Origin of the sequence: Streptomyces sp. NPDC048288 (assembly GCF_043201555.1) — a bacterium.
In the GTDB taxonomy this organism is placed as follows: domain Bacteria; phylum Actinomycetota; class Actinomycetes; order Streptomycetales; family Streptomycetaceae; genus Streptomyces.
Map to the genome: position 1 here is coordinate 341,241 of NZ_JBICZD010000002.1, position 57,245 is coordinate 398,485.

Genomic DNA, 57,245 nt, shown 5'->3' on the forward strand with positions numbered 1-57,245 from the left:
ATGCGGACGACCCGCGGCGAGGTGCCCGTGCACGTGGTGTACCGGCGCCTCGACGACGACTTCCTCGACCCGCTGCACTTCCGCCCCGACTCGGTGATCGGCTGCCCCGGCATCCTGAGCGCCGCCGTCGCGGGGAACGTCACACTCGCGAACGCCGTGGGCAACGGCATCGCCGACGACAAACTCCTCTACACCTACGTCCCGGACCTGATCCGCTACTACCTCGGTGAGGAACCGATTCTCCCCAATGTGGAGTCCTACCGGCCGGACGAACCTGGCCAGTTGGAGGCGGTCCTGGACCAGCTCGACCAGCTGGTGGTGAAGCCCGTCGACGGGGCCGGCGGCCAGGGCATCGTGATCGGACCGAAGGCCGACCGGGACACCCTGGAACGCACTCGCAAAGCCGTCGTCGCCGACCCGCGCGGCTTCATCGCGCAGCGTCCCGTCGCCCTCTCCACCTCCCCCACCCTCACGGGTGACCGCATGGCCCCCCGCCACATTGACCTGCGCCCGTTCGCCGTGAACGACGGCACGGACATCTGGGTGCTGCCCGGCGGCCTCACCCGGGTCGCCCTCCAGGAGGGCAACCTGATCGTCAACTCCAGCCAGGGCGGCGGCTCCAAGGACACCTGGGTGCTCGCCGAGGGCCCGGCGGAGCGCCCCGCGCCGGTCGGCACGGCGGGCCCGATCCCCGCCGTCGCCCCGCGCCGCCTCGGCCCCGACGGCACCCGTGCCGTCGTAGCGGAAGGAGCGCAGCAGCAGTGAACGACGTGATCCTCTCCCGTATCGCCGAGTCGCTGACCTGGACCGGACGGTATGTCGAGCGGGCCGACGCCACCGGCCGCATCCTCGACGCCTATCTGCACCGGATGCTGGAGGACCCCTGGCGCGACGAGGACGTCGCCTGCCGCTCGCTGTACGCGATCCTCGGCGTGGACGCCGGCGCGGAACGGGTGGACATGCAGCAGGTCCTGGACCAGCTCGCCTTCGACGCCCGCTCGACGGGATCGATCGAGGGCGCGCTCGGCGCGGCCCGGCTCAACGCCCGCAGCGCCCGGGAGGCCGTCTCCTCCGAGATGTGGGAGTGCCTCAACTCGACCTGGCACGCGCTCGGCGACCAGCGCCGCGCGGCCCGCCGCACCGGCCCCTACGCCTACCTGGAGCTGGTCCGCAGCCGGGCCGCCCTCTTCTTCGGCCTCGCCGACTCCACCATGAGCCGGGACGACAGCTGGCGGTTCGTCGTCCTCGGACGCAGCCTGGAGAGGGTGGACATGACCGTACGACTCCTTTCGGTGCGCGTCCTGGACGCGGCGCACGCGCCGGACTGGACCACGCTGCTCAGCGCGAGCGGCGCCGACGAGGCGTACGCGCGGGTGCACAGCGGGTTCGGGGACACCCCGAGGGTGGCCGAGTACCTGCTCCTGGACCGGGACTTCCCGCGCTCGGCGCTGCACGCGCTGACCACGGCGGAGGAGTGCCTGGCCGCGCTCGGCCGGCCCCGCCAGGACCCGGCCCGCTCCCCGATCGGCCGGGCCCGCACCCGCCTGGAGTACCTCGACACCGCCACCCTGGAGGCACAGCTTCCCGCGCTGCTGCGGGAGTTGCAGCAGGCCTGCATGACGTCCGCCGACGCGGTGGCGGAGCGGTTCTTCCCGTACCAGGGGCCCGTCGAGTGGGCCCAGGAAGGAGCCTGAGATGGCTCGTCGCCTCCGCATCCGGCACACCACCCGGGTCTCCTACGCGCAGCCCGCTGCCTCCTCGCACAACGAGGTCCGGATGACCCCGCTGACCCTGCCGGGGCAGACGACGCTGGACGCCCGGGTCACGGTGCAGCCGGCGACCACCGTCTGGTCGTACTGGGACTACTGGGGCACCCAGGTCACCGGCTTCGACCTGCCGGACCCGCACGGGGATCTGACCATCACGGCGTCGAGCCTGGTGGAGACGTCGGCACCGGAGCCGTTGCCGGAGGCGCCGACGTGGCAGGAGGTGGCCGAACGGGCCGCGGGGTCACGGCTGTGGGAGTTCGTGTGCGGGACGCCCCGGACGACGGTGCCGAAGAAGCTGGTGAAGAAGGCGCGGGGCGCTGCCGCCGGGCTGGCGCCGCACGAGGCCGCCGTGGCCGTCTCCGGGCTGGTCGCCGACCGGGTGTCGTATCTTCCGGGGGCGACCAGTGTGAACACGTCCCCCGCGGAGGCCTGGGCCCAGGGGGCGGGGGTCTGCCAGGACATCACCCATCTGACGATCGCGCTGCTGCGGGGGGTGGGGCTGCCGACCCGGTACGTCTCGGGGTACCTGCATCCGGAGCGCGAGGCGGAGTTGCACCGGCCGGTCGCCGGGCAGAGCCATGCGTGGATCGAGTACTGGGCCGGGGAGTGGTGCGGGTACGACCCCACGAACCGGGTGCGGGTGGACGAGTCGCATGTGGTGGTGGCCCGGGGCCGGGACTATGACGACGTCACTCCGCACAAGGGGATCTACCGGGGGGTTCCTGGAGGGGCTCCGGAGGTGAGTGTGGTGTTCACGAGGGTTGCGTAGTCGGGTGCGAGTGAGCGGGGGCTGGTCGCGCAGTTCCTCGCGCCCCTTTGGGGCGCGCACAATCGGCGTATGGCCAAGAGGTGGGCGTCGGTCTGTGTACTTCCGCTGCTGTTTCTCGGTGGGTGCGGGGGCGATGGTGGCAGTGCCTCCCCCTCGCCCTCCGCCCAGGCCCCTTCCCGCCCCCACAAGGACGGGCATCTCACCTTCACGTTGCTGTCGTTGCGGTGTGGGTTGACGGCGGTGTCCGGGTCGCACAGTGAGGCGGAGCCGGAGGGGCAGTTCTGCTGGGCGCGGCTGCGGGTGGAGAACAAGGACCCGGAGTTCCACACGTATGTGGTGGGGCGGCAGCGGCTGGCCGGGGTGAGCGGGCGGCGGGGGCTGCCGGACTCCTTCGCGATGGCCGTGCGGCGGCAGCACGACAGTGTCGACATCGGCGGGCACGATCTGATCGAGGTCGAGCTCTGGTACGACGTGCCGCGGGGCGCGCGGGTCGGCGGGGTGCGGGTGTCCGGGGACCGGGACCGGGTCGGGTTCATGGACAGCAGCCCCGTTCCGTACGCGCGGAACGGGGTGCTGATCGCGATGAAGCCGCTGACGGGGTGGTAGCGCCGGCCCCGGAGGGGCTTACTTGAGGCCGGCCTCGGCGCACGCCGTCTTGTAGGCGGCGGTGCAGATCTGCGAGATCTTGTAGATGCCGTCGGCGACGACGGTGTCCTTGATCTTGCTCTTGGTCACGGCGCTGACCTGCACCAGCTGGGCCGGGATGTCCTTGTTGGTGGGGCTGTCGACCTGGTCCTGGGTGAGCGCGTCGAACTGGATGTCCTTGCCCTGGACCTTGTAGACGGCCATCTGGGCGGCGGCCTCGGCCTCGTCCGGGTAGGGCTTGTAGACGGTCATGTACTGGTCGCCGGTGAGGATCCGCTGGATGGCGTCGAGGTCCGCGTCCTGGCCGGTGATCGGCGGCATGGTGGTGAGGCCGGCCGCCTTGAGGGCCTTGACGACACCGCCGGCCATGGCGTCGTTGGCGGAGTAGACGGCGGCGATGTTGTCCTTGCCGATCAGGCCGATCGCCTTGGTGACCTCCTGCTCGGCGATGTCCGGGTTCCAGTCCTTGGTGTCGTACGAGTAGCCGTCGGTCGTCACCTTGCCGGCCAGCTCGGACATGGCGCCCGTCTTGAACTGCTTGGCGTTCGGGTCGGTCGGCGAACCGTTGATCATGACGACCTTGTCGGAGGTGTCGACGTTCGAGCCGAGGCCTTCGAGGAGCGTGCGGGCCTGGACCTCTCCGACGAGCTCGTTGTCGAAGGAGACGTAGGAGTCGATGGGGCCCTCGGCGAGGCGGTCGTAGGCGATGACGGGGATGCCCGCGTCCTTGGCCGCCTTCACCTTGCCGGCGATGGCGTGCGCGTCGACGGAGTCCAGGATGATCACGTCGACCTTGTCGTCGATCATCTTCTGCATCTGGTCCGCCTGGGTGGAGGCGGAGGACGCGGCGTTCTGGTAGTCGACCTTGCCCTGGTCGTTGGTGAGCTCGGCGATCTTCGACTTCATGATCGGGTAGTCGAAGTTGGTGTACCGGGTGTTGATCTTGTCCGGCATCAGCAGGCCCACGGTGATGTCGTTGCCCTTGGTCGGGCTCGCGGAGGTCGACGAACCCGTCGCGTTGAGCACGCCGCATCCGGCGAGCGAGAGGGTCATCGTGGACGCGGCCACGAACATGGCTATACGACGCATACGGGGGCTCACTTCAGGTGCGTTCCGGAGGTGGGGCTGCTTTGCGACCCAGATGTCTGAAAAGACAACGCGTACGCCACACCCGGCGTCAAGCGGAACTACTTAACGAGTGCGCAACACCACGCTCCGCTGCACCTGTGAAGGTAGAGCGGAATCGCCTGCAAACACTCTTTACGGACCCTCCATCCAAAGGGAGTTCATGGGCAGGCAAAGATCCGTACAACCAAGTCGTTTCCTCAGGAGTCGACATCGGCAACGGCCGTCCCTGCCGTGTCGATCCGATCAGAGGAACGAATGAACCCAGCCAGAAGCGCCTCGGCCGCCGCCGTGGTGCTCGCCACCGCCGGCGCCCTCCTCGGCGGTACGGCCGCCACCGCCTCGGCGGCCACGACCTGTGCCTCTCCGGTCTTCAAGCGGCAGTTCTTCGCGAACACCACCTTCAAGGGCACCCCGAAGAAGACCGACTGCGACGGCGCGGTCGACCAGACCTGGAGCGGCGCCCCCGTCTCCGGGCTGCCCAAGGACGGCTTCGGCGTCCGCTGGACCGTCACCCGCGACTTCGGCTCCGGCGGGCCCTTCACCCTCAGCGCCTCCGGGACGGACGGCATCCGGGTCTACCTGGACACCGACCGGAAGATCAACCTCTGGAAGAACACCACGAAGACGGTGAGCAAGACCGTCAACGTGACCGTCCCCAAGGGCAAGCACACCCTCCGGATCGACTACGCCAACTTCACCGGCGCCGCCAAGGCCAAGTTTACGTACACCCCGAGGACCTCGGCCACCGTCGACAAGGTCAAGCCCCTTGCCCCGACGGGAACTTCGGTCTCGTACGACTCGGCCGCCGGCACGGCCAAGCTCACCTGGTCGCGGAACAAGGAGATGGACCTCTCCGGCTACCGCGTCTACCGACGGCCGAAGGGTTCGTCGAACTGGACGAAACTCACCACGACCACCACGGCCTCGTACTCCGACGCCACGCTGCCGACGACCGGCACGACGTACGAGTACCAGGTCCGCGCCCACGACAAGGCCGGCCACGAATCCGCCGGCTCGACGGTCAGGTCGGTGACCACCGCCGACCGCACCGCGCCCGCCGCGCCCACCGGCGTGGAGGACAACTGGGCCATCGGCCTGGTCACCAAGGTCAAGCTGAACTGGGACAGCGGCAGCGCGTCCGACCTTGCCGGATACCGGGTGTACCGCTCGACGTCCGAGCCCGTCGCACCGACCGCCGCGAACCTGGTGGGCAGCTCGTCCGGCCCGTACTTCACCGACATCCCGCCCGCGACCGGAGACTGGTACCACTACGTCGTCACGGCGGTCGACACACACGGCAACGAGTCGGCCGTCTCCGGTACCGCCGAGTTCCAGACGTACGACACCACGGCGCCCGTCTTCGTCCCGGACGATCTGGCAATCACCGACAACGAGCACGACGTCACCCTCACCTGGTCCTGGGACCGGGACCAGGACGCCGACCTGGCGAACTTCCGGGTGTACCGCGACGGCGCCGAGATCGGGTGGGCCACCGGCCTGTTCGTGGACCGTGACGTGGAGCCCGACACGACGTACACCTACTACGTCCGGGCCGAGGACGACAACCACAACCTGGGCCCCGCCTCGGCCGCAGTCACCGTCGCGCACGTGGGCGACCACACACCTCCCGGCCCGGTGACCGGTCTGACCGCCACGGCCGCCGAGAACGGGATCCGGCTCGACTGGGACGACAGCACGGCCGACGACGTCGACCACTACGAGATCTACCGGGGAGAGAACACCGACGGCGTCTGGACGTACACGGACATCACCGACAGCCTGCCGTTCGGTCCTTCCCGCTCCCTGAACCGGGACGTGAACCTGCCCGACGGCGAACACCTCCGGTACGCGGTCGTCGCCGTCGACAAGGACAGCAACGCGCTCGACAGGGACGCGGCCACCACCGCCGACGTCACCGAGCTCGACATGGTGCCCGCGGAGACCTACCCGGACACCTCGGCGTCGGGCGCCCTGCATGTGGAGAGCGACGACACCGCGCAGGGACCCGAGATGAGGGTCGTCTACAGGGAAGAACTCGACCCCCAGGGCCCCGCGACCGGCTTCCACGTCTACCGCTGGGACGCGGCCACCGGCACCTACACGCGGCTCACGGACACCCCCGTGGCACTCGGCGACTGGTACACGGACACCGCCGCACCGTCCGCCACCACAGTCTTCTACAAGGTCACCGCCGCTCACGCCGACGGCACCGAGTCGGAGCCGACCGGCGACCACGTGTTCCGGATCGGAACCGCCCCATGAGCACCAGAACGAAGGGGCCGCTGAACTCGCCCACCCGTACGACGGCCACGACGCTGGTGCTCGCCACCGCCGGCGCCCTCCTCGGCGGTACGGCCGCCTCCGCCTCGGCGGCCACGACCTGCGCCTCTCCGGTCTTCAAGCGGCAGTTCTTCGCGAACACCACCTTCAAGGGCACCCCGAAGAAGACCGACTGCGACGGCGCGGTCGACCAGACCTGGAGCGGCGCCCCCGTCTCCGGGCTGCCCAAGGACGGCTTCGGCGTCCGCTGGACCGTCACCCGCGACTTCGGCTCCGGCGGGCCCTTCACCCTCAGCGCCTCCGGGACGGACGGCATCCGGGTCTACCTGGACACCGACCGGAAGATCAACCTCTGGAAGAACACCACGAAGACGGTGAGCAAGACCGTCAACGTGACCGTCCCCAAGGGCAAGCACACCCTCCGGATCGACTACGCCAACTTCACCGGCGCCGCCAAGGTCAAGTTCACGTACACCCCGAGGACTTCGGCCTCTGTGGACAAGGTCAGGCCTCTCGCGCCGACCGGGGTCTCCGCCGTCTACCAGCCTGACGGGGAAGGAACGAACACCCTCGTCACCTGGGCGGCCAACAAGGAGATGGACCTCGCCGGTTACCGGCTCTACCGGCGGCTGGAGGGTTCCGGCAGCTGGACCCAGGTGGCCTCGGCCGCGGCCGGCACCCGCCGGGCCTGGGACGAGACGCCACCGACCGGGCAGTCGTACTACTACGAGGTACGCGCCTACGACAAGGCGGGCAACCGGTCGGCGGGCTCCGAGGACCAACTCGTCGTGTCGCAGGACATGACCGCCCCCGCCGCCCCGGTCCTCACCGCCACCGCCGTGGAGGCCTCCAACAACCTCTCCTGGTCCGCCCCCGTGGACGCGGTGAGCTATCGGGTCTTCCGCAAGGAGGCCTCGGACACCGCTTACACCAAGCTCGCCGACACCACGGCCACCGGCTACACGGACACCTCGGCGGCCTACGGCCACGCTTACGACTACAAGGTCAGCGCCCTCGACGCGGCGAAGAACGCCCGCTCCTCCAACGTCGTGCGCAGTACCCGGACCATCCTGCCGCCGCAGAACGTGACGGCGACCGTGCCGAGCTACGGCGCGGTGTTCACCTGGACCGAGGCGGCGGGCGGCGACACCGCCGACTACGACGTCTACCGCTCGACGACCACCCCGGTGGAACTCAGCTACGACAACCTCACCGACTGCCGCAGCCGCAAGAAGAGCACGGACGCGGCCGGCGGCACGGTCCGTTCCTGCGTCGACTACGACGGCGACCAGGGCACCACGTACCACTACGTGATGATCCGGCAGAACACCGCCGGCCGCTGGTCCACCGGCTCGGCCGACATGACCGTCACCCGCCCCGGGGACGAGATCGCGCCGCCTCCGGTGACCAACCTGACCGCGGAGCCCCTGGAGTACGGCTTCAGGCTCGATTGGGACGACAGCACGGCGGCGGACCTGAAGGAGTACGAGGTCTGGGAGTACTTCTCCTGCTGTACGCCCGACTACCTGGGCACCGTGCCCGCCGGCACCTCCGAGTTCGTGGTCGGCCCGGAGGCGGCCGACGGCGAGTCGCACATGTATGTCGTCATCCCCGAGGACATCTACGGCAACTACCCGGATTTCACGGGCGCCTACTGGGACGGTGCGGTCTCCCGGGTCACCGCCACCGAACTCGACCTCAGGCCCGCGACCGTCCCCGAGGACACCGCCCCCTGCTCCCTGAGCGCCTACACGACCCTCGGCGACGAGGGCGGCATGTACATCGACTGCGCCGACTCGGTGGCCACGGAGGCCGCCGGGATCAACGTGTACCGCTGGGACCCCGCGACGGGCACCTACGCCAAGGTGACCGATCCGCCACTGGCCCCCACCGCCACCCACTACACCGACACCACCGTGCCCCACGGCACCACCGTCTACTACCTCCTCTCGGTCGTCGCACCCGACGGCTCGGAGACCTTCAGCAACGTGGACGCCAGCGTGTCCCTGCCGAGCGGAGCCTGACCTCACGATGAAGAACACCCTGCAGGCCACGGCCGTGGTGCTGGCTACCACGGCCGGTCTCCTCACCGTCGTCGCCGCGCCCGGCGCCTCGGCCGCGACCAGCTGTGCCTCGCCCGTCTTCAAGCGGCAGTTCTTCGCGAACAACTCCTTCAAGGGCAGCCCCAAGAAGACCGACTGCGACTCCGCGATCAACGAGAGCTGGAGCGGCGCGCCCGCGTCCGGGCTGCCCAAGGACGACTTCGGGGTGCGCTGGACCGTCACCCGCGACTTCGGCTCCGGCGGCCCCTTCACCCTCAGTGCCTCCGGGCTCGACGGCATCCGCGTCTACCTCGACGGCACCCACGAGATCGACCTCTGGAAGAACACCACCAAGACGGTCGGCAAGACCGTCAACGTGGCCGTCCCCAAGGGCAAGCACACCCTCCGGATCGACTACGCCAACTTCACCGGCGCCGCCAAGATCAAGTTCAGCTACACGCCCCGCACTTCGGCCACCGTCGACAAGGTCAAGCCCCTCACCCCGCTGGATCCGCTGGTCTCCTACGACGGCGGCGCCAACACGACGAAGCTGAGCTGGACGAGGAACCGCGAGATGGACCTCGCCGGCTACCGGGTCTACCGGCGCCTGCGGGGCAGCACCAGCTGGACGAAGGTGGGGACGACGACGGCGACGTCCCTGACCGACACCCCGCCCGCGACCGGCGCCCTCTACTACTACGAGATCCGCGCCTACGACAAGGCAGGCAACGAGTCGGCGGGCACCGCCGACCAGTTGGTCACCAGCATCACGCTGGCCGCTCCGAGCGGCCTCTCCTCGTCGATCACGGACACGACGGCGACGGTGCTCTGGAAGGCCGTGCCCGGCGCCGTCAAGTACCGGGTGGTGCGCACGGATCCGAGCAACGTCGAACGGGTCACCGACGTCGTCGGGACCTCCCTCGGCGACGACACGCTCGCCCGCAGCGCCGGCTACCACTACAAGGTGGCCGCGCTGGACGGCTCCGGTCACCTCTCGCCGTACAGCGACCCCGCATACGTGCACCGGGCACCCGCCGCTCCGCGCGACCTCACGGCGACGGCGGACATCGGCGCCGCGCTGCTGTCGTGGACGGTCAAGCCCGGGGACGGCCGTGTCCTGGGCTTCCACGTCTACCGCTCGAAGACCCTGCCCGTGAACACGGCCACCGCCACGGAGGTCACCTGCACCACCACCTACACCGAGTCCGCCGACGGCTCACGGCGGTACAGCTGCGGCGACTACTCGGCGGAGGAGGGGACCACCTACCACTACGTGGTGACGACGGAGGACCAGATCTCCACCGTGTCGCTCCCCTCGGACACGGTCACCGTCACCACGCTGGAGTCGGACAAGCCGCCCGCCCAGGTGACCGGCCTGACCGCGACGGCCACCGAGTACGGCATCGAGCTGGACTGGGACGACAACACCGAGCCCGACCTGAAGCGGTACGTGGTCTACCGGGGCACGGTCCTCGGCGAGGAGGGCGACCAGGTCTGCTCCGGCGGTGAGTGGGCGTGGCTGAACGCCGGCACCTCCCACTACCGGGACGTGCGCACGCCCGACGGCGACCACGCCTGCTACTGGGTGGACGCGATCGACACCGCGGGCAACTCCAGCCGCTGGCTGGGGCCGGTGAGCGCGGTCGCCGTCGACGAGCTGGACCTGACCCCGTCGGTGGCGACCCCGGAGGGCTCCCCGCTGACCCTGACCGCGGACACCCCGGACTCGGGCGGTGTCCACCTCGGATGGAGCGCGGTGGACTCGGCGACCGGCTACCAGGTCTACCGCTGGGACCCGGCGACGAAGACGTACGAGAAGCTGGCGGCCACGACCGACCGCTCCTACGACGACACCACGGCCACCCGCGGCACCACGCACTACTACTGGGTGACCGCGCTGTACGCCGACGGCACGGAGTCGGCGCCCGGGGCGGACTGGGCGATCCTGGAGCCGTAGCCACGAGAAGGGCCCCGGCCTGCGGCCGGGGCCCTTCCACGTGCGTACTGCTAGTCCTTGGCCTTCTTCGGCCGCCACACCACCAGCGCGCTGGTCTGCTGGACCTCCTGGTACGGGACCAGGTCGCGGCGGTACGACGCGTGCACCGCCGCTTCCCGTTGCTGCATCGCCGCCGCCGCGCCCTCGACGGCGGCCGAGAGTTCGGCCACCCGGGACTGCAGCGCGGCGACCTGGTTCTCCAGTTCGATGATGCGTTTGATGCCGGCCAGGTTGATGCCCTCGTCCTGGGACAGCGCCTGCACCTGGCGGAGCAGTTCGATGTCGCGGGCCGAGTAGCGGCGGCCGCGGCCGGCCGTGCGGTCGGGGGAGACCAGGCCGAGGCGGTCGTACTGGCGCAGCGTCTGCGGGTGCAGTCCGGAGAGCTGGGCCGCCACCGAGATGACGTAGACCGGGGTCTCCTCGGTCAGTTCATACGGATTACGTCGACGGCCGTCCATCTCTGTCATGCTCCCTTCGCGGCCTCGAACAGCTCGGCCCGCGGGTCCTCGTCCGCGGTCGCCTCGCGATACGCCTCCAGCGCGTCACGAGCATTCCCCGACAGGTCCTTCGGGACACTCACCTCGACGGTGACCAACAGGTCGCCGCGGGTGCCGTCCTTGCGGACCGCGCCCTTGCCGCGGGCGCGCATGGTGCGGCCGTTGGGGGTGCCGGGGGGCAGCTTCAGGGTGACCGGCGGTCCGCCCAGGGTCGGGACCCTGACCTCGCCGCCGAGCGCCGCCTCGGTGAAGGTCACCGGGACGGTCACCGTGAGGTTGTCCTCCTTGCGGCCGAACACCGGGTGGATGTCCACGTGCACCATGACGTACAGGTCGCCCGCGGGGCCGCCGCGTTCGCCCGGTGCGCCCTTGCCGCGCAGCCGGATGCGCTGGCCGTCGGTCACCCCGGCGGGGATGCGGACCTGCATGGTCCTCGACGACTTGGCGCGGCCGCTGCCCTTGCAGTCCAGGCAGGGGTGCTCGGCGATCAGGCCGCGGCCCTTGCAGTCCGGGCAGGGGTCGGTGAGCGAGAAGCCGCCTCCGGATCCTCGCGCCACCTGGCCGGTGCCGACGCAGGTCGGGCACACCCGCGGGGTGCCGTTCTTGTCGCCGGTGCCCGAACAGGCCTTGCAGGGGGCCTGCGAGGACATCCGCAGCGGGACCGTGGCGCCCTCGATGGCCTCCGTGAAGCTGAGCGTGACCTCGGACTCGATGTCCTGGCCGCGCCGGGGCTGGGTGCGGGAGCCCGCCCCGCCGCCCCGGTTGAACAGGCCCCCCAGGACGTCGCTGAAGCCGCCGCCGCCCCCGCCGAAGCCGCCCCCGCCGCCCTGGGCGTTGCCCCCGAAGAGGTCGCCCAGGTCGAAGTTGAAGTTGCCGCCGCCCGCGCCCGGCCCCGGACGGAAGCCGCCGTTGCCGAAGAGGGCGCGGGCCTCGTCGTACTCCTTGCGCTTCTTGGGGTCGCCGAGTATGTCGTTCGCCTCGGAGATCTCCTTGAAGCGCTCCTCGGCCTTGGCGTTGCCCTTGTTGGCGTCCGGGTGGAACTCGCGGGCGAGCTTCCGGTACGCCTTCTTGATCTCGGCCTCGGTGGCGTCCTTGGGGACGCCGAGGACCTTGTAGTAGTCCTTCTCGATGAAGTCCTTGGTGCTCATCCCCGACGCCCCTCCTTCCGCTCGGTGCTTATTACGTCAGCCCTCCTCAGGGCCGTTGTCCTTCTCGTCCGCCGCCGCGGGGGCCTCTTCGGTCCCCTCGGCCTTCACCGCCGTCGCGCCCGGCTGCGGTTCGGCGACCGCCACCCGCGCGGGGCGGATGGTGCGCTCGCCGATGCGATACCCCGGCTGCAGAATCGCCACGCACGTCGTCTCGGTGACGTCCGGCGCGTAGCTGTGCATCAGCGCCTCGTGGATCGTCGGGTCGAAGGGCTCGCCCTCCTTGCCGAACTGCTGCAGGCCCATCTTCGCCGCGACCGTTTCGAGGGACTCGGCCACCGACTTGAAACCGCCGACCAGTTCGCCGTGTTCCCGGGCGCGGCCGATGTCGTCGAGCACGGGCAGGAGTTCGGTCAGGAGGTTCGCGATGGCGATCTCCCGGACCGTGATCCGGTCGCGCTCCACGCGTCGGCGGTAGTTCTGGTACTCGGCCTGGAGGCGCTGGAGGTCCGTGGTGCGCTCGCCGAGCGCGGTGCGTACCTGGTCCAGCTGCGCGGTCAGACCGGCCAGCTGTGCGCTTGAGTCCCCGGCCGGGGCCGCCCCCTGGGAGGGAGCGGCCTTCGGCCCGGCGTCGTCGGGGGTGGCGCCGGAGGGGACGTCGGGCTTCTCCTCGAAGCCCGGGGTCTCCTCCGTCACGCGGCACCGTCCTTGCGCTCGTCGTCGACGATCTCGGCGTCCACCACGTCGTCGGCGGCGTCACCGGCGGGGGCACCGCCGGTGGCGGCACCGGAGGCCTGGGCGTCGGCGTACATGGCCTGGCCCAGCTTCTGGGAGACGGCCGCGACCTTCTCGGTGGCGGTGCGGATCTCGGCGGTGTCCTCGCCCTTGAGGGTCTCCTTGAGCTCCTCCAGGGAGGCCTCGACCTCGGTCTTGATCTCGCCGGGGACCTTGTCCTCGTTGTCCTTGAGGAACTTCTCCGTCTGGTAGACGAGCTGCTCGCCCTGGTTGCGGGTCTCGGCGGCCTCGCGGCGGCGGTGGTCCTCCTCCGCGTACTGCTCGGCCTCCTGGCGCATCCGGTCGACCTCGTCCTTCGGCAGCGAGGAGCCGCCGGTGACGGTCATCTTCTGCTCCTTGCCCGTGCCCAGGTCCTTCGCGGTCACGTGCATGATGCCGTTGGCGTCGATGTCGAAGGCGACCTCGATCTGCGGGACACCGCGCGGGGCCGGCGGCAGACCGGTCAGCTCGAACATGCCGAGCTTCTTGTTGTACGCCGCGATCTCGCGCTCGCCCTGGTAGACCTGGATCTGGACGGAGGGCTGGTTGTCCTCGGCGGTGGTGAAGATCTCGGACCGCTTGGTCGGGATCGTCGTGTTCCGCTCGATGAGCTTGGTCATGATGCCGCCCTTGGTCTCGATACCGAGGGACAGCGGGGTGACGTCGAGGAGCAGGACGTCCTTGACCTCGCCCTTGAGGACACCGGCCTGGAGCGCGGCGCCGATGGCGACGACCTCGTCCGGGTTGACGCCCTTGTTGGCGTCCTTGCCGCCGGTCAGCTCCTTGACGAGCTCGGCGACGGCGGGCATGCGGGTGGAACCGCCGACGAGGACGACGTGGTCGATCTCGCCGAGGTTGATGCCGGCGTCCTTGATGACGTTGTGGAACGGCGTCTTGCAGCGCTCCAGGAGGTCCGCGGTCAGCTGCTGGAACTGGGCGCGGGTGAGCTTCTCGTCGAGGTGCAGGGGGCCCTCGGCGGAGGCGGTGATGTACGGCAGGTTGATCGAGGTCTCCGTGGAGGAGGACAGCTCGATCTTGGCCTTCTCGGCGGCCTCGCGGAGGCGCTGGAGGGCCATCTTGTCCTTGCCGAGGTCCACGCCGTGGCCGGCCGCGAACTGCTTGACCAGGTAGTCGACGACGCGCTGGTCCCAGTCGTCACCACCGAGGTGGTTGTCGCCGTTGGTGGCCTTCACCTCGACGACGCCGTCGCCGATCTCCAGGAGGGACACGTCGAAGGTGCCGCCACCGAGGTCGAAGACGAGGATCGTCTGGTCGTCCTTGTCGAGGCCGTACGCCAGCGCGGCGGCGGTCGGCTCGTTGACGATGCGCAGGACGTTCAGGCCCGCGATCTCGCCGGCCTCCTTCGTCGCCTGGCGCTCGGAGTCGTTGAAGTAGGCCGGGACGGTGATGACCGCGTCGGTCACCTTCTCGCCCAGGTAGGCCTCGGCGTCCCGCTTGAGCTTCTGCAGGATGAACGCGGAGATCTGCTGGGGGTTGAAGTCCTTCCCGTCCAGCTGGATCTTCCAGTCGGTGCCCATGTGACGCTTCACGGACCGGATGGTCCGGTCGACGTTGGTGACCGCCTGACGCTTGGCGACCTCGCCGACGAGGACTTCGCCGTTCTTCGCGAAGGCGACGACGGACGGCGTGGTCCGGGCACCCTCGGCGTTGGTGATGACGGTGGGCTCGCCGCCTTCAAGAACGCTGACGACGGAGTTAGTCGTGCCCAGGTCGATGCCGACCGCACGTGCCATGGTGATTTCCTCCAGCTGACTTGAGTGGAACGGACTCAAGTGTGCATCAAGCCTCGCGCTGGGTCAACAGACCTGAGTGGAGCAGACTCAAGTCTTATCCGTTCCTTACACGCAAGTGGCCGCTGACCTGCGAGGATTCCGGGCTCCCCCTCCTTCGGGGCCCATACACCGGCACCCGAAGGAGGAGGAGCACGAGACTGAAGGTGACGCAGGCGACGCAGGTGGCGGCGGTCCGCCCGATCCAGCCGCCGTGCACGAGCACCGCGACGAGCACCCCCGCGAAGGACGCGCCCCCGAGGACGATCGTCGCGCCCGGCGAGGCGAGCCCCAGCCGGCGCAGCCGGTGCGCGAGATGGTCGGGCCCGCGCCGCAGCACCGGCCGCCCGGCGAGCAGCCGCGACAGCAGGACGAGCAGGACGTCGGCGCCCGCGACGGCGGTGAGCGCGAACAGCACGCCCGCGCTGGCGAGGGGGTCGTACCCGGTCCTGGTCAGCAGGGCGGCGGCGGCCAGCACGAACCCGGCGAACAGCGAGCCGGTGGCGCCGAGGGCGATCCGCGCGGGATGCCAGTTGTGCATCAGGAAGCCGGTGAGCGCGGCGGCGAGCACGCTCAGCAGCACGGCGAGCCCGTCCATCATCTCCGCGGTGGCACAGGCCCCGGCCCCGAAGGCGGTCACCACCCCCACGGTCCCGGCCAGCCCGTCCGCGTGGTCGAGCCCCTTGAAGGCGACGGCGACGAAGGCGATCCAGCCGGTCCCGAGCACCCCGCCGGCGATCCCGAACTCCCCGTACGGCACCACGCAGGCGGCCGCCACCGCCGTACCGAGCAGCAGGAACCGGGTCTTCAGCCGCCAGACGTCGGCGACCAGGCCGAGCAGCGCCACGACTCCCCCGGCGATCAGCAGCCGCCCGACCCCGGTACCGAGCGGGGCGACCCCGGTCCACTCCCCGGCCCCCGCGACCAGACAGGTCGCCCCGACGACGGCGAGCCCGCCCAGCGCCGGCACGGGCCGCGCCCGCCTGCGGTCGACCAGGCCCAGCCGCAGCGCGGCCGGCCGGATCGACGCGGCGAGGACGGCGGCGAGCAGCAGGGCGGTGGTGGCGGCGGCGATCCCGTAGAGCACAGGTCCAAATTAGACCTGAATGTAACAATTCTGTACGAATAACACGATCGGGTTGTGGGGCCGGTGCAGAGGCAAGCCTCAGCGATCCAGATCACTCCGCACCTGGCTACAGTGCGAGTAAAGATGCGGGTAGTCTCAGACGGACTGCATAAGTTACCGCTTAGTAATTTCGCTTTGTAATTTCGAGAGACCTCGCAGGCCCGAGGAGCCCCCATGCAACTCGCCGCGATCATCGTGTCGCTGGTTCTGATCGTGGTCGGCGTGGCGTTGTTCGCCCGCGCCGTCCTGCAGATCTACAACTTCCTGCGGCTCGGCCAGAACGTGCCCGCCGGGACCCGCACCGACGAGCCCGTCCAGCGGACGGTCACGGTGGTCCGGGAGTTCCTCGGGCACACCCGGATGAACCGCTGGGGCATCGTCGGCGTCGCGCACTGGTTCGTCGCGGTCGGCTTCTTCTCCCTGCTGCTGACGATCGTCAACGCCGTCGGCCAGCTGTTCCAGGCCGACTGGATCCTGCCGGTCATCGGTGACTGGGCGCCGTACAACATGTTCGTCGAGTTCATCGGCACCATGACGGTCCTCGGCATCCTGGTGCTGATCGTCATCCGCCAGCTGAGCAAGCCGAACCGGCCGGGCCGCAAGTCCCGCTTCGCCGGCTCCAACTTCGGCCAGGCGTACTTCGTCGAGACGGTCATCCTGATCGTCGGTGTCTGCATCTTCACGCTGCACGCCCTGGAGGGCGCCCAGCACCACGTGGACTCCTACGAGGCGTCGTTCTTCATCTCGTACCCGGTGGTCTCCTGGTTCCGGGGCATGGACGTCTCCACGCTCCAGAACCTCACCTACTTCTTCGCCGGCCTGAAGATCGCCACCTCGTTCATCTGGATGATCGTGGTCGCCCTGAAGACCGACATGGGCGTCGCCTGGCACCGCTTCCTCGCCTTCCCGAACATCTGGTTCAAGCGGAACGCGACCGGTGAGACCTCGCTGGGCGCGCTGCTCCCGATGACCTCCGGCGGCAAGCCGATCGACTTCACCGACCCCGGTGACGACGACGTCTTCGGCGTCTCCCAGGTGGAGCAGTTCTCCTGGAAGGGCCTGCTCGACTTCTCGACCTGCACCGAGTGCGGTCGCTGCCAGTCGCAGTGCCCGGCCTGGAACACCGGCAAGCCGCTCTCCCCCAAGCTGCTGATCATGTCCCTGCGGGACAACGCGCACGCCAAGGCGCCCTACCTGCTGGCCGGTGGCGGCAAGACCGCCGAGGGCGAGGAGAAGGGCTCCGAGGAGCAGCTGGCCGGCGTGCCCGCCGCCGCCCTCGCGGAGGCCGAGCGGCCGCTGATCGGCACCGCCGAGGAGAACGGCGTCATCGACCCGGACGTGCTGTGGTCCTGCACCACCTGCGGCGCCTGCGTCGAGCAGTGCCCCGTCGACATCGAGCACGTCGACCACATCGTCGACATGCGCCGCTACCAGGTGATGATCGAGTCCGCGTTCCCGTCCGAGGCGGGCACGATGCTCAAGAACCTGGAGAAGAAGGGCAACCCCTGGGGCCTGGCGAAGAAGCAGCGCCTGGAGTGGCTCAAGGAGGTCGACTTCGAGGTCCCGGTCGTCGGCAAGGACATCGAGGACCTCACCGAGGTCGAGTACCTGTACTGGGTCGGCTGCGCCGGCTCCCTCGAAGACCGCGCCAAGAAGACCACCAAGGCCTTCGCGGAACTCCTGCACATCGCGGGCGTCAAGTTCGCGATCATGGGCGGCGACGAGAAGTGCACCGGCGACTCGGCGCGGCGACTCGGCAACGAGCCGCTGTTCCAGGAGCTGGGCATGGAGAACGTGGCCGCGCTGAACATGGCGTTCGGCGAGGACGACGAGGACCCGGCGACCAAGAAGCCCAAGTCGGCCAAGAAGATCGTCGCCACCTGCCCGCACTGCCTCAACACCATCGGCAACGAGTACCCGCAGCTCGGCGGCGACTACGAGGTCATCCACCACACCCAGCTGCTCCAGCACCTGGTGGACGAGGGCAAGCTGGTCCCGGTCACCCCGGTCGAGGGCATCATCACCTACCACGACCCCTGCTACCTGGGCCGCCACAACAAGATCTACACGCCGCCGCGCGAGATCATCGCCAGCGTCCCGGGCCTCAGGAACGAGGAGATGCACCGCCACAAGGAGCGCGGCTTCTGCTGCGGCGCCGGTGGTGCCCGGATGTGGATGGAGGAGCGGATCGGCAAGCGCATCAACAACGAGCGTGTCGACGAGGCTCTCTCCGTCAACCCGGACATCGTCTCCACGGCCTGCCCGTTCTGCCTGGTCATGCTGACCGACTCGGTCAACGGCAAGAAGAACGACGGCAAGGCCAAGGAGTCCATCACCGTCGTGGACGTGGCCCAGCTGCTCCTCGACTCCGTCAGGACGCCGGTCGACCCGGCGGGCGAGACGGAGCAGGAGAGCGCGCCGGAGCCGGAGCCGGTGAAGTAACCCGGTCTCCCGTTCGGACACGGAACGCCCCCCGGCCCAGTGCGGGCCGGGGGGCGTTCCGCTGTCCTACGGCGGCCGGACGGTCCCCCGTGCCGCCCGACCGGCCGTACGAGCGGGGACGCTACCGGTCCGGTGCCCGCGCGGTCTTGGAAGAATGTGCACTCACCGAACCGGCCGGTACTACTTCAGGCCGATCGCCGCGCAGGCCGACGCGTACTTCGGGGTGCAGATGTCGGCGACCGTGTAGACGCCGTCGGCGATCACCGTGTCCTTGATGTTGTCCTTGGTGAGGGCGACCACCGGCACGAGCGTCGCGGGGATGTCCTTGTCGGTCGGGCTGTCGACCTTGTCCTGGGCGAGCGCGTCGTACTGGATGTCCCGGCTCTGCACCTTGTACACCGCCATCTGCGCGGCGTCGGTGGCCTCGTCCAGGAAGGACTTGTACACGGTCATGTACTGCTCGCCCGAGACCACCCGCTGCACCGCGTCCAGGTTGGCGTCCTGTCCGGTCACCGGCGGGATCGTGGTGGCGCCCGCCTTCTTCATCGCGTCGATGACGGCGCCGGCCATGCCGTCGTTGGCGGAGTAGACGGCGGCGATCCTGCCGAGGCCGACGGCCCGGATGGCCTTCTTCATGTTCGCTTCCGCGACGGCCGGGGACCATTTGTCGGTGTCGTACTGCTCGGCGATGCGCACCTTGTTCTCGAGTTCGCCGAGGGCGCCCTCCTTGAACCGCGCGGTGTTGGGGTCCGCGGGGTCGCCGTTCATCATGACGATCTCGCTGGCGGCCGCCTTGCTGCCGAGGGCCTCGACGATGGCGCGGCCCTGGACCTCGCCGACGAGTTCGTTGTCGTGGGAGACGTAGGCGTCGATCGGGCCCTGGGCGAGCCGGTCGTAGGCGATGACGGGGATGCCGGCGTCCTTCGCCCTGCGCACGTCCGGTGCGATGGCCGCGGAGTCCAGCGCGTCCACCACGATGATGTCGACCTTCTTGGCCACCATCTGCTGGAACTGCCTGCTCTGGGTGGCCTGGTCCGCCTCGGCGTTGGCGTAGTCGACCGTGCCCTTGCCGTGGGTGAGGGTGGCGACCTCCTTCTTGAAGATGGGGTAGTCGAACGCCTCGAAGCGGGCCGTGTCCTTGTCGGGCAGCAGCAGTCCCACGGTGATGTCGTCCCGGTTGTTCGGGGACGTGGAGCTGTCGCTTCCGGTGATGCCGTCGAGGGCACCGCACGCGGTGAGCGTGAGGGCCGACGCGGAGGCGGCCAGGGCTAGGGCGAAACGGGGCACGTGGGCCCCGCGGAGGGCAGGAGTGCTCACATCAGGCGCCTTCCGGGTGGGGGGAGCGTGGTACGCGACCGATGATGTGAGGGAAGCAAACGCGCAACGGGCTCGCTACGTCAAGACGTATGGACAAGAAGCCCGTTGAGACGCCCTGGAGGCGCCGCGCCGGGGCTCAGGCGCCCACCGTCCCGTCGACGCCCTCGCGCAGCAGGTCGGCATGGCCGTTGTGGCGGCCGTACTCCAGGAGCACGTGCAGCATCACCATCCGCAGCGACACCTCCTCCTCCCACCTCGGCTGGTATCCGACCCGGTCCAGGGAGGCGGCCTCGCGTTCGATACGACGGGACTCGGCCACCTCGGCCTCCCAGGCGGCGAACGCCTCCGCCCGGGTGGACGCGCTCGCGTCGTACGCCACCTGGAAGTCCATCTCGTCGGACCACACCAGGGGGATGTCGTGGTCCTCGAACACCCGGCGGAACCAGGTGCGTTCCACCTCGGCCAGGTGCCGCACCAGTCCGAGCAGCGACAGCGTGGACGGCGGCATGGACCGCTGCCGCAGCTCCTCGTCGGTGAGCCCGGCGCACTTCATGGCGAGGGTGTCGCGGTGGTAGTCCAGGAAGGCCCGCAGCATGTCGCGTTCGCTGCCGAAATGGGGCGGTCCTGTGCGGTGGTCGCTGGTCACTGGGCGTGCTCCTGATCCGTTCGGGCTTCCGGGCAGGCGGCAAGTATCCCGGCGGGGCACGCGGCGGGAGCGCGCGGGGACCGGTCCGTCCGCCAAGTACCGTGTCGGTTGCGCGAGTTCACGGGTGGGATGTCGCCGGTGCGGCGGGATCCGGACGGGAACGCGACGGGAGGTGAACGGGGTCGGGGGCCGAAAACCTGGCCGCGACACACGTCTGCAGAAGGAGGATGCCGTGAGGCACCCGGAGGACAGCCCGGCCGACGAGTCGGTCCTGAACCGCATCAACCAGGAACTCGCCCGAGTCGGCGGCGGGGAGCCCCGGACAACGCGGGAGCCCTCGGAGGGCACCGAGTTCCTGATCACCACGGTCACCGAGAGCGGGATGCACCAGGTCGTCGACGTGGCCGCCCGGCGGCTCGGCAGCTCGGAGCCGTCCGAGGCGACCCCGGACGAACAGGTGGAACTCCGGTCGGTGGTACGGGCCCTGCTCGACCTGGCCGGACACAGCGCGGGGCCGGTGCGCACCTCGGTGGTGCTGCTCGCGGAGGGCCCGCGGGTGGTGGCGTGCAGCGGGCTCGTCCCCACCCCGCCGAGCGGCGGACGAACGGCCGGGTGAGCCGTTCCCGCGCCGGTCACCGGGCCCGGTATCGGCGGGGGAACGGTCCGGGAACGGCCGCCAGCAGCATCGGTGATGTCGAGAGCAGGACATCACAAGGGGGAACAAAACGATGCGTACCAAGCTGGCCGGACTGTTCGGGATGGTCGCGATGACGCTGGCGCTCGGACTGGGCGTGGCGGCCGGGCAGCACCCGGCGAACGACCGCCCCGCCGGGCACCAGGTGATCGCCGAGAACCAGGGCCCGACCGTCGTCACCGCGGCCTCCGGCAGCTGACCGCTCAGCGGCTCCGGCCGATCTCGGGCACGCCCATCGCGTCGAAGAGTCCGGCCGCCGCACCGGCGTGCTGCTCGGCCGCCGCGATGTCGCCGAGGGCCTCGCAGGCCCGGGAAAGGCCGACCAGGGCGTGCGCCTCCTCGATCCGGTAGCCGATGCCGGCGGCGGTCTTCAGGGCACTCTCGTGCAGCTCCAGCGCCCTGGCCGGATCGCCCTGCCGGGTGCAGAGCCGGCCGAGGATGTTCTCGGTCTTCACCTGCCGGATCGGCACCACGCTCGACCGGACCAGTTCCAGGGCGTTCTCCGCGAGGCGCGCGGCGTCCGCCGGGTTGCCCAGCCGGTGCTGGACGTCGGCGGACAGCGCGAGCAGGACGCCGACGTTGCCGGGATCGTGGGTCTGGTCGCTGATGCGCCGGGCCCGCTCCAGGCACTGCTGGGCCTCGGTGTACTTCTCCAGGCCCAGCAGGGCGAGGGCGAGATCGGTCACGGAGACGATCTCGTTCTCGCGGCTGCCGAGCTGCCGGTCGAGTTCCACGGCCCGCCGGGCCGCCTCCACCGCCTCCGGGTACCGGCCCCACTGCTCGTACAGGGTGCTGAGGATGGTCAGGCTCTCGGACTCCGAGCGCACGTTCTGCAGCTCCCGGCCGAGATCCACCGCCCGGACGAGGTGCGGCAGGGCCTCGTCGAAGCGGCCGAGCACGCTGTTGAGCAGGCCGAGGGTGGACTCCGAGTGCGCCTCGGTGTCCCGGTCGCTCAGCTCGGTCGCCACCGCCAGCGCCTCCCGGGCCACTTCGACGCCCTCCTCGAAGCGGCCCAGTTTCCAGCAGGCCACCCCCAGGTTCGACAGGCTCACGGCGAGCAGCACCAGGTCGCCGAGGCGGCGGGCCGCGTCGACCGCGCTGCGGCTCAGGTCGCGGAACTCGCTGATGTGGCCACGGGCGTTGAGGTAGAAGACCACGTTGCGGGTGAGCCACACCGCGTGCCGGTCGTAGCCCTGCGCCTGGGCCAGCGCGACCGCGCCGCTCAGCGCGGTGTGCTCCCGGGTGAACCAGGTGAGGGCCAGCCGGGCGTCGCCCAGGTCCGGCAGCTCGGCCCGGGTGGCCGGCAGACCGGTGGCCCGGCGCCGGCGGCCGGGGAAGAGAAGCTCGCAGGCCTGCTCGGCGGCGGTCAGGTAGTAGTCGAGCAGCCGCCCGACCGCCTCCTGGTCCTCCTCCTCGGTGGCCGGTCCGCGCAGACTGAGCGCGAAGCTGCGCACCAGGTCGTGGAAGGCGTACACCCCCACGTCCGGCTGCTGGACCAGGTGCACGTCGAGCAGGTGCTCCAGGATGTCCTCGGCGTCCCGGGTGTCCGTGCCGAGGAGCGCCGCGGCCGAGTGGACGTCGATGTCGGAGCCGGGGTGCAGCGCCAGCAGCCGGAAGGCGCTGCGGTACTCGGCCGCCGTCGTCTGGTACGACAGACGCAGGGTGGCCGCCACGCTCCGCTCGCCCAGGCTCAGTTCGTCCAGCCGCCGGGTCTCGTCGCGCAGCCGGTCCACCAGGTAACCGACCGTCCAGCGCGGCCGGTTGCGCAGCCGGGCGGTGGCCAGCCGCAGGGCGAGCGGCAGATGGCCGCAGAGCGTGGCCAGTTCGGCCGACGCCTCGGGCTCCGCCGCGACCCGTTCCGCGCCGAGCGTCGTCGACACCAGACCCACGCTGTCGTCGCTGGACATCACGCCGAGCGAGGTCCAGTCCGCCCCGTCGAGGTCCAGCAGCCGGCTGCGGCTGGTCACCAGCACCAGACAGCCCGGGGCCGGGGGCATCAGGAGGCGGACCTCGGCCGTGTCGGCCGCGTTGTCGAGCAGCAGGAGCAGCCGGCGGCCCAGCAGCGCGGCCCGCCAGGCGGCGGTACGGCCCTCCAGGTCGTCGGGGATCTGGTCGCCGGGGACACCGAGCGCCCGCAGCAGGGCGGCCAGCGCGGTCGCCGAGGTGACCGGCTGCTCGCCCGGGGTGTAGCCGCGCAGGTTGATGTACAGCTGGCCGTCGGGGTAGGCCTCGGCCAGCCGGTGGGCGACGCGGACGGCGAGCGCCGTCTTGCCGCAGCCGCCCATGCCGTCGATGGCGACGATCCCGGGCGCCCGGCCGCCGGAGCGCTGGGCGCAGTCGAGCAGTTCGCGCTGTTCCCGGTCGCGCCCGGAGAAGTCGGCCAGGTCGTAGGGGAGGGTGCAGGGCGCCTGCGCGGACACCGGGACGGGCGCCGGTGCCGGGGCCTCGGGCGGTACGGGGGCGGCCAGTTCGGGGCTCTCGCGGAGGATTCCCTCGTAGACCTGGGTGAGTTGCTGACTGGGATCGATGCCCAGCTCCTCGACCAGCAGGTCCCGGACCCGGGCGTACTCCTCCAGTGCCTCGGCCTGCCTGCCGGAACGATACAGCGCGAGCATCAGCTGGCGGCGGAGGTTCTCCCGCAGCGGGTACCTCGCCGTCAGGTCCCGCAGGTCGGCGACGAGTTCGGCGGCCTGGCCGAGGCCGAGGCACAGCTCGAAGAGCCGCTCGGCGGCGCCGACCCGCCGCTCGTCCAGGGCGGCGGCGGCCGCGGAGATCACCGGTCCCGCGACATCGGGCAGGACGGGGCCGCGCCACAGCTCCAGGGCCGTGCGCAGCGCCTCGATCGCCGCGGCCGGATCGCCCTGGTCGGCCGCGCCCCTGGCCCGCAGGACGAGGCCGGTGAACTCGGTCAGGTCGAGCTGGTCGTCGGCGAGGGCGACGCGGTAGCCGGGGCCGTCGGTGAGGACCACCTGGCTGCCGTCGGGTATGCGGCGGCGCAGGTCGGCGACCGCCTTGCGGACCTGGTGCGAGGCAGTGGCCGGCGGCTCCTCCTCCCAGGCCGCCTCGACCAGCCGGGAGACGGGAACGAGCCTGCCCGGCTCAAGCAGCAGGGTGGCGAGCACCCGTTCCTGGACCATCCCGCCGAGCCGGAGTCGGGTGTCTCCCGACCACACCTCCAGCGGTCCGAGCACGTTGAAACGCAGCCGGTTTTCGGCGTGTTGTCCCAGCAAGCCTCTTCCCCCTGTTTTCGTCCTCCCGGACCGCGCCGAGGCACAGGCGGTGGCCGTCCGGCCGGCTCTCCGACGGACCGGGCGGCACGCGGTACGGCTCGTGCGCCCCCCGCGCCGGATGCCCGACGGCACCGTCCGCGCCCTGCGCCCGCGTGGGCGCGACGAACCGGCAGGGGTCGGCCGCCACCACACCGCACACGGCGTCGAGCACGCCGTGTCGCATGTCCATGGCCGCCATCGGCTCCCCCCACCCCCGTGCCCGCCTGGTCACCCGGCGGAGCACAAATCCACGGAAGCATAACGCCTGGCGCGGCGAAGACCCCCTGTCCCGGCGCGCCGAAAAACCCTGTGCCCGGGCCCGGTGAGGGCCGCCCGCACGGCCGCGGGACCGGCCGGTACCGCACGGGGAAGGGATCGGGAACGGCTGGTCGGACCCTGCGGAGGCAGGCAGGAGAGGGCGCAGGCGCCCGGCGAACCCGAGGCGCGCCGCCCCCGACCATCCCAAGGAGCATGAGCGTGGGCAGACCGGAGAAACCACTGGCGCAGGACGCCGGACCGGCCACCGCCTTCGCCCTGGAGCTGCGCCGGCTCCGGGCCGCGGCGGGCTCCCCCAGTTACCGGGAGCTGGCGAGGCGGGCGCTGTTCTCGGCCTCGGTGCTCTCGGACGCGGCGGCCGGCTACCGGCTGCCCACCCTGCAGGTGGCCCTCGCGTTCGCCGAGGCCTGCGGCGGGGACCGGGCCGCCTGGGAGCGGCGCTGGCGGGCGGCGGCGGGCAGCGCGGGCGACGAACCGGCACCGGCCGCCGCCAAGACGGCACACCAGGCACCGGAACCGCGGCTGCGGGCCGCCGCCGTACGGGCCCTGCTGCCCGTGCCGGCCCAGCTGCCGACGGAACCGCGGCCGCTGGCGGGCCGGTCGGGCGAGCTGGCCGCGGCCCGCGCGCTGACGGCACCGGCCGACGGCCCGGTGCCGCCGCTGGTCATCCACGGCCAGACCGGGGCCGGCAAGTCCGCGCTCGCCCTGCGGCTGGCCCACGAGCTGGCCGCGGACCTGCCGGACGGGCAGCTGTACGTCGGCCTGGGCACGGCCGCCGACGGCCGCAAGGACGCGGCGGGCATCGCGGGCGGGCTGCTGCAGTCCCTCGGCATCCCGGCCGAGCACATCCCGAACGACCCCGCCCAGCGCATCGGCCTGTACCGCTCGGTGCTGGCCGAACGGCGCCTGCTGATCGTGTTCGACGGCACCCTCCAGGAGCGCCAGGTGCGCGACCTGCTGGTGGCCGGGGAGCACAGCAGGATCCTGGTCACCGCGCGGTCCCGGCTGCTCGGCCTGGACGGGGTACGGCGCCTCGCGCTGCCCGTCCTGGACCGGGACGAGTCGATGGAACTGCTCGCGGGCGTGCTGGGCGCCGAGCGGCTCCGCGGCGCCCCGCGGGCCGGCCTGCTGCTCGCGGAGGCCTGCGGTGACCTGCCCCTCGCCCTCACCCTCGCCGGCCGCCGCCTGGCCGCGCGCCCGGAGGCCCTGCTCCCCGAAGCGGTCGCCGAACTCGTCCGCGCCGACGGCCTGTCCGGACGGCTGCGGGTCGGCGACGAGACTCTCGTCGAGCGCTACGACGACTCCTACCGCCGCCTCACCCCCCGAGCCCGACTGATCCTGCACCGGTTCGCGACGTCCGGCGCCGCGCCGTCCGTGGACGGCGTCACCCACGCCTCGGCCACGGCGCTCGCGCAAGCGCTCGAACCGGCACGGGGACCAGCACAGGAGCCGACGCACGGACCGGAGTTCGGATCGCCGCACGGACCCGGGCACGGACACGTGCTGGGACCACCGCACGGACCGGCAGTCGGACCGATGCCGGGACCGCCCCACGGACCCGGCCTGGCGCCGCCCCACGGACCCGCGCACGGACCCGTGCTGGGACCGGCAGTCGGATCCGTGGGGGAACTGGTGGCGGAGTCGGTGGAGGAGGGGGTGGAGGACGTCCTCGAAGCCGTTGTCGACAGTGGGCTGCTGGAGCGTACCGATGTGCCCGGGCAGTACGGACTGCCACCGCTGGTAGGGCAGTTCGCACGCGCTCGGCCGGTCCCCGCGACGGACGCCCCGGACCCCGGACGGCACCGCCCGCCGGACGCCGCGGACCCCGGACGGCACCGGCCGCCGGACGTCCCGGACCCCGGACGGCACCGGCCGCCGGACGTCCCGGACGCCGGCCAGCGGCACCGTCCGGCCGACGAGCGCACCGGGCTCCCCCGGCACGACCGACCGTTTCCCGCCCTGAGACAGGAGACCTCAGCATGACCGCTCCCACCCCTCTCGACGCCCTCGCCGAGGAGGCCGTCGGTGTGCTTGCCGCCGAGGACCCGCTGGAGGACGCGCTCGAAGGCTGCCCGGAGACGGTCGGGCGGCTGGCCGACCCCTCATGGCAGGCGCAGTCGGAGCTGGCCGCGCGGGCGGCGACGCTCGCGACCCGGGCCGCCGCCGCGCCGGTCGCGGACGCCGTGGAGGAGGTGACCCGGGCGGTGGTGGTGCAGCAGGCCCGGGCGGTCGCCGACCGGCTGGGGACCCGGCTGGTCGAGCACACCGTCGCCGACTACCAGACCTCCCCGCTCGGCCGGCTGCTCGGCTCGCTGCCCGCGGTGCGCCCGGTGGGCGAGGAGCAGGAACGCGGCCATCTGGAGCGGCTGGCGGCGGTCCCCGGCTACCTGGCGAAGGCGGCCGAACGGCACCGCGAGGGGCTGCGGGCGGGACGGCTGCCCGTCGCCGAACGGGTCCGTACGGCGACGGACCGGCTGGACGCCTACCTCGCCGACCCGGCCGGGGACCCGCTGCGCGCCGTACCGCTGAGCGCACGTCACCACGCCGAGCGGGACCGGCTGATCGACGAGCGGGTGCGCCCGGCGTTCGCCGCCTACCGGGAGGCGCTGCACACGGACCTCGCCCCCCACGGACGGCCCCCGGAGCGCCCGGGGCTGTGCCATCTGCCCGACGGCGAGGAGCACTACGCCACCCTGGCCCGCGTCCACACCACCACCGACCGCTCCCCCAAGGAACTCCACGACACCGGGGTGGAGCTGCTCGCCCACCTGGAGGCGGAGTACGTGCCGGCCGGCGCACAGGCCTTCGGCGGGACGCCCAGCGCGGCCGAGATACGGGAACGGCTGCGCACGGACGCCCGGTTGCGGTGGAGCGGCGCCCCGGAGCTGCTCGCGGCCGCCCGGACCGCGATCGGCCGGGCCGAGCTGGCCGCGCACCGGCGGTTCGGACGGCTGCCCGCCGTGCCCTGCGCGCTGGACGGCGCCGAGGCACCGGGCGCGCCCCTGGCCTGGTACATGCCGGCCGCGCCGGACGGTTCCCGGCCGGGGACCTACCACGCCAACACCGCGCGGGCGACGGAGCGTTCACGGGTGCCGGCCGAGGCCACCGCCTTCCACGAGGCGGTGCCCGGCCACCATGTCCAGCTCTCCCTGGCCCAGGAGCTGACCGGGCTGCCCCGGCTGCGCCGGGTCGCCTGGATCAACGCCTACATCGAGGGCTGGGGGCTGTACGCGGAGCGGCTCGCCGACGAGATGGGGCTGTACTCGGGTCCGGTGGCCCGCCTCGGCATGCTGGCGATGGACTCGCTGCGGGCCGCCCGGCTGGTCGTGGACACCGGGCTGCACCACTTCGGCTGGAGCCGGGACCGGGCGGTGGCGTACCTGCGCGAGCACACCGTGCTGGCCGAGGCCGAGGTGCGGAACGAGACCGACCGCTACATCGAGTGGCCCGGCCAGGCGCTGTCGTACATGACGGGCCGGCTGGAGATCCAGCGCCTGCGCACCCGCGCGGCCCGGCGGCTGGGCCCGGCCTTCGACATCCGGGCCTTCCACGACCTGGTGCTCGGCAACGGCGCGCTGCCGCTGGACGTCCTGGACCAGGTGGTCGAGCGCTGGACGGCGACGACGGGCTGAACGGCCGCGCGGGGGGGGCGGCGGGGGGGGGGGGGGGGGGGGGGGGGGGGGGGGGGGGCCCGGGGGGGGCGCCCCCCGGCCCCCCGCCGCCGTGCTCAGCCGTGGAAGAGGCCGTCCACCTGGAAGAAGTCCAGCGATCCGGCCAGCTCCTCGTAGGTGCCGGAGCCGAGGAGTTCCAGCGTGGCGCGGCGGGCCGCCGTGTACGCGGCCTGGGTGATCGCGGTGCCGACGCTGATCCTGCGCACCCCGGCCTTGACCAGCTCGGCCACACCGGGCCCGCCCGGACCGGCCATGACGTTCACCGGCAGCGGGGAGCGGGCGGACAGCTCGCCGAGGACGGCCAGGTCGAGCAGGCCCGGCACGAAGATGCCGTCCGCGCCGGCGTCCGCGTACACGGCGGTACGGGCCAGCACGTCGTCGAGCCGGCCGGACTCCTCGCCGATGCCGAACAGGTACACGTCGGTGCGGACGTTGAGCAGCAGCTCGGGCAGTCCGGCGGCGGCCGCGGCGGTGCGCGCCGCCGCGATCCGCGCCGCCTGCTCCTCGGGCGTGAACAGCGGGCCGCCGGGGGCCTTGGAGTCCTCCAGGTTGGCGCCCACCGCGCCGGCGGCGACCACCGCGGTGACCGTCTTCGCCACCTCCTCGGGGGCCGCGCCGTAGCCGGCCTCGATGTCCACGGTCACCGGGACGTCGACGGCGGCGGCGATCCGCGCGGCGGCGGCGATCATCTCGTCCCGGCCGGCCTGCTCGCCGTCGCCCCGGCCGAGCGACCAGGCGACACCGCCGCTGGTGGTGCCGATCGCGAGGGCGCCCGCCGCGGCGATCACGGCGGCGCTGCCCGCGTCCCAGGCGTTGGGCAGCACGAGGACGGAGTCGCTGCCGAGCGCCCGCAGCCGCTCGGCCTTGTCCCTGGTGCTCTGGTCAACTGTCATGGTTTCTCGGTGCCTTTCACTGGGGTCACAGCTCGCTGCTGCGGTACGGACGACGATCGCGACGGATCGTCACACGCGGGTTCTGGGCGGGGGTGATATTCGGACGAACCTGCCGTACGGTCACGGGGCCGTACGGCGGGTGATGGTCACGTACAGGTGTTCGTCGAGGACCTTCGGAAGGGTGACGGCGGGCCGGCCGAGGTCGGCGGCGAGCGCGTCGGCGTCCAGCCCGCTCTCGGCGAGGGCGGCCCGGGCCCAGGCCCGCCCGGTGCGCAGATGGCGGGCGAACGCGGCCCCGTCCCGGGCGCCGTACAGCTCGGTGGCGATGGCCGCGTCCCACGGCATGACGGTCCGCGGGCGCAGCGCGTACAGCGCCTTCGCGGCGGCCGTCGGGCCGAGGGAGCGGGGGCGGGCCGGGGACCCGGCCGGGAGCCCGGCGAGGTCCTCGTACGCGGCGGCCAGCGCGTCGATGTCGGCGTCGGTGAGGTCGGCGAGCGGGGTGCCGGGCAGCGGGTGCCCGGCCGTCCAGGCGGCCAGGGCCTCCTCCAGCGGATACGGCTCGCCCTCGGGCGGATAAGGGAGCCTGCAGCCCCAGGAGTTGAGCCAGCGGTGCAGGGCGAGGCGGTGGGCGGGGTCGGTCAGGTCGAGGGCGGGGGCGGTCAGCCGGCGCAGCTCCAGCCAGCTGCGGTCGACGCCCCGGTAGCCGGCGAACACCTCGGCGGAGAGCCGCAGCCGGGCGAGCGGCGGGGCCGGGGGCAGGGGCGTCCCGGGGTCCGGGTCGGGGCCGAGGTGGGCGCGAGCCACCTTGGCGGGCACGCACATCCGCCATGCCTCGGTGACCAGTTCGGCGAGTTCGGCCGGGCCCAGCGCGGCGAGGGTCGCCTGGGCCCAGTTGTAGCGCAGGTCGGAGGTCGGGGGCAGCGAGAACTTCGCCGGTTCCGAGGCCACCAGGGCCGCGCGCTCCTCCTTGGGGAACGCGAAGCCCAGCGTGGTCTCGTCACGGGACAGCGCGAGGTACACGATCCGGCCGATCCGGAACTTCACCCGGTCCCGGATCAGGTGCTCCTCGGTGCGCGGCAGCGCGACCGCAAGGCGCCGCACGTCCTCGACGGTGGCCATGTCTTCCCTCCTGTGGTCCGCGAACGGTGGTCCGTGACCTGTGGTGCGCGAACGGTGGTCCGCGAACGGTGCGCGAACCTACTCCGGCCGGCCCGGCAGGGGGCGGACCTTCACCTGGATCGTGTCCAGGGCCCGGCCGGCGACGGCCGCCGCCTCGGCCCCGGTGGCCGCCTCGGTGACGACCGAGCCGATCCGGTCCCAGGAACTGCGCAGCTCCCGTACCTCGGCCCCCGGCTCCACGCTCACCGCGCACGCCTCGACGCCGGGCAGCGCACGCGCCTCCTCGACACCCGAGACGGACTCCACGACCCCGGCCCCGGTGTGCAGGAAGCGGATCGCGGCGGCCCCGGGCGCCCTGGCGGGCAGCGGGGCGGGCAGCGGTTCGCCCTTCATCAGCGTCCAGAAGGCACGCACCAGGTCGACACGGTACGCGCGGTCCATCAGGTCCACGATGCCGTCGCCCGGGAACCGGCCGGCGCACTCCACCAGGAATGGGCGGCCGTCCTCGACGATCCACTCGCAGTGCGCGATCCCGGTGCCGAACCCGACGGCCCGCAGCAGCCGTTCGGTCTCCGCGCGCAGCAGCGCGTCCAGTTCGGCCGGGATGTCGGCGGGCACCACATGGCCCAGCTCGACCGGACGTCCGCCCGGGTAGAGGTCCTTGCCGGTGACGTTGGCGAACACCGGGCGGCCCCGCTCGACGAGCAGCTCCACGCTGTACTCGCGGCCCTGCACGCACCGCTCGACGAGCATGCGCAGCTCGATGCCCCGGTCGGGGACCATCACGCCCTCGTCCATGGCGGTGGTCTCCGCCCAGGCCTCGTCGATCTCGTCGGCGGAGCCGAGGATGCGGGTGCCGAGGGCGGCCTGCCGGTTGGCGGGCTTCAGGACGGCCGGGCCGGGGTGCTCCGCCATGAACGCGCGGACCTCGTCCGGCCCTGTGACCTCGACGGACTCCGGGTTGAGAATGCCGGCGGCCCGGCTGACCCGGCGCAGCACGGCCTTGTCCCGCAGGATCCGCAGCGCCCCGTGGCCGCCGGTGGGCAGGCCGTAGCGCTCGGCGAGGCGGGCCGCGAAGGGGGTGGCGTACTCCTGGAGCGGGGCGATCGCGGCCGGGTCGAGGTCGGGGTGGGCGTTGTAGAAGGCGTCGGCGGCGCCGTCGAGCTGGTACTCCCAGGCGATCAGCTCCCGTACCACGGGCGCCTCCTCGGCCTTCGGCGCCAGCTCGCGCTTGCGGATCACGTCGGGTTCGTCGACGACGATCACCGAGCCCTCGGGCTGGAACTGGGCGAGGGAGGTCACCGCCACGGGCACGAAGCCCACCATGACGACAGGGCGTTCGGTCATGTCCTTGCTCCTTGTGGGGCCTTGTACGGCCTTGTGGGGCCTGTGGGGGTCGGGTCAGGCGTCCGGGTCGGTCAGGTCGGCGCGGACCTGGGCGGCGAGTTCTCCGGCGGTGGCCATGGCGTCCTCGAACGAGGTGCCCGTCACCCCGAGGAAGCCGAGGATGCTGTTGCCCGCGGGCGGGCGGCGGACCAGGTCGCCGGGGGTCGCGGTGAGCTTCAGGAAGAACACGTCCGCCCGGTCGCCGACGCCGTCGGGGACATGGACCCGCTCGACACGGCCGGAGGCCGGGGGCAGCAGGCACAGGGCGGCCGTGTGGACGCCGGTCGGCGCGTAGTGGCCGACCTCGGGGCGGATGCCGCGGGCCACGGCGGCGACGGCGGCGATCGGGTCGTAGCCGGCGGAGATCCGGGCCATGTGGTCCAGGCCGCCGCCGCCCGGGCGGACGGCGATCTCCACCAGGTGCGGTCGGCCCTCGTGGAAGCGGACCTCGGCGTGCATCACGCTGCGCCGCAGGCCCTGGGCGCGGGCGCCGGCCGTGACGACCTCGTGGACGGCCTCGACCTGGGCGGGGGTGAGGGCGGTCGGGGCGTGGTGGACGTCGTCGTCGAAGGTGTCGCCCTCGGCGGTGACCCGGTCCACGATCGAGCCGAGGTAGACCTCGTCGTCCCAGGCGAGCGCCTCGACCAGGAACTCGTCGCCGTCCAGGAAGGACTCCACGAGGAGCCCGTGCGGGCCCAGGTCCAGGCCGTCGGCCTCCATCGCGTACCAGGACAGCTCGGTCAGGCCCTGGGCGGCCTGGGCGTAGCGCGCGCGCAGTTCGGCGGCGTCGTCGGCGCGGAAGACGTAGTTGGAGGCGGCCCCCAGGGTCGGCTTGACGATCACCGGGTAGCCGAAGTCCGCGGCGGCGCCCAGCGCCTCGGCCTCGCTGGTGACGAAGCGGAAGGACGGGTGGGCGGCGCCCTCGCGCTCGTGGGCCTGGCGCATCAGCAGCTTGTTGCGGCTGGCCCGGGCGGCCTCCACACCGATCCCGGGCAGGCCGAGGGCCTCGGCGACCGCCGCGACCGCCAGCACCCCGGACTCGGAGAAGGTGAACACGCCCTCGAACCGCTCCTCCGCGTGCCACTCCTTGGCCGCGGCGATCAGCTCGTCGACGGACCGCGAACCGGCGACGCGGTAGCGGTCGGCGCGCCAGAAGTCCTCGGTGCCCTCGCCGTTGAGGACGTACACGTCCGCGCCGAGGGCGACGACCTGCTCGTAGCGGGAGATGTAGTAGGTGGCGTTCTGCCGGGCTTCGAGAGCCAGGAGTTTCATGGCGGTTCCTCTCGGGTGGAACGCGGGTGGAAGGGGTCAGGGCGTGGCGTCGAGGGGTACGGCGTCCAGCGCCGCCAGACCCGTGGGGTCGGGGACCCGGCCGAGGACCCGGTCGGCGAGGGTGCGGGCGATCAGCGGCGCGAACTTGAACGACGAGCCGCCGCAGGCCGCGTACGCGTGGGCCGGGCCGCCGAGGGAGACCACCAGGGGGCCGCCGGTCTCGGCGTACGACAGGTAGTAGCAGTCCTTGCTGCCGAGCACCCAGGCCGGTCCGAAGCCCGGCAGCAGGTCGCCGAACTCGACCGCCAGCTCCCGCTGCCGGTACTCGGGCGTGACATGGTCGGTCAGGTCGTCGGTCCGGTGGCAGACGGCGGCCGAGGTGAGCTTGAGCGCCGTACCGGCCACCGGCGGGATCAGCCAGGCGCCGCGCCGGGTGCCGAGGGCGGGGACGGCCGGGGTGGCGGCCCACGCCTCGGCCGCCGCCGCGGGGACCCGGCAGTACAGCAGCGACTGCCGGTGCAGGACCAGCGACTTGGCGATCCGCTCGGGCAGCAGCCGCCGGGCCCAGGGTCCTACGGCGACCACCACGCCGTCGCCGTCCAGCACCTGCCCGTCGGCGAGGCTGACCCGGCCGCGCTCCCCGTCCACCGCGACCACCGGCCGGTGCTCGATCAGGCTGACGTCTGGCTGCCAGCGCAGCCAGCCGGCGCAGGCGGCGAGCACCCGCTCGGCGAGCAGGACGCCGGCGTCGTCCTCCAGGACCGCGTCGAATCCGCTGTCCAGGGCGAGATGCGGGTAGCGGTCGGCGAGTTCGGCCGCGGTGAGCGTCCGGGCCCGGCCGCCGGCGCCGGTCAGGAGCAGGACGCCCGCCTCGGCCGCGGCGGGCGGCAGCACGGTGAGCGCGCCGACCCGCTCGTAGAAGCGGGTGGCGAACAGGTCCTCCAGTTCGAGCCAGCGGCGGTGGGCGCGCAGCGCGGCCGCGGTGGCGGGCGGATCGTCCGGGTGCAGGGCCCGGATGATCCGGTGCTGGTCGAAAGAGGTGGCCCGGCTGTACGGAATGGGCCCCTGGTCGACGACCGTGACCCGGTGTCCGTCCAGGGTGAATTCCACAGCGGTCAGCAGGGCGATCACCCCGCCGCCCACCACGGTGACACGCATCGGGCACCTCCCTTCCTTCTGTCGAGACTTCTCTTGGGGCCTTCTCTTGGGGCCTTCTCTTGGGGCCTTCTCTTGGGGCCTTCTCTTGGGGCCCAGGTCGTCGGTTCAGCTCGGGCAGGCGGTGGAGCCGAGCGCCGGGACGGTGAAGGCCGTGGTCGTCCGCTCGGTGGGCGCGAGGGCGAAGGTGCCGTCGAAACCGCCCTCGGCCCGGGCCAGTTCGGCGAGGTCGATGAGGATCGGGGAGGCCGCGGCGATCAGGGTGCGCAACTCCGCGAAGAGGTCGCCCAGTTCGGCGGCGCCCGCGGCCCGGTCGGGGGCGGCGGCGGTCGAACCGTCGAGCAGGGCCTCGGCCCGGCCCAGGAGCCGCTCGGTGTGCAACGGGATCAGGTCGGCGGTGCGGCTGAGGCTGTAGCCGGTGAGCCGGTAGCCGGACGCGAACCGTTCGGCCGTGGCCGCCCGGCGGGCGTTCGCCGCCGCCGACACCGGCAACTCCTGCCCCTCCAGGCCGAGTTCGGCGACCGCCTTGCCGAGCAGCGCGCCCAGCCGGTTCCACGGCTCGACCAGCCGCCCGCCGGTGATCTTCTCCAGGGCGGCCCGGGAGAAGTTGGTGCGGGCGTACTCGGGGGCGGTGAGCGCGAGATGGAAGCGGACCAGGTCGCGGGGGACCTCCCGCACCAGGTCGCGGGTCCACACCACATGGCCCTTGCTGGTGGAGAACTTCTCGTTCTCCAGCTCGTAGAACTCGTTGCTGACGATCGCGTCCGGGACGACGTAGCGGCCCTCGTGGGCGAGCAGCAGCGACAGGTGGGTCAGGCCCCAGAAGTAGGCGTTGTCGAAGCCGAGGAAGTAGACCAGCCGGATGCCGTTCTCAGTGCGCCACAACTCGTCGTCGGACGCGGGCTGTTCGCCGTGCGCGCGCTGGGCGACGGCCGTGCAGTACATCGAGGCCGGCATGCCCTCGGCCCAGGCGTTGAGGACCTGGCCCGGGGTCTCCGGGAACGGCGCGGGGATCCCCCAGCCGGTGGGGTAGGTGATCGGGAAGTCCGGCAGCGGGCGGGCCAGCAGCTCGCGCATCAGCTGCACGATGTGCGGGCGCCAGGTCGACTGCTTCTCCCGGTGGTAGGCGGTCAGCTGCTCCCGGTACTCCTCCAGCGGCAGGACCAGGATCTCGGCCTCGCGGTGGGTCACCTCCGCCGTGGGGTCGACGGTGGAGCGCGGGTCGGTCAGCTCGGCGAAGTTGTTGGGGTGGCCGCAGCTCTCGCACAGCCCGCCCCGGCTGACCGCCAGGCAGACCGGGCAGCCGCCGCTGACCAGGCCCTCCATCAGGAACTCGCCGGTCGCCTCGACATACGGCAGGCGCACGGTGCGCAGCCGGAACTTGCCGGCCTCGTGGAGGCGGGTGAGGAAGTCCAGCGTCATCGCCCGGTAGCCGTCGTCGAAGGGCGCGAACCCGTCGACGGCGATGCCCATCAGCTCCAGCGTCTCCCGGATGTCCCGCCAGCTCTTGTGGGCCAGCGCCCCGGGGGTGGTGCCCAGCTTGGCGGCGCTGGAGACGACGTAGGTCTGGCTGTCGTCCGTTCCCGTGGTGTAGAGCACCGGCCGGCCGGTGGCCCGCAGATAGCGGGCGTGCACGTCGGCCGCCATGTAGGGGCCCGCGATGTGGCCCACGTGCAGGTCGCCGTTGGGGGTGGGCGGCGGGCCGATGATGACGGTGCGCCGCTGCTCCGACTGCTGCTGGTCCATGGCTCAGGCCTCCTCGGTGTGCCGGGCGGCGAAGCGGCCGGCCATCTCGGCGTCCCACCAGACGCTGTACATCTCGAAGTCGGCGTCGGAGTCGTTGACGACCCGGTGCTCGTGGTGCGGCGGGAAGTGGACGATGTCGCCGGCGGTGAACGGGATCCGCTCGCCGTCGGACTCCAGGAACGCCTCGCCGCGCAGGGCGACGAAGATCTCGTACTCGTGGTGGGCGTGCGCGGTGGACGCGGTGCCGGGCCGGATGACGCACCAGGAGCCCTCGAAGGGGGCGTTCAACTGGGGCCAGGGGAGCAGACGCTGGGCGTCGAGGCCGTTCTCGTGGGTGAGGCCGGCGCGGTCGAGGTGCTTGATCAGCATGTCGTCTCTCTGCGGGGTTCGGCGGGGACCGGGGTGGGTGGCCGGTCGGGAACGGCGGTGGTCAGGCCGCGGCGAGGGCGGGCTCGCGGTCTCCGGCGGCCAGCCGGCCGGCGCGGTGCGCGAGGATGTCCTCGGTGATCTCCGCGGAGCGTGCGGCGAGGACGCTGAGCAGCGAGTCGGCGATGCCGTGGGTGGCCTCGTTGACGCCCTGCAGGTAGCAGGAGGCGCTGTCCCGGCGGCCGGTGTCCAGGCGGTAGTTGCGGGTGACGTCGATCCGGCGGAGGCCCAGCGCGTCGCCGAGCGAGCGCACCATGCGGGGCATCTCGCGGACGAACCCGGTGCCGAGCAGCAGCAGGTCGCAGCGGAGCTCGCGGACCTCGGCGGTACGGCGGTCGGTGAGCGTCAGGACGAGGTCGTCGCCGTCGGCGGTGGCGCCGGTGATGTCGGTCATGGTGACCATGCCCAGGCGGTCCGTGCCGGTGCGCCGGTCCTGGTAGAACTGCCGGTACAGCGAGTCGAGGGTGGCCGGGGCCAGACCGCCGTAGTTGGAGCGGTGCATCTCGGACAGCAGCTGGCGGCGGGCCTCGGGGTCGGCGGCGTGGAACTCGTCGACGAACGAGGAGTAGAACAGCTCGTTGGTGAACTTGCTGCTCTCGTAGCCGTTCAGACCGATCGAGCGCATGATCATCGTCGGCCGGCAGCCGGGCAGGTCCCGCAGGGCCGCGCCGAACAGCTCGGCCGCGCTCTGCGCGCCGCCGACCACGGCGACCCTGAGCGGCCGGTCGGCCGGCACCTCGGCGATCCGCTGGCTGTACTGGGTGGAGTGGATGACCCGCTCGGCCGGCAGCCCGTCGAACACGGCGGGCACATGCGCGTCGCGTCCGGCGCCGATCACCAGGTAGCGGCAGCCGATGGTGTCGCCGTCCGACATCGCCACGGTCCAGCCGGTGACCTCGCCGTCCGTGCCGTGCACGGGGGTGACCGAGGTGACGCCCCGGCCGTACTCCACCCGCACCTGCTCCAGCGAGTCCGCCACCCACTGGAGGTATTCGGATATCTCGCTGCGGTACGGCACGAAGCTGCCGAGGTTGACGAACGCGTCGAGCCGGCCGCGGTCGTGCAGGAAGCTGAGGAACGAGAACTCACTGCGCGGATTGCGCATCGTGACCAGGTCCTTGAGGAAGGAGACCTGGCTCAGGGCGTCCGGGAGCAGCATGCCCCGCTGCCATACGACGTTCTCCTCGCGTTCGACGACGAGGGCGCGGTCCGCGAGTTCGGGCGCCATTTCCTCGAGCGCGACCGCGAGCGCGAGGTTCGCCGGGCCGGCGCCGACGGCGAGCAGTTCGACTGTGCGGTGTGCCATGTGGATCTCCTCAGATGGGGTCGGCGGTCTGGTTCCGGTGACAGGTGGGCCGGCCGGACCTCGACGAGCCGGGCGGTCGGCTGCGGGTGGATACCGCGCGGCTCTGCGCGGGTGGGTATCGCGCAGCTCTGCGCAGGTGGGTATCGCGCAGCTCTCCGCGGGTGGGCCCGTCGGCGTCCGGGCGGCGCCGGGGCCGACGGGTCCGACCGTGCTTGGCGGCCGGCTGCGGGTGGGTACCGCGCGGCTCTCCGCGGGTGGCCCCGTCGGCGTCCGCGCGGCGCCGGGGCCGGTGGGTCCGACCGTGCCCGGCGGTCGGTGGCCGGTGGCCCGGGTCATGCCGGGACGGGCATGTGCAGCGGCTCGTGGTCGAGGGTGACGAGGGCCGCCGCCGTGTCCAGGCGGGCGGTGGTCAGGGCGGGGTCGGCGCCGGTGACGATGACGTAGGAGTGGCGGGCGAGGTAGCCGTTGGGGGGCAGCCGGAGTTCGGTGCCGGGGTCGGCCATCGCCTCGGCGGCCAGCAGGCCCTCGGCGGTGGCCGGCAGGGTGACGGAGCGGACCACGCAGTCCTCGGGCGGGTAGCCGAAGCGGATGCCGACCGTGCGGTGCTCGGTGTCGGTGAAGTCGGGGCGCTGCCCCAGTGCCGCGCGCACGGCGGCGCGGGCCGGGTCGATGCCGGTGGCGAGCTGGCCGAGACGCGGGATGAGATCGCCGCCGAGCCGCCCGTTGATCTCGACGATGACCGGGCCGCGGGCGGTCAGCTTGACCTCGGTGTGGGTGACGCCGAAGCCGTAGCCGATGGCGCGGTGCGCGGCCCGCAGCATCGCCAGCAGCGCGGGGTCGGCGCGCAGCGGGTCGTCGGCGGCGACGTGGTGGCCGATCTCCTCGAAGTAGGGGAAGAGGCCGACCTGTTTGCGGGCCACGAACATCGGGTGGTACGCGCCGTCGACGACGGCCGCGTCGATGCTGATCTCGGGTCCTTCGAGGTACTCCTCGACCAGCGCGCCGCCGCGGTAGGAGACCGCGCCGATCCGGCTCGCCTCGTCGGCCGTCCGGAACGCCTCGACGACCTCACCGGCGTCCGCGGCGAGCACCACCCCGATGCTGGCGCCCATCCCGCGCGGCTTGACGACGACCGGGTAGCCGATCCGCTCCGCCGCCGCGAGCGCCTCCTCGGCGGTATCCACCCAGGCGTACCCGGGCTGGTCGAGACCGGCGGCGGTGAGCAGCCGGCGGCTGCGGTACTTGTCCCGGCAGCCCTCCACGCCGTCCACGCCCGCGCCGGGCAGGCCCAGTTCGTCGGCCACCCGCGCGGTCGTCACGATCAGGGTCTCGTCCCAGCTGAGCACACCCCGCACCGGGATCCGCCCCGCCAGCTCCCGGGCCGCCGCGAGCACGGCGTCCCGGTCGGTGACGTCCACGACCGTGTGACCGGTGAGGTAGGGGGTCTGCCAGTCGGGCTCCTCACCTGTGAACAGCCAGACCGGGTGCGTCCCCGCCGCTCCGGCCAGCAGGTACTCGCGGTACTTGCGCATCCCGCACCCGATGAGCAGGATCACGCCCTCCACGCCCTTGTCGGCACCGTTGTCGTCCACGCGCTGATCGCCTCCTGAATCCGAGTGACAGGGCGATTCCACGGGACGCGCGGGTTGCCCGGAAGCCATGTCCGGAAGGGACAATCAACCCGGACGCGGACCGGGTTCATGTCCGGTTGATTGGCCGTCGGGCGGGGCCCTTCCGGGCAATCGGGCCCGCCGGTTCCATGGCTTACGTGATCAATTACGACGGCAAGCGATTCCGGAAGGTCCTGGCCGACCCGGCCGACGACGCGCCCATCGCGCTGTACCGGCAGCGGGGCGATCTGGTCTGGGCCGAGTTCACCGGCGGTGACGTACGGCGGGGTTCCCTGGCGGGGACCCGCGACACGGACGGTGTGATCAGCTTCTCGTACAGCATGGTCCTCGACGACGGCCGGGTGATCTCCGGCCACAGCGTCAACACCCCCGAGCTGCTGGCCGACGGCCGGATACGGCTGCACGAGCGGTGGGAGCGCTACGGCGCCCACGCGGCGAGCGGCCTGTCGGCCATCGAGGAGGTGCGCTGACATGGCCGGCGTCGACTACTCCGGGCTGGCCGGCGAGGTGGCGGGGCGGGTCTTCCTGCCGGGCAGCGCGGGCTTCCGCGTCGGCTCCCACCTCTTCAACACCCGCTACAAGCACCGTGCCCCGGCGGCCGTGCTCACCGCGGCCCACGCGTCGGACGTGCAGCGGGCCCTGGTCTGGGCGCGCGAGCAGGGCGTCCCGGTCGTCGCCCGCTCCGGCGGCCACAGCTTCGCCGGCTACTCCGTCAACGACGGCCTGGTCATCGACCTCAGCCGGCTCACCGAGACCCACGCGGACGGCTCCACCGGCCTGGTCGTGGCGGGCGGCGGGGCCAGGATCAGCCATGTCTACGACGCGATGCAGCCGTACGAGATGGTCTTCTCCACCGGTACCAGCCCGACCGTCGGAGTGGCCGGCCTGGCGCTCGGCGGCGGCGCCGCGTTCGCCGCCCGCCGCTACGGCCTGACCGCCGACGCCCTGGTGGAGACCACCGTGGTGCTCGCCGACGGCTCCCTGGCGGTGGCCAACGAGCGGGAGAACCCCGACCTGTTCTGGGCCTGCAAGGGCGGAGGCGGCGGCAACTTCGGCATCAACGTCTCCCTCACCTTCCAGGCCCGGCCGGTCCCCGACGTCACCACCTTCCTCCTCACCTTCAGGTGGGCGGACGCCGCCGCCGTCCTGGAGGCCGGCCAGCGCATGGTGCGGCAGGCACCGGACGACTTCGCGGCCCGGCTCGGGGTGTGGACCCACGGCAGCGGCCCCGGCGCGGTCCGGGACAACGCCGAAGTCACCCTGCAGGGGCAGTACTTCGGTCCGGCACACGCGTGCCTGGAGATCCTTGACCCGGTCCTGGCGGTGGCCGACCCGGTGTCCCGGGAGGTCACCGAGCGGACCTTCTGGGAGGCCAACAAGTACATGGTGCACGCCACTTCGGGGGACCAGTTCGCGCTCCGCTCCAACTACATCCGCGAGCCGCTGGCCGCCGACGGCGTCGAGACCATGCTGTCCTGGGTCGAGCGCTGGCCCGGCAGCCACAACGCCGACGGCGGCGGGGTCGGCCTGTTCTCCTGGGGCGGCGCCATCAACCGGGTCGCCCCGGACGCCACCGCCTTCGTCCACCGGGACACCCTGTTCCTGGTCTCCATGGACACCTCCTGGTCGGACGAGGACGAGCCCGGCCGGGTCGCCGCCGGCCTCGACTGGCTGGGCGGCCTGCACGCCGCCATGGCCCCGCACGTCACCGGGTCCGCCTACCAGAACTTCGTCGACCCGGAACTGACCGACTGGCGCGAGGCCTACTACGGCGCCAACTACGCCCGCCTGGTGCAGGTGAAGCAGAAGTACGACCCCGAGGGGGTCTTCTCCTTCGACCAGGCCGTCGGTTCCTGACATCCCCCTCTCAACGAAGGTCCCTCTCCACGAAGGTCCCTCTCTACGAAGGTGAAGCGATGAGTGTGTCCAAGCCCAAGGAGAACAAGTCCAAGGAGAACGCCGCACCCGGCGTCCTCGACGCCCTGCGGGCCACGCCCCGTTCGGTCCGCTACCTCCTCGGCGGTGTGCTGCTCAACCAGCTCGGCGCCTTCGTACAGACCTTCCTGGTGCTGTATCTGACCCATCGCGGCTACGGCGTCGACAAGGCGAGCTTCCTGCTCGGCGCCTACGGCGTGGGCGCCGTCGCGGGCACCCTGCTGGGCGGCGAACTGACCTCGCGGCTCGGCAGCCGCAACACCATCACCACGGCGATGAGCTGCTCGGCGGTGCTGGTCTTCGTCATCCCCTGGCTGGCCGGCCCCGGCCACTACCCGGTCCTGCTCGGCATCGTCGTCGTCCTCGGCATGATGACCCAGTCCTACCGTCCGGCCGCCTCCGCGCTGCTGAGCGATCTGATGCCGGACGAGTTCCGGGTCATGGGCTTCTCCATGCTGCGCATCGCCATGAACGTCGGCGCCGCCGCCGGTCCGCTGCTCGCCGCGGGGCTCATCCAGATCGACTGGAACCTGCTGTTCTGGGTGGACGGTTCCAGCGCGCTGGCGTACGCCCTGCTCGCCGCGTTCTTGCTGCCCCGCCCGGCACCGGCCGCCGACGGGCCGGAGCCCGGCACCGCCGCCGCGGCCCAGCGTTCGGCGTACGGGGCCATGGCCCGCGACGGCCGCTTCCTGCTCTACCTGACCTCGATGCTGCTCAGCGCCCTGGTGTACGCCCAGTTCTTCGCGGTGCTGCCGGTCGACCTGGACGAGGCAGGCCACTCCACCGCCCTGTACAGCGGGGTGCTGACCCTGTCCTCGGCGCTGCTGATCAGCTTCGAACTGGCGGTGACGGCCCGCATCCGCCGCTGGCGGGCCAGCACGGCCGCGACGGTGGGCACCTTCGTCTACTGCCTCGGCATCGCCGGGTTCGGCCTGCCCGGCAGCGTGCCCGCGCTGGTGCTGCTCACCACCGCCGTCAGCGTGGGCGGCCTCATGGTCAGCGGCCCGACCCTGTGGGCGCACCCCGCGAAGGCCGGCGAGAAGGTCCGCGGCCGCTACATCGCCGCCTCCCAGACCGTGTTCGGCCTCGGCTCGGCGGTCGGCCCGGCCCTCGGCATGCTGATGTGGACCCACTACGGCGACGGCGTCTGGGCCACCTGCGCGGTCCTCGGCACCCTGGCGGCGGCCCTGGCCTTCTTCGGCCTGCGCCCCTCGGACGAACAGCCGGACGCGAAGGCCGAGCGGACGGCGGCGCAGGCGGAAGAGACCACCGTCGCCGCCGCCGAGGAGGCCACCGCCACGGCCGGGAACGCCGTCCCCAGCGGAGCCTGAGCACCTCCTGAGTAACTCCCCATTCCACCCCGGCCCGCCCACCACCACCGCGCGCGGGCCGGGCACCCCTCATCACCCATGAGCCCAGCAGAAGGAGCACCCGTGCCGGTCACCGACACCATCGCGCCCAGCGTCTCGACGCACCCGGCGGACCAGCCCACCCGGACCGCCACCCGTCGGCGGCTGCTGATGTGCCGGCCCCGGCACTACGACGTCACGTACTCGATCAACCCGTGGATGAACCCCGAGCGCGGCACCGACAACCTGCTCGCGGTGCGCCAGTGGGAGCAGTTGCGCGACCTCTACCGCGAACTCGGCCACAGCGTCGAGGAGATCAAGCCGGTCGAGGGGCTGCCCGACATGGTGTTCGCGGCCAACGGCGCCACCGTCGTGGACGGCAAGGTCTTCGGCGCCCGCTTCCGGCACGCCGAACGCACCGCCGAGGGGCCCGCCTACCTGCGCTGGTTCGAGGAGCAGGGCTACCGGGACGTGCTGTGGCCCGAGCACATCAACGAGGGCGAGGGCGACCTGCTCACCGTCGGCCGGCGGATCCTGGCCGGGACCGGCTTCCGTACCGACATCCGCGCGCACACCGAGGCCCAGGAGTTCTTCGGGCTGCCGGTCACCTCGCTGTCCCTGGTCAACCCGCGCCATTACCACCTGGACACCGCCCTCGCGGTGCTCTCCGACGACGAGATCATGTACTACCCCGAGGCGTTCACCCCGGGCAGCCGGGCCGTGCTGCGGGCGCTGTTCCCGCACGCCGTGATCGCCACCGCCGAGGACGCCGCCGTCTTCGGGCTCAACGCCTTCTCCGACGGCCGCCATGTGCTGCTGCCGACCGCGGCCCGGGGACTGCAGGCCCAGTTGCGGACCCGCGGCTTCGAGCCGATCGGGGTCGAGCTCAGCGAACTGCTCAAGGCGGGCGGCAGCGTCAAGTGCTGCACCTTGGAGCTGCGCGACCGCTGAGCCACCCGAGTCCTCCTCAGGGAAGCCCCTCAAGGAAGTCCTCCTCAGGGAAAGGATCACCATGTCCACCGCGCTCGCGACTGCGGACAGCCGTAACCGCCTGCTCGACCTGCTGGCCAGGGGCGGCGCCCGCTACCGCCTCCTGCACCACGCGCCGCAGGGCCGCACCGACCTCGCCAGCACCCTGCGCGGCCACAGCCTGGACCAGGCCGCGAAGAGCCTGGTCATCAGGGTGGCGCTGAGCAGCAAGCGGCGCCGGTACGTGATCGCGGTGGTCCCCGGGGACCGCAGGGTCGACCTGCCCGCGGTCAACGCGCTGTACGCCGGCCGGGAGGCGTCCTTCGCGGCCCGGGACGTCGCCGAGCGGCTGACGGGCTGCGTCAGCGGCTCCATCATGCCGCTCAGCTTCGACCCGGACCTGGACGTGATAGCCGACCCGGACCTCCTCGCCCACGAGGAGATCTTCTTCAACACGGGCCGCCTCGACGAGTCGGTGGCCCTGCGCACGGAGTGCTACCGCACGCTGGTGGCCCCGCGCGTGGAGGCCATCGCGGACCAGGGCGCCTGACCGGTCCTGGCGTACGACCGGTTCACCTGTGGCAGGTTCTGCTCAAGGACGTCGGATCGCCCCTCGGAAACAGAAGCCGATGGCTCACGATCCGCGCCATCGCAGCGGCGAAGGGGTACCGGCGGTGCGGGGTGCGGTACCGCACCCCGCACCTCCCGCGTCGTCCCTGCCCGCATGCTCCACCGCGCCCGACGCGGCCGCCAGTACCCCTCGCCGTCGACCGCGGTGCGGCGGCGGGCGGGGATGTCCGGGACGGCGGAGGTCGGGGCGGGGCGGAGACGCTACGTTGCTTTCCGTATTCCGAAACAACGGGCCGGGACGGCCGACCCCGAAGGAACCCCGAGGAGACCGCGATGCCGGGAGGCAGGCTCACCCAGCAGGAGCGCCAGCAGATCGCACTGGGGCTGGCCGACAGCCTCCCGTACGCCGAGATCGCCCGCCGCCTGGACCGGCCGACCTCGACGGTCACGCGCGAGGTGATGCGCAACGGCGGCCCCACCGCCTACCGCGCCGACCTGGCCCACCGCGCCACCGAACGCCGCGCCCACCGGCGCGGACCCGCCGCCGCCCGGGGAACGCGGCCGGCCCCCCAGCCGCACGGGCGGGACGCCGAGGCCCTGACCGGGTACGAGGAGTCGCTCACCGCGGTCCTCATGGCCTCCGGTCTCCCGAAGATGGGGGCCCGGGTGCTGACCTGCCTGTTCACCACCGACGCGGGCAGCCTCACCGCGGCCCGGCTCGCCGAGCGGCTCCAGGTCAGCCCCGCGTCGGTCTCCAAGGCGATCGCGTTCCTGGAGAGCCAGAGCCTGGTCCGCCGGGAGCGCGACGAACGCCGCCGGGACCGGTACATCGTCGACGACGAACTCTTCTACCAGGCGACGATCGCCAGCGCCCGGGCCAACGACCGGCTCGTCGAGACCGCCCGCCAGGGCGTCGCCGTCCTCGGCGCCCACACCCCCGCCGCCGCCCGCCTGGAGAACATCGCCCGCTTCCTCGACTTCATCAGCGAGAGCATCGTCCGCGCCGCCGAACAGGCCCGCGAGGTCCTGCGCACCGCGCCCGGAACGCCCCCGGGAACACCCCCCGACGAACCGTGATACTAATACCGGTATAAGAATTGGGTCGACGTGCCGTGGGGAGTCACACGCATGGTGGAGATCAAGACCGATGCCGCGGTGGACGCGATGCGGGAGGCCGGGCGCGTGGTGGCCCGCGCCCTGGCCGCGGTCCGGGCGGCGGCCGGCGTGGGGGTGTCCCTGCGGGAGCTGGACGAGGCGGCCCGGGCCGTGCTGGCCGAGGCCGGCGCCGGTTCCCCGTTCCTCGGGTACCGGCCGTCCTTCGCCCCGGTCCCGTTCCCGGCCGTGATCTGCACGTCCGTCAACGACGCCGTGTCGCACGGCATCCCCACCGGCTACCGGCTGCGCGACGGCGACCTGGTGAGCGTCGACTGCGGCGCCGAACTCGACGGCTGGACCGGCGACGCGGCCGTCACCTTCCCCGTCGGAACCCCGCGCCCCGGCGACCTCGACCTGATCGACGCCACCCAGCGGGCCCTCGACGCGGGTATCGCCGCCGCCCGGGTGGGCAGCCGTGTCGGCGACATCGCCCACGCCGTCGACACCGTCGCCCGCGAGGCGCGCTGCGGCATGCCCGCCGACTTCGGCGGCCACGGCATCGGCCGCCGGATGCACGAGGACCCCCACGTCCCCAACCGGGGCCGCCCCGGGCGCGGCTTCCCGCTCCGCCACGGCCTGGTCCTCGCCATCGAGCCCATGTTCATGGCCGGCGGCCGCAACACCTACCGCACCGACCCCGACGGCTGGACCCTCCGCACCACCGACGGCAGCCGCGCCGCCCACATCGAACACACCGTCGCCATCACCGACCGGGGCCCGCGCGTCCTGACCCTGCCCTGACGTTCCGGCGGCGTCACCGCGCCGGGGTGATCTCCTTCAGAGACCCGCCCGGGGCGGCCAGTTCGGAGACCCGCGACTTCGTCAGGTACTGCTCACCGAGCCCCTTCTGGCCGAACCAGGGCCTGATGGGTCCGGCCTCGACGGTGAGCGCCTTGACGACCCGGTACAGGTGGTAGTTGAAGGGCGGGTTGCCGCGGGCGTACGCGTCCAGGTTGGTCGGCGGGAGGGCGCGCTTCGCGTACGGCGTGCCCTCCGGCGCGAGGAAGAAGCCGTTGCCGCTGCCGAAGAGGTCGACCCTGGCCCCCACCGGAAGGGTCCTCGGGGACTGCACCGGGCGGCCGTCACGGAGGACGAAGCCGTTGTTGTCCGGGTACCACCACCCCGACTGGTTCTTCTGGTCGGTCTGCCAGTAGCAGCCCAGGAACCAGTACTGCGAGGTGCTGTCCTGCGGGTGGTAGCCCCGCAGCATCCGTCCGACGGCACCGGTCGTCGTGAGGTAGCTGGGGCCGAGCCGCCAGTCGTCGTGGTAGTAGTCCTGCAGCCCGGTCGGCGGCGCCGAGGTCGTGGAGGCCGTCCGGTGGCTGATCGGACAGTCGTAGGCCCCGGCTCGGGCAGCGGCCTCACGTGCCTGGGCGGGGACTGGTGCTGCTCCGATCAGAAGGAGCGAAGACGCAAGTGCGCTCCAGAGAAGACGTCGCAGGGCGCGCATCCGATTCCCTTCTCTTCCGGTGCCGGCCGGCACCGGATACGCGGGCGTGTGTGGTCGCCGCGGAAGGGACTGCATCCCAGGGATCCCCGTGGCGCGGCACGGGGCAGTCAATGCGCGCCTGACGAACAAAGAACCGAGCTGCCACGAGCGGGTCACCCACCCGGCACAACGGAACACCCCGAACAGCCCAAGAGCGGGTCGTACGGTCGCACGATCACCACCGGCCCCGAGCGGGCGCGGCGGGAGCCGGATGTCATGGACCGATCGCAGGAGCCACCGGCTTACGGACCGGATCTCCGTAGGCGGCGCGGAACGCGTGTCACTCGAACGGCGGGCCGGGAGTGCAGCCGGCCGGCGGGCCCGGAACCCTAGGATCCATCACGGTACAAAAGGGGCATATTTCCGCTGTCCGGCACGGGCGGGTTCACCTCACCACCGAAGGAGACGGGATGTCGCACCGCGCCGGGAGAACGCGCTGGAGGCGTTTCGCGGTGGTCCTGGTGCCCTGCGTGGCGGCGTGCGCGAGCGTCGGCATCGCCATGGCGCAGGGCGCGCTCGCCGCGTCCTTCTTCATCTCCGGCCAGAAGTTCCAGGTCACCGCCGACTCGTTGACGGCCCGCGGGTTCAGCCTCTACGGCACCATCGACGTGACCAGGAAGCACGAGCTCGTCCCCGTCGTGGTCACCGGCTTCCGGCACGCGACGGTCCGCGGGCTCTGCCAGTCCGTGGTCGTCGACATCCCGGTGGTGGGCACCCGGACCCTGCGGCTCACCGGCGGTGACGGCCGGCCGGCCGAGGCGTCGAACCTGTTCATCGACGCGACGACCGAGACGGTCGCCGACGCGACCTTCGGCAACCTGGACATCGGTGTCGCCCAGGGCGCCCTCACCAAGGGCCCGGTCAGGTCCACGGACCGGAACTCGCGGTTCTTCGATCCCGACGCCGTCGCACAGCAGGCCACGTCGGCCACGCTGACCGACGTACGGGTGAACGCGGTCGCGGTCTCCGCCGGCACGTTCAACATTCCGGGCCTGGCCCTGCGGCTCGTACGCGGCGACCAGGCATGCCCCTGATCCGGGCACCGAGGACCAGGACAGGACGCGTGATCACCAACCCCTTCGGCAGACGACGTCAACCGGCCGCCACGGCAGCGGAGTTCCGGCGCAGGTTCCGGATCTGGCGCGGTGAACGCCCCTTCTGGGCCGGGCTGTTCACCTTCGCGGCCGGTCTGCCCATCCTCTACTGGCCCTACGCCCACCTGGATCTGGGCGGGATCCCGCTCGCCCTGTCGACCACATCCGGCGCCGGGTCCCTGGTGATCGGAATCCTGCTGCCGACCCTCGGCGTCACCCTCTGCTGCCGCCCCCACCTCCGCGTGTTCTCCGGCATCGCCACCCTCCTCCTCGCCCTCGTCTCCCTCCCCATCGCCAACTTCGGCGGCCTCTTCCTCGGCGTCCTCTGCGGCCTGATCGGCGGCGCCCTGGCCTGCGCCTGGCTGCCACCACCACCGGCCACGGAGCCGCCGAACGAGCACGCGGCCACGGCCACTTCGCCGACCACGGCGACTTCGGCGGCCACGGCGACTTCGGCGGCCATCACGGCTTCACCGGCCGCAACAGGCCCGGCAGCCATGACAGTCCCGGCGGCCCCAACCGCCCCCGCGGTTCCGGCGGTTCCGGTGGTTCCGGCGGCTCCGGCGGAAGAGGGGCCCCATGGCGGCTGACCGTCGGATCGGCGGGTGGGTCGTCGGCCGGGTCCCCCGTCCTCTCGTCTGTGCGCTGGCCGTGGTCTGTGTGCCGGCGGCCGTGTACGCCGCCGCACCGTGGCCGGCGGTGGAGCGGGACGGGCGGGCGAGTACGGGGGTCTCCCCGGCGCCCGCCGACGACGTACCGGGCGACCGGCCCCCGGCCCGCGCGGCGAGGGGTTCCTGGGTGCTGCGCGCCGACCGGCTACGGCTGCGCGGGGCGCGGTTCCGCGGGGTGGTCACCGTGCGCACCGCGGGCGGGACGGTCCGGGCGGTGAAACTCACCGTGCGCTCGCTGGAGGCCGTCGACCTGGATCTGACCGCGGGCCGGGGCCGGGCGGCGATCCGCCTGCGGACCGGTTCGACGACATCCACCTTCAAGGGCCCGGGCACTCGGGGCGTGGTGACCCTCTATCTGCGCAGGCTGTCCGGCACGGTCACGGGCCTCGGCGGCCGCCCGCTTCCCGCGGACCGTACCGTCACCGTCACCCCCGACGCCGTACCCGACTGGCTCTCACGGCCCACCGCCACCACCCGCACGATCACCCTCACCACGGCCACCGCCACCCAGGCCGCCCAGTTCGGCGCCCGCCTCTCCGTCAAGGGCGCCCGACTGCGGCCCGCGACCGGGTGACCACCCCGCCTGCCCCTCACCACGGCGACCTGCCGGCGTACGGCCGGCACGGCAGCCGGCCCCCGTGCCCCCGTGCCCCCGTGCCCCCGTGTCCCCGTGTCCCCGTGTCCCCCGCCCCGGACGACCAGGGCCCCCGGCCCCTGACACCCACCTCCGCACCCACCCCTCCGTGAGCGGTCGGGCACAGTGTGTGCCTATGGTGGGCGGGTGACGGGCGTTTCCCCGTGGCCGCGGGTGTGGCGCAGGCTTCGGGTGCAGGGGCCGGCGGCGGCGCGGATCCTGGTGGTGGCGGTGTCCTGCTGGCAGGTGGCGCTGTGGGCCGGTGCCGATCAGCCGCCGGTGTTCGCCGCCATCGTGCCGCTGCTGTGTCTGCGCGGGGACTCCGCCTCCTCCCTGGCCGCGCTGCTGCTGAGGATCCTCGGGGTGATGGCCGGGGTGGCGCTGGGCGTCACCGTGGTCAGCCTCTTCCGGCCGAGCACGGTCGTCCTCGCCGTCGTGCTGGGGCTGGCGCTGCTGTGCGGGGCCGTCGTCAGTTCCGGGACGACACTGAACGTGCAGGTCGCGGTGACCTCGCTGCTGGTCTTCGCCAACCCGTCCCCGGAGTCGTACGGTTTCGCCCGGTTGTGGGAGAACGCGCTGGGCGGCGCGGTCACCGCCGTCCTCGCCCCGCTGCTGTGGCCGCGCGACCCCCGCCGGGAGACGGCCGCGCTGGCGCGGAAGTGCGCGGTCGGGCTGGCCGACGGCCTGGTGCGCAGCGCGCGGGCGATCGGGTCGGCGGACGAGGCGTCCGCGAACCGGGTGTCGGCGCAGGCGGAGACGGACCGGCTGCGAGGTTACGGGGCCGAGGCGCGGGAGGCGGAGAAGGCCCTGCGGTTCAATCCGGTGCGGCGGCGCCACCGGGCCGAGGTGGCCGAACTGGGCGACCGGGTCGACCTCGCCGTCCGGGCGGCACCGCATCTGCTGACCCTGGCCGCAGAGGTCGAACTCGCCACCGCGCGGCACGGGCTCACCCCGACCCTCGCCCGCGCCCGGACCTGCCTGATCCCGGTCGCCGAGGCCACCGGGCGCGCCCTGGAGTCGCTGCTCGCGGGGCGGGATCCCGGGGCGGACACGGGTGCCGCCCGCGCCGCACTGGCCCGGTACGCCAAGAACGACACGGCACCGGCGGCCGTGATGCTCCGCAGGCCGTTCACCAGGATCCTCGACCTCTGCGACGGCGCGTAGCACCGAGGCGGCCCGGGCGCCCACGGTCACGCGTTGAGCCGGTCCCACCGCTCCCTGGTCAGGGCGGTGGGCCGGGGCAGCGCGACGCCGTCCACGGACAGGTCGACGCGCTCGTTGTAGAAGGCGACCATCCCGGCGACGGCGGAGCACGCCGCCGTCGGGAAGTCGTACGCCCAGGCCAGGTCGTCGTGGACGGCCGTCCCGTGCGCGAACGACCAGTACCCGCTGGTGCGGCCCTTGTACGGGCACTGCGTCACGGTGTCCGAGGGGCGCAGCAGGGTCCAGTCGACGTAGGTCCGCTCCAGGTAGTAGCGGGTGGGCAGGCCGGTCTCGAAGAGCTTCACCGAGGACGGCGCGTCCGCCAGGACCACGCCGTCCACCTCGACCCGGACACTGCTGGACGAGCGCAGCGCGTCCACCCGGGTGTAGGGGCTCCGGGGGTGCACGAAGACCTGTTCCTCCTCCTCGTACCACGCGTCGAGCGCGTCCCACCGGAAGCGGGCGGTGCCGACGAGCTGCTCCGGGGCCCCCTCGGCCCAGACCCAGGCCGCACCGGCACGGACCTCGGCGCCGACCCGCAGCGAGTGCCGCCGGGCGGGACCGGGGGCGAGCCGGCCGGTGCGGCCGTCGTCGGTGAGCAGGACGCCCTCGGCGAGGTCCCGCAGCGGAACGGCGTACTGCGGATAGCCGGGCCACTCCCACACGTACCAGGCCCGCCGGGTGTCGAACACCCACCGGCCGCCGACCTGCGCACGGATCCGCCGCGGCACCGGTTCGACATGCCCGGCCGGGACGACAAGACCCGGGTAGTCCACGCTCTCGTCCGGCATACGTCCTCCTGGTCAGGGACACCGTGGCCGGTCACCCGTTCGGCGACGGCCGATGGCCGGCGGCCCCGGAGACCCCCACGATGACGGAGAGGACGGGAGGCCGCCGTGGGACACGCTGTCGGTGACGTGCTGGGCCTGGCCGCGGGTGTCGCGGTCAGCCCCCTGCCGATCGTCGCGATCATCCTCATTCTCGCCACCCCGCGCGGGCGCCTCAACGGCACGCTGTTCGCCCTCGGCTGGCTGCTGGGGCTCGCCGCGCTCGGCGCGATCATGCTGGCCGTGGGCGGCTCGGGCGGTGCCTCGGACCACAAGCACCCCGCCACCTGGGTCGGCATCCTCAAACTCGTCCTCGGCGCACTCCTCGCGCTCTTCGGTGCCGTCCAGTGGCGGCGCCGCCCCCGGGACCCCTCCCAGGCGCAGCTCCCCAAGTGGATGGCGGCGATCGACCACTTCACCCCGGGCAAGATCCTCGGCCTGGGGCTGCTGCTGTCGGCGGGCAACCTCAAGAACGCGCCCCTGACCATCGCCGCGGCCGCCTCGATCAGCTCCGCCGGGATCCCCGTCGCCCAGCAGATCGGCACCCTCGCGATCTTCGTGGTCATCGCGTCCCTCGGCGTGCTCGCCCCGCTCGCCGTCTACCTGGTCATGGGCGACCGCGCCCAGGGCATCCTCGCCAACTGGCGGGAGTGGGCCGCCCGGCACAACGTCGCCGTCCTCGCCGTCCTGTTCTTCGTGCTCGGCCTCAAGCTCCTCGGCGACGGGATCAGCATCCTCGCCGGCTGAGCGACTAGCCCCCGTTCCCCTCGACGTCGACCTGCAGATGGATCGGCCCCCGGAGGACGGGGCTGCGCCGGTACGGCGGCGGGTCGGCGACGAGGCCGGGGTGGTCGAGGCGGCGGGCCAGCTCGGTCAGCGCGATCTGGGCCTCCCGGCGGGCCAGCGGGCCGCCGAAGCAGAGGTGGATGCCGCTGCCGAAGCCGAGGTGCTGGTTGTCGGTCCGGTCGGGGTCGAAGCGGTCCGGGTCGTGGAAGCGGTCCGGATCACGGCTGCCGGAGGCCAGCATCAGCATGATCTGGGAGCCCTTGGGGATGACGGTGTCGCCGACCGTGATGTCGCTGTACGCGGCCCGCCAGGGAATGATGTGCACCGGCGGTTCGTAGCGCAGCAGTTCCTCGACCAGCGGGACGACCAGATCCGGGTCGTCGCGCAATCGGCGCAGCACGTCCGGGTGGCGCAGCAGCGTCAGCATGCCGTTGGTGATCAGGTTGACGGTGGTCTCGTGGCCGGCGATCAGCAGCAGGTTGGCGGTGCTGATGATCTCCTCGTCGGTCATCCGCCCGTCCGGCCCGTCGTCGTTGGCCAGCCGGGACAGCAGGTCGTCGCTCGGGTGCCCGTGGCGCTGCTCCACCAGCCCGCCGAGGTACTCGCGCAGGTCCTGGCGGGCCCGTACGCCGGCGTCGAGTTTCTCCTTCGGGTCGGTCCTCGGGTCGTAGTCGATCGAGTTGATGATGTCGTTGACCCACACCCGGAACCGGGGTTCGTCCTCGCGGGGCACGCCGAGCAGATGGCAGATCACCGTGACGGGGAACGGGTAGGCGAGGTCGTCGACGATGTCGACGCGGTCCTTGCCCGCGAAGCCGTCGATCAGGCCGCCGACCGTGGCCGCCAGGTCGGGTTCCAGGCCGGCCACCAGCCCCGGGGTGTGCGGGGGGCCGAAGTGACGCATCGCCATCCGCCGCAGCCGGTCGTGCTCGGGCGGGTCCATGTTGATGAACGCCGGGGTGGCCCCGCCCGGGGCCGCGGGCATCGGGTGCGCCAGGTTGCGGACGTCGGAGCTGAGGTGCGGGTTGTGCAGGATGTCGGCGAGTTCGCGGTACGTGCTGATGACGTAACTGCCGTCGTCCTGCCGGGCCACCGGCGTCCGGCGCAGCTCGGCGTAGAGCGGGTACGGGTCGGGGCGGGCGGAGTAGTCGAGGATCCGGTGCAGTGTGTCGGGTGTCTCGGTGGTGGTCATCTCGCGCTCCCTCCTACCGGTGGTGCTGGTACGCGGCCGTGACGCGTCGCTCGCTCGGGTCGTGTCCGGTGACGACCACCGTGGCGCCCTGCGCGAGCAGGGTGGGGCCGGGGAAGTCGACGGGGACCGGTTTCATGTCGAGGGGCTGGTCGGGTGCGGGGCAGGGCGGCGGGAAGGGCGCGGCCGTCTCGATGAGACGCCGGTAGTGGTCCAGCCACTTGGCGTTGTTGAAGCTCACCGCCGCGGTGACCCGGCCCCGGTAGCCGTACGCGGCGACGAAGCGGTGGTCGGGCACCGAGCCCTGGGTGACGACCACCTCGTCGGCGAAGGTCGGCACGCCCACGGACTTGATGTTGACGCCGAACTGGATCGACCAGAACAGCGGGACGGACAGGTGGGGCCAGCGGTCCGCCTGGCCGTGGACCATGTTGTGGGCCGCGACCTCGGCCTGCTCCACGGCGTTGGCCCAGTGCTCCAGCGAGATGAGCCGGTACTCGTAGACCGGGTTGGGGCAGCGTGCCACGTCCCCGGCGACGAAGATGTCGTCGGTGATGGTGCCGTTGAGGTCCATGGCGCGGCAGCCCGTGTCGCAGGCGATGCCCCAGACGCCCGCCGCCAGGCCCGAGCCGCGCAGCCACTCGGTGTTGCGGATGCCGCCGAGCGCGACCACGGCCACGTCGGTGTCGAGGGTGCTGCCGTCGTCGAAGTGGGCCCGGCGCAGCCGCCCTTGGTCGTCGCCCTCCAGCCGGGTGACCTTGACCCGGCAGCGCAGGTCGACGCCGTGGGCGCGCTGCAGGTCCGAGGCCACGTCGCCGATCATGGCGCCGAGCGCCCCGACCAGCGGGGCCGGCGCGAGTTCGGCGACGGTCACCGGGATGTCCCGCTCGCGGCAGATGGAGGCGATCTCGGAGCCGGTGAACCCCGCGCCGATGACCAGCACCCGGGAGGGTCCGGCGGCCAGGGCCCGCTGCAGGCCTTCGGCGTGCTCGCGGGTGCGGACGACGAACACGCCGTCCAGCGCCGCCTCGCTCTCCACGAACCAGGGCCTGGCCCGTACGCCGGTGCAGATCAGCAGCCGGTCGAAGGGGATCTCGCGGCCGTCGGCGAGGCGCACCCGGTTGGTGGCCAGGTCCAGGCCGCTCGCGGGTACGCCCAGCAGCCACTCGGCGTCGATCTCCCGGCGCCGCGGCAGCAAAGTGCCGTCGGCGGGCACCCAGCCCGTCAGCACCTGCTTGGACAAGGGGGGACGGTCGTAGGGCTCGCCCAGTTCGTCGCCGATCAGCGTCAGCGAGCCGGTGAAACCCTCGTCGCGGAGCGCTTCCGCGGCCCGCAGCCCCGCCAGGGACGCCCCGACGATCACGATCCGGCCGTCGCGCTTGAACGCTCGCAGATTGTCGGCGCTGGTCATGACCTCGACGCCTCCACCGGTACGTCCCGCCTCTCGGACCGCCCCTCCGGCCGCCCTTCCAGCCGGTCGACCAGGATCGCCTGGACCGGGCAGGCCGCCGCGGCCCGCAGCACCCGGTCGCGCTGGGCGTCGTCGGGGTTCGGGTCGTACATCAGCGCTTCCTCGCCGTGCATCCGGAACGCGTCCGGGGCGAGGAACGCGCACTGTGCGTACCCTTCGCATCGGGAAAGATCAACGACGACTCGCATCCCGGCCTCCACAGGGATCGCAGGCTGCGGACCTCGAAGCCGGCGCCCGCCGGGAGAAGGGGGCACGCCGCGGGTCTCCGCAGAGAGAATGGGGCATGGCGTCCGGGCCGGCTCCTGGCCGGCCCGAGGCGATCGGCGGCGGCGCGGAACCGCCCACCGATCCTGGCATTCCTGCAGTTCAGCCTATTCCGCGCGCACACCGCCCGCACCCCGGGAGACCATGTGCCGACAGGGGGGCCGACCGCAGCAGGAGGTTCCCCATGGCCTCGGACCAGCCCCTCACGGAGACCGCGTTCCGCGAGCTGTACCGACGGCTGCGCGGCCGGGGACCGCGAGGGGCGCTGGACCGGCTGACGCCGGAGCGGGTCGTGGCGGCCGCCGCCGAAGTCCGGTACGGGCGCCAGGTGTCGCTCGCCGCGACCGTGGAGACCCGGCCCGCGACGGACTGCCCGGAGCCCGCGACCCACCGGATGACGGCGCCCGCGCCCGGCGAGAGCACCGCGCCCGGGCTGGTGTTCGCCCGCGACCGGTTCGCCATGAACGTGCACGGCGACGTCGACAGCCACCTCGACGCGCTCTGCCATGTGATCTTCGACGGCGAGCTGTACGGCGGTGTCCCGGCGAGCGCCGTGACACCGGACGGTGCCGGGGCGCTCACCCTCGACCTGGTCCGGGACGGGATCGTCGGCCGCGGTGTCCTGCTGGACGTCCCGCGGCTGCGCGGGGTGCGGTGGCTGGAGCCCGGCGACCAGGTGACCGCCGATGACCTGGCCGCGGCCGAGGCCGCCCAGCGGACCGAGGTCGGGCCGGGCGACCTGCTGTTCGTGCGGCTGGGGCACCGCCTGCGGCGCCGCACCCTCGGCCCCTGGGACGTGACACGGGCCCGGGCGGGCCTGCATCCGACGGCGATGGACTTCCCCGCCGAGCGGGGCGTGGCGGTCCTGGGCTCCGACGGCAACAGCGACGCGGCCCCCGGCGCGGTCCCCGGCATCGGGTTTCCGGTGCATGTGCTGGCCGTCAACGCGCTGGGCCTGCACCTGCTGGACTGGCTGGACTTCGAGGAGCTGACGGCGGTCTGCGAGCAGCAGGGGCGCTGGCACTTCCTGTGCGTCATCGCCCCGCTGCGCCTGCCGGCGGCGACCGGCTCCCCGGTGAACCCGATCGCCGTCATGTGACGGCGCGCGGGCCGCGTCGGCTCCGAGTGCCGCGCCCCCGTACGACGCGTACGTTCGAAGGAGGGACGCAACAAGGACGGTGGTTGCCATGGACGCCCTGCCCCCGTACGACGTCATCGTCATCGGCACCGGTGCCGGCGGCGGCACGCTGGCCCACCGCCTCGCCCCGTCCGGGAAACGCGTACTGATCCTCGAACGCGGCGACTACCTGCCCCGCGAACGCGACAACTGGGACTCCACCGCCGTGTTCGTGAAGGCCAAGTACCGGGCCCCGGAGTTCTGGCTGGACCGGCACGGCAAGGAGTTCCCGCCCGAGGTCAACTACTACGTCGGCGGCAACACCAAGTTCTACGGCGCGGCCCTGTTCCGGCTGCGCCCCGAGGACTTCGGCGAACTCCGCCACCACGACGGCGTCTCCCCGGCCTGGCCGATCGGCTACGACGACCTGGAGCCGTACTACACCCAGGCCGAGCACCTCTACCTGGTGCACGGCCGGCACGGCGAGGACCCCTGGGAAGGGCCGTGCAGCGCCCAGTACGCATACCCTCCGGTCGAACACGAGCCGCGTATCGAGCGGTTGAGCATGGACCTGGAGAAGCAGGGCCTGCACCCCTTCCACCTGCCGATCGGCGTCAACCTCACCCAGGACGAGGACGGCCGGGCCACCCACTCCAGCGTCTGCGTCCGCTGCGACCGCGTGGACGGCTTCCCCTGTCTGCTGCGCGCCAAGTCCGACGCCCAGGTGATCTGCGTGGAACCGGCCCTGGAGCACCCGAACGTGGAGCTGGTCACCCACGCCCGGGTGACCCGGCTGGAGACCGACCCCACCGGGCGCACTGTCACCTCGGTCGTCGCCGAACTCCCCGGCGAGCGGGAGGCCCGGTTCTCCGCCGACGTCGTGGTCGTCGCCTGCGGGGCCGTCAACTCGGCGGCGCTGCTGCTGGCTTCGGCGAACGACCGGCACCCGAACGGCCTCGCCAACAGCTCCGACGTGGTCGGCCGGCACTACATGCGCCACAACAACCTGGCGCTGATGGCCGTGTCCGAGGAACCCAACGACACCCGGTTCCAGAAGACCCTCGCCCTGCACGACTGGTACCTGGGCGCGGACGACTGGGAGTACCCGCTGGGCGGCATCCAGATGCTCGGCAAGTCGGACGCCGAGCAGATCCACGGCGAGGCCCCGCGCTGGGCCGGGGCGGTCCTGCCGGACATGCCGTTCGAGGTGCTGGCCCATCACGCCGTCGACTTCTGGCTGTGCGGCGAGGACCTGCCGCAGCCGGAGAACCGGGTGACCCTGGAGGCGGACGGGCAGATCCGCCTCACCCTC

General features: G+C 72.3%; 49 protein-coding genes (2 of these 49 cut by a window edge). 26 read left to right on the forward strand and 23 right to left on the reverse strand.

What is annotated here, in order from left to right; all coding sequences use genetic code 11:
* From ACGFZS_RS07890 to ACGFZS_RS07905, 4 genes are all read left to right on the forward strand, one after another.
* Positions 1-765, forward strand: the final stretch of a protein-coding gene (locus tag ACGFZS_RS07890) for a circularly permuted type 2 ATP-grasp protein (protein ID WP_393794358.1). It extends 786 nt beyond the left edge of the window; the window shows 765 of its 1,551 coding nt (coding positions 787-1,551); the start codon falls outside the window, past its left edge; it ends in the stop codon at positions 763-765.
* A complete protein-coding gene (locus ACGFZS_RS07895) occupies positions 762-1,694 on the forward strand; it encodes an alpha-E domain-containing protein (protein ID WP_355725256.1) in 933 nt (310 codons plus the stop codon). Before ACGFZS_RS07890 ends, ACGFZS_RS07895 begins: the two co-directional genes overlap by 4 nt.
* Before the next feature lies 1 nt (position 1,695).
* Positions 1,696-2,538 carry a transglutaminase N-terminal domain-containing protein gene (locus ACGFZS_RS07900; RefSeq protein WP_393794359.1) on the forward strand — a complete coding sequence of 281 codons (843 nt, stop codon included), beginning with the start codon at positions 1,696-1,698 and terminating at the stop codon, positions 2,536-2,538.
* Positions 2,539-2,778: 240 nt separating this feature from the next.
* Positions 2,779-3,144, forward strand: coding sequence for a hypothetical protein (locus tag ACGFZS_RS07905; RefSeq protein WP_393794360.1), 366 nt, complete (start codon positions 2,779-2,781; stop codon positions 3,142-3,144).
* A gap of 18 nt (positions 3,145-3,162) precedes the next feature.
* On the opposite strand, the gene ACGFZS_RS07910 is transcribed toward ACGFZS_RS07905, so the two are convergent.
* On the reverse strand, positions 3,163-4,272 hold the full coding sequence (locus tag ACGFZS_RS07910; protein ID WP_393794361.1) for a sugar ABC transporter substrate-binding protein: 1,110 nt from the start codon (positions 4,270-4,272) through the stop codon (positions 3,163-3,165).
* A gap of 294 nt (positions 4,273-4,566) precedes the next feature.
* On the opposite strand from ACGFZS_RS07910, the gene ACGFZS_RS07915 reads away from it, so the two are divergent.
* The 3 genes from ACGFZS_RS07915 to ACGFZS_RS07925 are packed head-to-tail and all read left to right on the forward strand — an operon-like array spanning position 4,567 to position 10,590.
* Positions 4,567-6,573 carry a fibronectin type III domain-containing protein gene (locus ACGFZS_RS07915; RefSeq protein ID WP_393794362.1) on the forward strand — a complete coding sequence of 669 codons (2,007 nt, stop codon included), beginning with the start codon at positions 4,567-4,569 and terminating at the stop codon, positions 6,571-6,573.
* A complete protein-coding gene (locus ACGFZS_RS07920) occupies positions 6,570-8,615 on the forward strand; it encodes a fibronectin type III domain-containing protein (protein WP_393794363.1) in 2,046 nt (681 codons plus the stop codon). The genes ACGFZS_RS07915 and ACGFZS_RS07920 overlap by 4 nt, the downstream gene beginning before the upstream one ends.
* A gap of 7 nt (positions 8,616-8,622) precedes the next feature.
* A complete protein-coding gene (locus tag ACGFZS_RS07925) occupies positions 8,623-10,590 on the forward strand; it encodes a PA14 domain-containing protein (protein ID WP_393794364.1) in 1,968 nt (655 codons plus the stop codon).
* A gap of 50 nt (positions 10,591-10,640) precedes the next feature.
* Here the strand turns inward: ACGFZS_RS07925 and ACGFZS_RS07930 are convergent, their stop codons facing one another.
* From ACGFZS_RS07930 to ACGFZS_RS07950, 5 genes are all read right to left on the reverse strand, one after another.
* Positions 10,641-11,087 (reverse strand): heat shock protein transcriptional repressor HspR, encoded by a 447-nt coding sequence (locus ACGFZS_RS07930; RefSeq protein ID WP_393794866.1) that lies wholly within the window; start codon positions 11,085-11,087, stop codon positions 10,641-10,643.
* Between the two features lie 5 nt (positions 11,088-11,092).
* Entirely contained in the window at positions 11,093-12,274 is a 1,182-nt protein-coding gene (gene dnaJ, locus ACGFZS_RS07935; protein WP_393794365.1) for a molecular chaperone DnaJ, read from the reverse strand.
* 36 nt (positions 12,275-12,310) lie between these two features.
* The gene (gene grpE / locus ACGFZS_RS07940) at positions 12,311-12,967 is read right to left on the reverse strand and encodes a nucleotide exchange factor GrpE (RefSeq protein WP_355725277.1); all 657 of its coding nucleotides are present in this window, start codon (positions 12,965-12,967) and stop codon (positions 12,311-12,313) included.
* Positions 12,964-14,799, reverse strand: coding sequence for a molecular chaperone DnaK (gene dnaK / locus ACGFZS_RS07945; protein ID WP_393794366.1), 1,836 nt, complete (start codon positions 14,797-14,799; stop codon positions 12,964-12,966). Before dnaK ends, grpE begins: the two co-directional genes overlap by 4 nt.
* Positions 14,800-14,893: 94 nt before the next feature.
* Complete coding sequence (locus ACGFZS_RS07950; RefSeq protein ID WP_393794367.1) at positions 14,894-15,922, reverse strand: MraY family glycosyltransferase; 1,029 nt, start codon at positions 15,920-15,922, stop codon at positions 14,894-14,896.
* 213 nt (positions 15,923-16,135) lie between these two features.
* Between ACGFZS_RS07950 and ACGFZS_RS07955 the strand changes: the two genes are divergently transcribed.
* Complete coding sequence (locus ACGFZS_RS07955; RefSeq protein ID WP_393794368.1) at positions 16,136-18,403, forward strand: (Fe-S)-binding protein; 2,268 nt, start codon at positions 16,136-16,138, stop codon at positions 18,401-18,403.
* Between the two features lie 180 nt (positions 18,404-18,583).
* On the opposite strand, the gene ACGFZS_RS07960 is transcribed toward ACGFZS_RS07955, so the two are convergent.
* Together ACGFZS_RS07960 and ACGFZS_RS07965 are read right to left on the reverse strand one after the other, a co-directional pair.
* Positions 18,584-19,720, reverse strand: coding sequence for a sugar ABC transporter substrate-binding protein (locus tag ACGFZS_RS07960; RefSeq protein ID WP_393660222.1), 1,137 nt, complete (start codon positions 19,718-19,720; stop codon positions 18,584-18,586).
* 136 nt (positions 19,721-19,856) lie between these two features.
* Complete coding sequence (locus ACGFZS_RS07965) at positions 19,857-20,366, reverse strand: DinB family protein (protein ID WP_393794369.1); 510 nt, start codon at positions 20,364-20,366, stop codon at positions 19,857-19,859.
* A 232-nt stretch (positions 20,367-20,598) separates the two neighbouring features.
* Between ACGFZS_RS07965 and ACGFZS_RS07970 the strand changes: the two genes are divergently transcribed.
* Complete coding sequence (locus ACGFZS_RS07970; RefSeq protein ID WP_393794370.1) at positions 20,599-20,982, forward strand: hypothetical protein; 384 nt, start codon at positions 20,599-20,601, stop codon at positions 20,980-20,982.
* A gap of 112 nt (positions 20,983-21,094) precedes the next feature.
* Positions 21,095-21,259, forward strand: a complete 165-nt coding sequence (locus tag ACGFZS_RS07975) for a hypothetical protein (RefSeq protein WP_393794371.1) — start codon at positions 21,095-21,097, stop codon at positions 21,257-21,259.
* A 4-nt stretch (positions 21,260-21,263) separates the two neighbouring features.
* Here ACGFZS_RS07975 and ACGFZS_RS07980 read toward each other — a convergent pair whose 3' ends face one another.
* The gene (locus tag ACGFZS_RS07980; protein ID WP_393794372.1) at positions 21,264-24,290 is read right to left on the reverse strand and encodes a BTAD domain-containing putative transcriptional regulator; all 3,027 of its coding nucleotides are present in this window, start codon (positions 24,288-24,290) and stop codon (positions 21,264-21,266) included.
* 510 nt (positions 24,291-24,800) lie between these two features.
* Between ACGFZS_RS07980 and ACGFZS_RS07985 the strand changes: the two genes are divergently transcribed.
* Both ACGFZS_RS07985 and ACGFZS_RS07990 read left to right on the forward strand, forming a co-directional pair.
* Entirely contained in the window at positions 24,801-26,588 is a 1,788-nt protein-coding gene (locus ACGFZS_RS07985) for an NB-ARC domain-containing protein (protein ID WP_393794373.1), read from the forward strand.
* Positions 26,585-28,237, forward strand: coding sequence for a DUF885 domain-containing protein (locus ACGFZS_RS07990; protein ID WP_393794374.1), 1,653 nt, complete (start codon positions 26,585-26,587; stop codon positions 28,235-28,237). The genes ACGFZS_RS07985 and ACGFZS_RS07990 overlap by 4 nt, the downstream gene beginning before the upstream one ends.
* 95 nt (positions 28,238-28,332) lie before the next feature.
* Here the strand turns inward: ACGFZS_RS07990 and ACGFZS_RS07995 are convergent, their stop codons facing one another.
* The 9 genes from ACGFZS_RS07995 to ACGFZS_RS08035 all read right to left on the reverse strand — a co-directional run bounded on the left by ACGFZS_RS07995 (position 28,333) and on the right by ACGFZS_RS08035 (position 39,171).
* A complete protein-coding gene (locus ACGFZS_RS07995; RefSeq protein ID WP_393794375.1) occupies positions 28,333-29,169 on the reverse strand; it encodes an isocitrate lyase/phosphoenolpyruvate mutase family protein in 837 nt (278 codons plus the stop codon).
* A 120-nt stretch (positions 29,170-29,289) separates the two neighbouring features.
* A complete protein-coding gene (locus tag ACGFZS_RS08000; protein ID WP_393794376.1) occupies positions 29,290-30,288 on the reverse strand; it encodes an MmcQ/YjbR family DNA-binding protein in 999 nt (332 codons plus the stop codon).
* Between the two features lie 78 nt (positions 30,289-30,366).
* Positions 30,367-31,635: an ATP-grasp domain-containing protein gene (locus tag ACGFZS_RS08005; protein ID WP_393794377.1), complete on the reverse strand. Its 1,269-nt coding sequence runs from the start codon at positions 31,633-31,635 to the stop codon at positions 30,367-30,369.
* A 54-nt stretch (positions 31,636-31,689) separates the two neighbouring features.
* Positions 31,690-32,946, reverse strand: a complete 1,257-nt coding sequence (locus tag ACGFZS_RS08010) for an ATP-grasp domain-containing protein (protein WP_393794378.1) — start codon at positions 32,944-32,946, stop codon at positions 31,690-31,692.
* 36 nt (positions 32,947-32,982) lie between these two features.
* A complete protein-coding gene (locus ACGFZS_RS08015) occupies positions 32,983-34,104 on the reverse strand; it encodes an NAD(P)/FAD-dependent oxidoreductase (RefSeq protein ID WP_393794379.1) in 1,122 nt (373 codons plus the stop codon).
* Between the two features lie 105 nt (positions 34,105-34,209).
* The gene (locus tag ACGFZS_RS08020; protein ID WP_393794380.1) at positions 34,210-35,847 is read right to left on the reverse strand and encodes a class I tRNA ligase family protein; all 1,638 of its coding nucleotides are present in this window, start codon (positions 35,845-35,847) and stop codon (positions 34,210-34,212) included.
* A gap of 3 nt (positions 35,848-35,850) precedes the next feature.
* Positions 35,851-36,216, reverse strand: a complete 366-nt coding sequence (locus tag ACGFZS_RS08025; RefSeq protein ID WP_393794381.1) for a cupin domain-containing protein — start codon at positions 36,214-36,216, stop codon at positions 35,851-35,853.
* Between the two features lie 61 nt (positions 36,217-36,277).
* Positions 36,278-37,579 (reverse strand): lysine N(6)-hydroxylase/L-ornithine N(5)-oxygenase family protein, encoded by a 1,302-nt coding sequence (locus ACGFZS_RS08030; protein ID WP_393794382.1) that lies wholly within the window; start codon positions 37,577-37,579, stop codon positions 36,278-36,280.
* A gap of 332 nt (positions 37,580-37,911) precedes the next feature.
* Positions 37,912-39,171 carry an ATP-grasp domain-containing protein gene (locus tag ACGFZS_RS08035; protein ID WP_393794383.1) on the reverse strand — a complete coding sequence of 420 codons (1,260 nt, stop codon included), beginning with the start codon at positions 39,169-39,171 and terminating at the stop codon, positions 37,912-37,914.
* Between the two features lie 176 nt (positions 39,172-39,347).
* Between ACGFZS_RS08035 and ACGFZS_RS08040 the strand changes: the two genes are divergently transcribed.
* The 7 genes from ACGFZS_RS08040 (at position 39,348) to map (ending at position 45,929) form a co-directional block, all read left to right on the forward strand.
* A complete protein-coding gene (locus ACGFZS_RS08040) occupies positions 39,348-39,680 on the forward strand; it encodes a hypothetical protein (protein WP_355710403.1) in 333 nt (110 codons plus the stop codon).
* Between the two features lies 1 nt (position 39,681).
* Positions 39,682-41,067, forward strand: a complete 1,386-nt coding sequence (locus tag ACGFZS_RS08045) for an FAD-binding oxidoreductase (protein ID WP_393794384.1) — start codon at positions 39,682-39,684, stop codon at positions 41,065-41,067.
* Between the two features lie 59 nt (positions 41,068-41,126).
* Positions 41,127-42,476, forward strand: a complete 1,350-nt coding sequence (locus ACGFZS_RS08050; protein WP_393794385.1) for an MFS transporter — start codon at positions 41,127-41,129, stop codon at positions 42,474-42,476.
* A gap of 102 nt (positions 42,477-42,578) precedes the next feature.
* Positions 42,579-43,445 carry a dimethylargininase gene (gene ddaH, locus ACGFZS_RS08055; RefSeq protein WP_393794386.1) on the forward strand — a complete coding sequence of 289 codons (867 nt, stop codon included), beginning with the start codon at positions 42,579-42,581 and terminating at the stop codon, positions 43,443-43,445.
* A 61-nt stretch (positions 43,446-43,506) separates the two neighbouring features.
* On the forward strand, positions 43,507-44,013 hold the full coding sequence (locus ACGFZS_RS08060; protein ID WP_393794387.1) for a YbaK/EbsC family protein: 507 nt from the start codon (positions 43,507-43,509) through the stop codon (positions 44,011-44,013).
* A 353-nt stretch (positions 44,014-44,366) separates the two neighbouring features.
* Positions 44,367-45,110, forward strand: a complete 744-nt coding sequence (locus tag ACGFZS_RS08065) for a helix-turn-helix domain-containing protein (RefSeq protein ID WP_393794388.1) — start codon at positions 44,367-44,369, stop codon at positions 45,108-45,110.
* Positions 45,111-45,161: 51 nt separating this feature from the next.
* Positions 45,162-45,929 carry a type I methionyl aminopeptidase gene (map, locus tag ACGFZS_RS08070; RefSeq protein WP_393794389.1) on the forward strand — a complete coding sequence of 256 codons (768 nt, stop codon included), beginning with the start codon at positions 45,162-45,164 and terminating at the stop codon, positions 45,927-45,929.
* A gap of 13 nt (positions 45,930-45,942) precedes the next feature.
* Here map and ACGFZS_RS08075 read toward each other — a convergent pair whose 3' ends face one another.
* Complete coding sequence (locus ACGFZS_RS08075) at positions 45,943-46,638, reverse strand: TNT domain-containing protein (RefSeq protein ID WP_393794390.1); 696 nt, start codon at positions 46,636-46,638, stop codon at positions 45,943-45,945.
* A gap of 449 nt (positions 46,639-47,087) precedes the next feature.
* Here ACGFZS_RS08075 and ACGFZS_RS08080 point away from each other — a divergent pair, with 449 nt between their 5' ends.
* From ACGFZS_RS08080 to ACGFZS_RS08095, 4 genes are all read left to right on the forward strand, one after another.
* A complete protein-coding gene (locus tag ACGFZS_RS08080) occupies positions 47,088-47,711 on the forward strand; it encodes a DUF6230 family protein (RefSeq protein WP_393660245.1) in 624 nt (207 codons plus the stop codon).
* Positions 47,712-47,740: 29 nt separating this feature from the next.
* Positions 47,741-48,361 carry a DUF6114 domain-containing protein gene (locus ACGFZS_RS08085; RefSeq protein WP_393794391.1) on the forward strand — a complete coding sequence of 207 codons (621 nt, stop codon included), beginning with the start codon at positions 47,741-47,743 and terminating at the stop codon, positions 48,359-48,361.
* Positions 48,351-49,016 (forward strand): hypothetical protein, encoded by a 666-nt coding sequence (locus ACGFZS_RS08090; RefSeq protein WP_393794392.1) that lies wholly within the window; start codon positions 48,351-48,353, stop codon positions 49,014-49,016. The genes ACGFZS_RS08085 and ACGFZS_RS08090 overlap by 11 nt, the downstream gene beginning before the upstream one ends.
* A gap of 207 nt (positions 49,017-49,223) precedes the next feature.
* On the forward strand, positions 49,224-50,240 hold the full coding sequence (locus tag ACGFZS_RS08095; protein ID WP_393794393.1) for an FUSC family protein: 1,017 nt from the start codon (positions 49,224-49,226) through the stop codon (positions 50,238-50,240).
* 26 nt (positions 50,241-50,266) lie between these two features.
* Here ACGFZS_RS08095 and ACGFZS_RS08100 read toward each other — a convergent pair whose 3' ends face one another.
* On the reverse strand, positions 50,267-51,070 hold the full coding sequence (locus tag ACGFZS_RS08100; protein WP_393794394.1) for a DUF427 domain-containing protein: 804 nt from the start codon (positions 51,068-51,070) through the stop codon (positions 50,267-50,269).
* Between the two features lie 105 nt (positions 51,071-51,175).
* On the opposite strand from ACGFZS_RS08100, the gene ACGFZS_RS08105 reads away from it, so the two are divergent.
* A complete protein-coding gene (locus ACGFZS_RS08105; RefSeq protein WP_393794395.1) occupies positions 51,176-51,853 on the forward strand; it encodes a GAP family protein in 678 nt (225 codons plus the stop codon).
* A 4-nt stretch (positions 51,854-51,857) separates the two neighbouring features.
* On the opposite strand, the gene ACGFZS_RS08110 is transcribed toward ACGFZS_RS08105, so the two are convergent.
* The 3 genes from ACGFZS_RS08110 to ACGFZS_RS08120 are packed head-to-tail and all read right to left on the reverse strand — an operon-like array spanning position 51,858 to position 54,740.
* Positions 51,858-53,084, reverse strand: a complete 1,227-nt coding sequence (locus tag ACGFZS_RS08110; protein ID WP_393794396.1) for a cytochrome P450 — start codon at positions 53,082-53,084, stop codon at positions 51,858-51,860.
* Between the two features lie 13 nt (positions 53,085-53,097).
* Positions 53,098-54,492, reverse strand: a complete 1,395-nt coding sequence (locus ACGFZS_RS08115) for an NAD(P)/FAD-dependent oxidoreductase (RefSeq protein WP_393794397.1) — start codon at positions 54,490-54,492, stop codon at positions 53,098-53,100.
* Entirely contained in the window at positions 54,489-54,740 is a 252-nt protein-coding gene (locus ACGFZS_RS08120; protein ID WP_393794398.1) for a ferredoxin, read from the reverse strand. Before ACGFZS_RS08120 ends, ACGFZS_RS08115 begins: the two co-directional genes overlap by 4 nt.
* Positions 54,741-55,000: 260 nt before the next feature.
* Between ACGFZS_RS08120 and ACGFZS_RS08125 the strand changes: the two genes are divergently transcribed.
* On the forward strand, positions 55,001-55,915 hold the full coding sequence (locus tag ACGFZS_RS08125) for a cyclase family protein (RefSeq protein ID WP_393794399.1): 915 nt from the start codon (positions 55,001-55,003) through the stop codon (positions 55,913-55,915).
* Between the two features lie 88 nt (positions 55,916-56,003).
* On the forward strand, positions 56,004-57,245 hold the 5' portion of the coding sequence (locus ACGFZS_RS08130) for a GMC oxidoreductase (protein WP_393794400.1). It continues 339 nt past the right edge of the window; only the first 1,242 of its 1,581 coding nucleotides appear in the window; its start codon is at positions 56,004-56,006; its stop codon lies beyond the right edge, outside the window.

Bases quoted from the DNA above. Each gene is read 5' to 3' on its own strand.
- ACGFZS_RS07900 (WP_393794359.1), top strand. From the start codon at position 1,696: ATGGCTCGTCGCCTCCGCATCCGGCACACCACCCGGGTCTCCTACGCG.
- ACGFZS_RS07910 (WP_393794361.1), bottom strand. From the start codon at position 4,272: ATGCGTCGTATAGCCATGTTCGTGGCCGCGTCCACGATGACCCTCTCG.
- ACGFZS_RS07915 (WP_393794362.1), top strand. From the start codon at position 4,567: ATGAACCCAGCCAGAAGCGCCTCGGCCGCCGCCGTGGTGCTCGCCACC.
- ACGFZS_RS07920 (WP_393794363.1), top strand. From the start codon at position 6,570: ATGAGCACCAGAACGAAGGGGCCGCTGAACTCGCCCACCCGTACGACG.
- ACGFZS_RS07925 (WP_393794364.1), top strand. From the start codon at position 8,623: ATGAAGAACACCCTGCAGGCCACGGCCGTGGTGCTGGCTACCACGGCC.
- ACGFZS_RS07930 (WP_393794866.1), bottom strand. From the start codon at position 11,087: ATGGACGGCCGTCGACGTAATCCGTATGAACTGACCGAGGAGACCCCG.
- dnaJ (WP_393794365.1), bottom strand. From the start codon at position 12,274: ATGAGCACCAAGGACTTCATCGAGAAGGACTACTACAAGGTCCTCGGC.
- dnaK (WP_393794366.1), bottom strand. From the start codon at position 14,799: ATGGCACGTGCGGTCGGCATCGACCTGGGCACGACTAACTCCGTCGTC.
- ACGFZS_RS07955 (WP_393794368.1), top strand. From the start codon at position 16,136: ATGCAACTCGCCGCGATCATCGTGTCGCTGGTTCTGATCGTGGTCGGC.
- ACGFZS_RS07975 (WP_393794371.1), top strand. From the start codon at position 21,095: ATGCGTACCAAGCTGGCCGGACTGTTCGGGATGGTCGCGATGACGCTG.
- ACGFZS_RS07985 (WP_393794373.1), top strand. From the start codon at position 24,801: ATGAGCGTGGGCAGACCGGAGAAACCACTGGCGCAGGACGCCGGACCG.
- ACGFZS_RS07990 (WP_393794374.1), top strand. From the start codon at position 26,585: ATGACCGCTCCCACCCCTCTCGACGCCCTCGCCGAGGAGGCCGTCGGT.
- ACGFZS_RS07995 (WP_393794375.1), bottom strand. From the start codon at position 29,169: ATGACAGTTGACCAGAGCACCAGGGACAAGGCCGAGCGGCTGCGGGCG.
- ACGFZS_RS08000 (WP_393794376.1), bottom strand. From the start codon at position 30,288: ATGGCCACCGTCGAGGACGTGCGGCGCCTTGCGGTCGCGCTGCCGCGC.
- ACGFZS_RS08005 (WP_393794377.1), bottom strand. From the start codon at position 31,635: ATGACCGAACGCCCTGTCGTCATGGTGGGCTTCGTGCCCGTGGCGGTG.
- ACGFZS_RS08010 (WP_393794378.1), bottom strand. From the start codon at position 32,946: ATGAAACTCCTGGCTCTCGAAGCCCGGCAGAACGCCACCTACTACATC.
- ACGFZS_RS08015 (WP_393794379.1), bottom strand. From the start codon at position 34,104: ATGCGTGTCACCGTGGTGGGCGGCGGGGTGATCGCCCTGCTGACCGCT.
- ACGFZS_RS08020 (WP_393794380.1), bottom strand. From the start codon at position 35,847: ATGGACCAGCAGCAGTCGGAGCAGCGGCGCACCGTCATCATCGGCCCG.
- ACGFZS_RS08025 (WP_393794381.1), bottom strand. From the start codon at position 36,216: ATGCTGATCAAGCACCTCGACCGCGCCGGCCTCACCCACGAGAACGGC.
- ACGFZS_RS08030 (WP_393794382.1), bottom strand. From the start codon at position 37,579: ATGGCACACCGCACAGTCGAACTGCTCGCCGTCGGCGCCGGCCCGGCG.
- ACGFZS_RS08045 (WP_393794384.1), top strand. From the start codon at position 39,682: ATGGCCGGCGTCGACTACTCCGGGCTGGCCGGCGAGGTGGCGGGGCGG.
- ACGFZS_RS08050 (WP_393794385.1), top strand. From the start codon at position 41,127: ATGAGTGTGTCCAAGCCCAAGGAGAACAAGTCCAAGGAGAACGCCGCA.
- ACGFZS_RS08060 (WP_393794387.1), top strand. From the start codon at position 43,507: ATGTCCACCGCGCTCGCGACTGCGGACAGCCGTAACCGCCTGCTCGAC.
- ACGFZS_RS08065 (WP_393794388.1), top strand. From the start codon at position 44,367: ATGCCGGGAGGCAGGCTCACCCAGCAGGAGCGCCAGCAGATCGCACTG.
- map (WP_393794389.1), top strand. From the start codon at position 45,162: ATGGTGGAGATCAAGACCGATGCCGCGGTGGACGCGATGCGGGAGGCC.
- ACGFZS_RS08075 (WP_393794390.1), bottom strand. From the start codon at position 46,638: ATGCGCGCCCTGCGACGTCTTCTCTGGAGCGCACTTGCGTCTTCGCTC.
- ACGFZS_RS08080 (WP_393660245.1), top strand. From the start codon at position 47,088: ATGTCGCACCGCGCCGGGAGAACGCGCTGGAGGCGTTTCGCGGTGGTC.
- ACGFZS_RS08090 (WP_393794392.1), top strand. From the start codon at position 48,351: ATGGCGGCTGACCGTCGGATCGGCGGGTGGGTCGTCGGCCGGGTCCCC.
- ACGFZS_RS08100 (WP_393794394.1), bottom strand. From the start codon at position 51,070: ATGCCGGACGAGAGCGTGGACTACCCGGGTCTTGTCGTCCCGGCCGGG.
- ACGFZS_RS08110 (WP_393794396.1), bottom strand. From the start codon at position 53,084: ATGACCACCACCGAGACACCCGACACACTGCACCGGATCCTCGACTAC.
- ACGFZS_RS08115 (WP_393794397.1), bottom strand. From the start codon at position 54,492: ATGACCAGCGCCGACAATCTGCGAGCGTTCAAGCGCGACGGCCGGATC.
- ACGFZS_RS08120 (WP_393794398.1), bottom strand. From the start codon at position 54,740: ATGCGAGTCGTCGTTGATCTTTCCCGATGCGAAGGGTACGCACAGTGC.
- ACGFZS_RS08125 (WP_393794399.1), top strand. From the start codon at position 55,001: ATGGCCTCGGACCAGCCCCTCACGGAGACCGCGTTCCGCGAGCTGTAC.